A 56,763-nucleotide genomic window follows, 5' to 3' on the forward strand; every position below is an offset into this window, starting at 1 on the left:
GGCGGGGGCGGGGGGAAGGGAGCGGAGCGTTCGATCAGCTCGGCGTAGTAGGGCAGCCACTTGCCGTGGTTGAAGGTGACCGCGCCGACGATGCGGCCATTCTTGCCGTACGCCGCGGCGAAGCGGCGGTCCTCCGGTGAACCCTGGGTGAAGATGATTTCGTCGCCGAACGAGCACACCCCGACGCTTTTGATGTTGACGCCGAACTGTCCGGACCAGAACGACGGCAGCGGCAGGTGCGGGCGGCGGCCCACCTCGAGGTTGAGCATGTTGTTGGCGGCCACCTCGGCACCCGACACCGCGTTGTCCCAGTGCTCGAGCGCGAGGTACTGGTAGCCGTAGAGCACGTGCGGCGCGCGGGCCACGTCGCCGGCCACGAAGATGTGGTCGGTCACCACGCCGTTGATGTCGAACGCGCGGCAACCGGCGTCGCAGCCCACCCCCCACTGTCCGGCGGCCAAGCCGGCACCGTCGAGCCACTCCACGTTGCGGACCGAGCCCAGCGAGGGGATCACCACATCGACGTCCAGGACGGTGCCGTCCGACAGCGTCGCGGACCGGACATGTCCGGAGGCGTCGCCCTTCAGCGAGGTCACGCTCGTGCTGGTCCGCAGGTCCACCCCGGCGTCGCGCATCATGGCGGCGGCGATATCGCTGATCACCCCGCCGAGCGCGCCCTTGAGCGGACCGCTGCCGCGTTCGGTCACCGTGACCGGCAGATCGAGATCGCGGCACACCGAGGCGATCTCCGAGCCGACGAATCCCGAGCCGATGACCAGCACCCGGCGTGGATTGGCCTTGAGCGCCGCTGAGAGCCCGGCGGCATCCTCGACCGAACGCACCGTGAATACGCCCTGCAGGGCGGCCTCCTCCGGATTCGGCCATGGGCGGGCCCGGGTACCGGTCGCGATCAGCAGCCGGTCGTAGCCGACCTCCTCGCCGTTGCCCAGTTTCACCAGATGGTTGATCCGGTCCAGGCCCACCGCCGCCACGCCCAGTTTCCAGTCGGCGTCCACCCGGCGCAGCCGCGGCAGCTTGGTGTGGTCGGTCGGCACCCAGCCCTTGAGTACCTGCTTGGACAGCGGCGGGCGGTCATAGGGTTCGTGCGGCTCGTCGCCGATGATGGTCAGTGAGCCCTCGAAGCCTCTGTCCCGCAACGCTTCTGCTGCGCGCAGTCCGGCCAGGGACGCTCCGACGATGACGATGCGGCCCTCGGCGCGGAACTGCTTGACGATCTCGTCGAAGGAATACGTCGGACCCGGCTTTGCGCTCACGTGGTGTCCCGGTCAGCGGGGGGATCGAGCTCCACGATGATGGCCTGCACCGGGCAGGACGCCGCGGCCCGCAATACCTGCTGGCGCTGGGAGTCGTCCGGGTTCGGGTCGTAGGCCAGGGCTTCCTCGCCGAGCAGCTTGAGCACCTTCGGGGCCAGCGGGACGCACTGGGCGTAGCCCTGGCATTTGTTCAGATCGACCACCAAACGCATGAGACCTGAGACTAGTGCGGGCCAGGCGATAATCTCCCGCCATGGCCGATATCAGCCCGTTCCGCATCGCCGTGCCCGACTCCGACCTCGACGACCTGCGGGACAGGCTGCGCCGCACCCGCTGGCCGGAGCGCGAATGCGTCGCCGACTGGAGCCAGGGCATCCCGCTGGACTACACCCGCGAACTGGCGGCCTACTGGGCGGGCGACTACGACTGGCGCGCCCGGGAGGCCCGGCTGAACACCTTCGAGCAGTTCGTCACCGAGATCGACGGACTGGACATCCACTTCATCCACCAGCGCTCGGTGAACCCCGATGCCCTGCCGCTGGTCATGACCCACGGCTGGCCGGGCTCGGTCGTCGAGTTCACCAAGGTCATCGAGCCGCTGACCCGGGATTTTCACGTGGTGTGCCCGTCGCTGCCCGGATACGGCTTCTCCGGCAAGCCCGCCGAGACCGGCTGGACGGTGGAGCGGATCGCGAAAGCCTGGGACACCCTGATGCGCCGGCTGGGCTATCAGCGCTACGGCGCGCAGGGCGGGGACTGGGGGGCGGCGGTCACCACCCAGATCGGCCGCGACGCCGGGGAGGGCAACGGCTGCGTGGCGATCCACACCAACATGCCGCTGGGACTGCCGACCGGGGATCTGGCCAATCCGTCGGCCGAGGAGCGGGAAGCGCTCGAGGCGCTGGCCTACTACCAGCAGTGGGACTCCGGCTATTCCAAACAGCAGTCCACCCGCCCGCAGACCCTGGGCTACGGACTGGCCGATTCCCCGGCCGGCCAGCTGGCCTGGATCATGGAGAAGTTCTGGGGCTGGACCGACTGCGACGGCCACCCGGAGAACGCGCTGAGCAGAGACGAGCTACTGGACAACGTGACGATCTACTGGGTGACCAACTCCGGGGCGTCCTCGGCCCGGCTGTACTGGGAGAGCTTCGGCTCCTTCACCGGCGGCACCCGGGTGGAGGTACCGACCGGGGTCGCGCGCTTCCCCAAGGAGATCCTCAAGGCGCCGCGCAGCTGGTGTGAGGCCGGCTACTCCATCACCCACTGGACTGACATGCCGCGCGGCGGGCACTTCGCGGCGTTCGAGCAGCCTGAGCTGTTCGTCGAGGACCTGCGGGCGTTCTTCGGGACGGTTCGGCTGTGAGACGATCCTGAGCCATGCATGCGGCAAGCGAGGATCCGCCGGTCCTGAGCATCTGCGTGCCCACCTTCAACCGGGCGCGCTATCTGGAGTGCCTGCTTGAGGATCTCGCGGCCGGTATCGGGGAACTCGGTTGTTCCTATGAACTTCTGATCGGCGACAACGCTTCGCAAGATCACACCCCGGAGGTGGTGCGCCGCTACGAGGATCGGTTGGCGATCCGGTATTTCCGGCGGCCGGAGAATGTGGGTGTCTACCACAACATCGCGAAACTGCTCGTGGCCGCGAAGGGGCGTTACGTCGTTTACCTCGCTGATGACGATTTGCTTATTCCAACTGAGCTTGGACGATACGTCCACTACCTAGAGGAAAATCCTGAAGTGGGAGCGGTGTTCGCGCCTTGGCTCATACATGACCGAGTTGCAGCAGCGGATTTCGGTCTCTTCTACGACGTTGCCCAGGAGACGACGATCGCCGCGGGGGATCACCGGGCGCTCTTCGCCTTCCTGGTCGAGGGCCACATCTTTCCGGAGATTTACGTTGCGAGGACAGCGCTGGCCCGGGAGGTGACCGGCGGCGCGAATGATTTTGCGTTTTTCTACTTCGTGCAGATTGCGGCGATGGTGGCTCGGTCGGCGGTGACCTTCGGCCCCGAACCCTTCTATCGCCAAATCACTCGTTACTTTGATGACGACCAGCGCTCCCAGGGAGGGATCGAAGAGGTCAAATCAAGCTGGGATCGCTACCGCGGAGGCCTCGAACACCTGCTCTCCCGCTTCGCCTCCACGCTGTCGGCTGAGGAACTGGACTGGTGTCACCGCGCCATCGATCGCTTCACCCGGGTACGGATGTACGTCGGCTTGCGGCTGCGCACCGAGGAGGGCGGCAACTGGATCGACAACTACTACATCGCCAGCCGGCTGCGCTGCATCGGCGATGATTCGCTGCTGCCCGCCCCGTACGAGACCTACCGGGTCAACGCCGCACTGGAGTACCTGCTGGGACTGCAGCCGTTCTATCCCGAACACGCGACGATCGTCTATTTCCTCGACGACCCGCCGAAGTTCCTCTCCCAGGCCCACGGCTTCTCCTCGGCGGGTCTGGTGGCCCGGGCGGACAGGTCGTCGCCACTGCCGATGAACACGATCCTGCTCGTCAGTCGCGAGCGAGCCGAGGGCAGCGCCGACTTCGTCATCTCCGAAGCGGAACTGCTGGCCAGATTCCCCTGACCGGCTAGCGGACGTCGTCCTCGTCGGGATCGTCCACCTGCTGGTGCTGCTCCTGCCAGTCCGACTCGTTGGCCTCCAACGGAGTCGCGCCGTCCTCGACCGGTACCCGCTCGCCGGGGTCGACGCTTTCCAGGTCGGCGGGCTCGGCGGCGGGCCGGCGCTGCTCGACCGCATCGGCCACCGGCACCTCGTCGGCGAATCCGTCGCCGCTATCGCCCTGAGTCAACGCAACTCACTTGATCTCGGCCAGCACGGTGCCCTGCGTGATCGCCGCCCCGGCCTCGACCGCCAGCCCGGTGATCACGCCGTCCTTGTGGGCGGTCACCGGGTTCTCCATCTTCATCGCCTCCAGCACCACGACCAGCTCGCCGACCACGACGGCCTGCCCCTCCTCGACGGCGACCTTCACCACGGTGCCCTGCATGGGTGCGGTGACCGCGTCGCCGGAGGCGCCGCCCCCGCCGCTGGCACCCCGCTTGCGCGGCTTGGGCTTCTTGCGGATCACCCCGGGCGCGGCCGCACCGCCGCCATTGCTCAGCGCCAGATCACCCGGCAGCGACACCTCCAGGCGGCGCCCGTCGACCTCGACGACGAGCGTCTGGCGCGGCCCGGTCTCCTCGGCGTCGGCCTCGGCCGCGCCGCTGAACGGCTCGATGGTGTTGTCCCACTCGGTCTCGATCCACCGGGTGTGCACGGTGAAGCCGCCATCGTCGCCGACGAACGCCGGGTGGCTGACCACCGCGCGGTGAAACGGGATCACCGTGGCCAGGCCCTCGACGTGGAACTCGTCCAGCGCCCGGCGGGCCCGCTCGATCGCCTGGCGGCGATCGGCGCCGGTGACGATCAGCTTGGCCAGCATCGAGTCGAACTGCCCGCCGATCACCGAGCCGCTCTCCACCCCGGAGTCCAGTCGCACGCCCGGTCCGGTCGGGGGATCGAAGCGGGTGACCGGGCCCGGCGCGGGCAGAAACCCGCGACCGACGTCCTCGCCGTTGATCCGGAACTCGATCGAATGCCCGCGCGGCACCGGGTCGTGGGCGATGTCGAGCTTCTCGCCGTTGGCGATGCGGAACTGCTCGCGCACCAGGTCGATGCCGGAGGTCTCCTCGGTGACCGGGTGCTCCACCTGCAGCCGGGTGTTCACCTCCAGGAACGAGATCAGTCCGTCCTGGCCGACCAGGTACTCGATGGTGCCCGCGCCGTAGTAACCGGCCTCCCGGCAGATCCGTTTCGCCGATTCGTGGATCTCGCTGCGCTGGGCGTCGGTGAGGAACGGGGCGGGCGCCTCCTCGACCAGTTTCTGGAAGCGGCGCTGCAGCGAGCAGTCCCGGGTGCCGGCGACGACGACGTTGCCGTGCTGGTCGGCGATGACCTGGGCCTCGACGTGACGCGGCTTGTCCAGGTAGCGCTCCACGAAGCACTCGCCGCGGCCGAACGCGGCGATGGCCTCGCGGGTGGCCGACTCGAACAGCTCGGGGATCTCCTCGAGCGTGCGCGCCACCTTCATGCCGCGCCCGCCGCCGCCGAAGGCGGCTTTGATGGCGATCGGCACGCCGTACTCCTTGGCGAAGGCCACCACCTCGTCGGCGTCGGCGACCGGTTCGGAGGTGCCGGGCACCAGCGGGGCCTGCGCGCGGGCGGCGATGTGGCGGGCGGTGACCTTGTCGCCGAGGTCGCGGATCGACTGCGGGCTCGGCCCGATCCAGGTCAGCCCGGCGTCGATCACGGCCTGCGCGAAATCGGCGTTCTCCGAGAGGAATCCGTAGCCGGGGTGGATCGCGTCCGCGCCGGACTTGGCCGCCGCGTCGAGGATCTTGCCGAAGTCGAGGTAGGACTCCGCCGAGGTCTGGCCGCCCAGCGCGAAGGCCTCGTCGGCCAGTCGGACGTGCGGGGCGTCGGCATCGGGTTCGGCGTAGACCGCCACACTGGCCAGACCGGCGTCCTTGGCCGCGCGAATCACCCGGACCGCGATCTCACCGCGGTTGGCGACCAGAACCTTGGAGATGGCCACTACGCCTCCTGCTCGACTCTGAGAAGTGGTTTAAGAATGTGGTTTAAGAATAGAGTTCGCAGGCAGTCTAGAGGGCGGAGGGTGCCGTGAAGCCGCTGATGCTGGCGTTGGGCGTGGGTGCGGCGATCGCGTGGTGGGCTCCGGTGAGCGCGGCTGCCGACACCGACCAGCCCAGCCCAGGTCCGGCCGCCGCGTCCGCGGATCGGGCGCACCCGGCGACCGGTCGTACCGCCGCGAAGCCGCGCCCGCGGGTGCCGGTCATGCGGGCCGGTGGCGACGGCACAGCCGGCCAGGGCGGCCAGGGCGGCCAGGGGGGTCAGGGCGGTAACGGCGGGCTGATCTTCGGCAGCGGCGGCGCCGGGGGGCGCGGCGGGGACGGCACCACCGGCGGTGCGGGCGGAAGGGGCGGGAACACCGGCCTGTTCGGGCTGTGGCACCTCTTCTTCCAGCCCGGCGTCGGCGGGCGCGGCGGTGACGGCCGCGAGACCGGCGGAACCGGGGGAGCCGGCGGCGACGTGGGCCTGCTGTCGGTGTGGGGTGACGGCGGCGCCGGCGGGCGCGGCGGGGACGGCACCACCGGCGGTGCGGGCGGCCGCGGCGGTCGCGGCGGACTGCTGGCCGGTGACGGCGGACCGGGCGGGGCCGGTGGCGATGGCACCGCCGGGGCGGACGGCGCGGGGATCGGGATCCCCGGCGGCACCGGGGGCAGCGGCGGGGTCGGCGGCGACGGCGGCACGGGCAGCTGGTTGTTCAGCCGCGGCGGTGCCGGAGGCGCGGGCGGCACCGGCGGAACCGGGGGCACCGGAGGCGCCAACGCCGCCGGCGGTGCCGGCGGGCGGGGCGGCATCGGCGGTCGCGGCGGCACCGGCCGAACCCTGGTCGTCGTCGACACCCCGGCCACCGGCGGAACCGGCGGCAGCGGCGGGTCCGACGGCACGGGCGGGTCCGGCGGCGACGGCGGGTCCGGCGGGGCGCCGACCCCGGCTGTCTCGGTGTTCGCCACCGGTGTGCCCAACCCGGTCACCGCGGCGACCGACAGTGCCGGCAACCTGTGGTTCGGCAACGCCGACCAGAACGGGCCGACGCCGTTCATCGTGCGCGTCAGCGGAGCACTCGGCGGCCAGCCGACGATCACCGCCCTCGACACCGGCGCCCCGTCCCCGGTGACGGTCACGGTCGACGACGCCGGCCGGCTGTGGTTCGGCCAGACCGGCGGCGGCAGGCAGGTGGTGCGCGTCAGCGGAGACCTCTCCGGCACGCCGACGATCACCCTGCTCGAGACGCCGGTCACCAATCCGGCGTGGCCGGTGGTCGACCGCAACGGCAACCTGTGGTTCGGCAGCTTCGACGACACCACGCGGCTCGTCGTGCGGGTCAGCGGAGATCTCGGCGGGACACCGACGATCACCGCCTTCGACACCGGCGTGCGCAACCCGGTCACCGCGGTCATCGACGACAACGGCAACCTGTGGTTCGGCAACTTCATCGGCGCCGGCAGCACCTCGGTGGTGCGGATCAGCGGCGACCTCGCGGGCACCCCGACGATCACCGCCTTCGACACCGGGGTGCTCAAGCCGGACTTCCCCCTCCGAGACACCACCGGCCAGCTGTGGTTCGGCAACGACTCCGGTTCGACGACGCTGGTGCGCATCGGCGGCGACCTCGCCGGCACCCCGACGATCACCGGGTTCGACACCGCAATCCCCAACGTGCGCACCGGAACCGTCGACGGCAACGGCGCGGTCTGGTTCGGCAACACCGCCACCAGCACCCTGGTGATGCGCATCAACGGCGACCTGACGGGGACACCGCAGTTCACCCCGTTCGACACCGGCGTGGCGGGCCCGTCGCTGCCGATCGTCGACGGCACCGGCGCGCTGTGGTTCGGCAACGGCAGCGGCAGCCCGCTGGTGGTGCGGATCACCGGCGACCTGGCCGGCACCCCGACGATCGCGCGGATCGAGACGACCGTGCCCTCGGCGGGATTCCCGATCGCCGACTACCTCGGCGACATCTGGTTCGGCACCACCGATCCCGGCGCGACCACCGACGTGGTCCGCGTGGGCTGATACCTCAGGACTCCCGCAGCCGGCGCTTGATCCGCGCCAGCATCGCCGACATCCCGCGCAGCCGCAGCGGGCTGATGAGCTTCGCCAATCCCAGTTCGGCGTAGAAGTCGTCGGGCACCGCCAGGATGTCGCCGGCGGGCTGGCCGTCCAGTCCGGCGGCGAGGATCGAGGCGAACCCCCGGGTGGTCGGCGCCTCGGCCGGTGCGCTGAAGTGCAGCCGCACGCGGGCGGCGTCGGCGGCGTCGACGTGCAGGAAGAGCGGTGACTGGCACTCCGGCACCGGCTCCATCGCCGCCTCCTCCAGGCCGGCCGGCAGCGGCGGCAACTCGTCGGCGAACTCCAGCAGCAGCTTCAGCTTGTCCTGCCCGTCGACCTCCGCGAACTCCGACACCACCGCCGCCAGCGGGGCGGGCATGCTCACAGCGAGCCGGGCTGGTCCCCGGAGACGATGGGCGCCCGCACCGTGTTGCCCCACTCCGTCCAGGACCCGTCGTAGTTGCGCACCCCGGGAACGCCGAGCAGGTGGGTCAGCACGAACCAGGTGTGGCTGGACCGTTCGCCGATGCGGCAGTAGGCGATGGTGCCCGGCGTGACGAACGAGTAGATCTCGTCGAGTTCGGCGCGGCTGCGGAAGCGGCCGAGTTCGGCTGCCGCGCTCGCCCACGGCACCGACACCGCCGTGGGGATGTGCCCGCCGCGCAGCGCGCCCTCCTCGGGGTAGTCGGGCATGTGCGTGCGCTCCCCGGTGTACTCCTGCGGGGAGCGCACGTCGACCAGCGGCATGCCGCCGGACTTCAGCGCGGCCAGCACGTCGTCCTTGAACGCGCGGATCGCGCCGTCGTCGCGCTGGACCACCGGGTAGCCGGTGGTGGCCCGCTCCGGCACGGCCAGTGTGGTGTCGCGGCCCTCGGCCAGCCAAAGGTCGCGCCCACCGTTGAGCAGCCGCACGTCGGGGTGGCCGAACAGGGTGAACACCCACAGCGCGTAGGCCGCCCACCAGTTGCTCTTGTCGCCGTAGAGCACCACGGTGTCGTCGCGCCCGATGCCCTTGCGGTTCATCAGTTCGGCGAACTGCTCGCCGGTGATGTAGTCGCGCACCTGCGGGTCGTTGAGGTCGGTGTGCCAGTCGACCTTGACCGCGCCGGGGATGTGCCCGATGTCGTAGAGCAGCACGTCCTCGTCGGACTCGACCACCACCAGACCGGGGGTGCCCAGGTGCTGGGCCAGCCAGTCGGTGGTGACCAGGCGCTCGGGGTGGGCGTAGTCCTGCAGGGAGGGGTGGGGATCTGGCGGTACCGGCACGGCGTCGAGCCTACCTACGAGGCTGCCGTCGCTCAGCCGAGGGGATTGGACCTCCACAGCTCACCGAGGGAGAGCCCGACCTCCTCCAGCAGCCGCCGGGTGACCGCCAGCCCCAGCCCGATCACGTTGGACGGGTCGCCGTTGACGCCGTCGAGGAACCACCCGCCGAGCCCGTCGACGGTGAAACCGCCGGCCACCCCCAGCGGCTCGCCGCTGGCGATGTAGTCCGCCAGTTCGCTGTCGGTGGGCACGCCGAAACGCACCGTGGTCACCGCCGCCCGGGTCGCCGACCGGGTCCGGCCGGCCAGCATGCGGCGCACGCAGTGCCCGGTGAAGAGCTCACCGGAGCGGCCCGCCATCGAATGCCACTGCGCGCGTGCCTGTTCCGGCGTACCGGGCTTGCCGCGCAATTCATCGCCGACGTAGAGCATCGAGTCGCAGCCGATCACCACGCAGTCGGCCGCCACCTCGGGCGCCAGGGTGTGGCTGACCGCCGCGGCCTTCTGCTCGGCCAGTTCGCTGACCACGGTCTCGGGGGCGGCGTTGGCCCCGAGGCGGTCGATCACCGCGTCCTCGTCCACCCCGGAGACGGCCACCAGCGGGTCGATGCCGGCCCCGCGCAACACCCGAAGCCGGCCGGTGGAGGCCGAGGCGAGCACGACCCGGGTCATCGGCGCATGTGGGTCCGCTCCAGCAGCGTGACCCGCTGCCAGCTGGTGACCGGGTAGCGCAGCATGTCCACCGGGTGACCCCACAGGTCGCGTTCCCCGGGCTCGGCCGCCGCCGACGCGCCGCGCAGCCCGGCCAGCACCGCCACCAGCGCGGCGAGTTCGGCGGCGGTGGGGCTGCCCTTGAGCACGGTGATGTCGGCGGTGTTCGCGGCGCTCACGGTGTTGTCGGTGTTCGCGGCGCTCACAGTGTCGTCGGTGTTCGCTGCGCTCACAGTGTCGTCGGTGTTCGCTGCGCTCACAGTGGAATGTTCCCGTGCTTCTTCGGCGGGGTCTGCACGATCTTGCGCTCCAGCAGCCGCAGCGCGGTGGCGATGTAGCCGCGGGTGTGCGACGGCGGGATCACCGCGTCGACGTAGCCGCGCTCGGCGGCGACGTAGGGGTTCACCAGGGTGTCCTCGTAGTCCTGCTGCAACTGCAGCCGAACCGCCTCGACGTCCTCACCGCCGGCCTCGGCCTCGGCGAGCTGTTTGCGGTAGACGAACCCCACCGCGCCGGAGGCACCCATCACCGCGATCTGCGCGGTCGGCCAGGCCAGGTTGACGTCGCAGCCCAGGTCCTTGGAGCCCATCACGCAGTACGCCCCGCCGTAGGCCTTGCGGGTGATGACGGTGATCTTGGCGACGGTGGCCTCGGCGTAGGCGTAGAGCAGCTTCGCGCCGCGGCGGATGATGCCGTTGTACTCCTGGTCGGTGCCGGGCAGGAAGCCCGGGACGTCGACGAGCATCACGATCGGGATGTTGAAGCAGTCGCAGGTGCGCACGAACCGCGCGGCTTTCTCCGAGGCGTTGATGTCCAGGCAGCCGGCGAACTGGGTGGGCTGGTTGGCGACGACGCCGACCGCGCGTCCGTCGATGCGGCCGAACCCGACGACGATGTTCTGCGCGTAGTCGGCCTGCAGCTCCAGGAACTCGTCGTCGTCGAGGATCCGGGTGATCACCTCGTGCATGTCGTAGGGCTGGTTGGGGGAGTCCGGGATCAGCGTGTCCAGTTCGAGGTCCTCGTCGGTGAGGTTGTCCTCGATGGCGCCCGGGTGCGGCGGCGCGGGCAGCCGCGGCGGTTCGGCGTAGTTGTTGGGCGGCAGATAGCTCAGCAGCTCGCGCACGTAGTCGAAGGCGTCCTGCTCGCCGGAGGCGACGTAGTGCGCGGTGCCGGACTTGGCCATGTGGGTGTGCGCGCCACCGAGTTCCTCCATGGTGACGTCCTCGCCGGTGACGGTCTTGATCACGTCGGGTCCGGTGATGAACATCTGGCTGGTCTGGTCGACCATCACCACGAAGTCGGTCAGCGCGGGGCCGTACACGTGCCCGCCGGCGGCCGCCCCCATGATCAGCGATATCTGCGGGATGACCCCGGAGGCCAGGATGTTGTTGCGGAAGATCCGGCTGTAGAGGCCCAGCGACACCACACCCTCCTGGATGCGGGCGCCGGCGCCGTCGTTGATGCCGATCAGCGGCCGGCCGGTCTTGACCGCCAGTTCCTGGACCTTGACGATCTTCTCGCCGTAGACCTCGCCGAGGCTGCCGCCGAACACCATGGCGTCCTGGCTGAAGATGCACACCGGGCGGCCGTCGACGGTGCCGTACCCGGTCACCACGCCGTCGCCCACCGGCCGGTTCTCGGCCAGCCCGAAGTTGGTCGCGCGGTGCCGGGCCAGCGCGTCGAGTTCGACGAAGGAGTCCTCGTCGAGCAGGGCCAGCACGCGCTCCCGGGCGGTCAGCTTGCCCTTGGCGTGGGTCTTCTCCACCGCGGTCTCACCGACCGGGTGCAGCGTCTCCGCGGTGCGCTTGCGAAGGTCGGCCAGCTTGCCGGCCGTGGTGTGAATGTCCGCGTCCGGCTCGGTCACGCTCGTCATGGGTCACGATGGTACCCATGGGCTACCCCGACAACCTGCTGGCGACCGACGAGGTGGTGGTGCTGCATCGCCATCCGCACTGGAAGCGTCTGGTGCTGCCGGTGCTCGCGCTGCTGGTCGCCACCGCGCTGGCCAGCTTCGCCGCCGCCGTGGTCAGCCGGACCGGGTGGGACGCCACCACCCGCACCGTGCTCTGGGCGGTGATCGCCGCGCTGTGGCTGCTGGCCGTCGGCTGGCTGACGCTGCGCCCGTTCCTGGCCTGGCTGACCGTCCACTTCGTGATCACCGACCGGCGGGTGATGTACCGCCACGGCATGTTCACCCGGGCCGGCATCGACATCCCGCTGGCCCGGATCAACAGCGTGGAGTTCCGTCACTCACTGCCCGACCGGATGGTGCGCACCGGCACCCTGATCATCGAGTCGGCCGCCCAGGATCCGCTGGAGTTCGACGACATCCCCCGCGTCGAACAGGTGCACGCGCTGCTCTACCGCGAAGTGTTCGGCGACGCCTGACCGGAAGCGTCAGGCCGCGGGCGAGGAGCGCCGGCGGCGTCGGCGCGTCTCGATCTCGTCCTCGATCACCTCGGCGATGCCCCCCGAGGTCAGCGCCGACTCCAGCGCGCGCTCGCCGTCGGCGCCGCCGGACTCGTCGGGGAACACCCAGCGCCGGAACGCCCAGAACCGGAAGGCCATCTGCAGCAGGTTGCCCAGCAGGTAGGCCGAGATGAAGTCGGCGATGTTCTCCACGGTCAGCGAGACGTTCGGCACGCGTAGCTCGAGCACGTAGCTCGACACCCACAGCGGGGCCATGCTCAGCAGCACGCCGACGCCGCTGAACCCGAAGAACAGCAGCGCCTCGTGGTGGCGTTCGCGCCCGCCGCGGTCGCGGAAGCTCCACTCCCGATTGAGGATGTAGGAGGCGATCACCGCGACGATGCCGGCGATCACCTTCGCCGTCACCGGTTTGGGCTCCAGGATGGTCAGCTTGAGGGTGAAGAAGATCGCCGAGTCGATGACGAACGTCGTCGCGCCCACGATCGCGAACTTGATCAGCTCGTGGTGCCGCTCGGCGAACGGCCGGATCGGCCGGGGCAGCCGGGCGATCGTGGCATCGGCAAAGGACACGAGCGCGAATTCTACGGAAAACCCCCTGATCCTGCGCAGCCGTGCTGGTCACGGTAGGTAAACGTCGGCATGACACGATGATCACCGTGCCGGACTCACCCGCGCCCGCCCCCGTGGTGGCGATGGTCGGCGGCGGCCAGCTGGCCAGGATGACGCACCAGGCCGCGATCGCCCTGGGCATGAGCCTGCGGGTGCTGGCGGTGCGCGCCGACGACCCGGCCGCCCAGGTCAGCCCCGACGTGGTGATCGGGTCGCACGACGACCTCGAGGCGCTGCGCCGCGCGGCGGCCGGCACCGACGCGCTGACCTTCGACCACGAGCACGTCCCGACCGAGATGCTGCGCACCCTCGTCGGCGAGGCGGTGACGGTGTGGCCGCCCCCGGAGGCGTTGGTGTGCGCGCAGGACAAGCTGGCGATGCGCGAGCGGCTGGCCGCCCTCGGCGCCCCGGTGCCGCGGTTCACGCAGGCGCGCACGGTCGACGACGTCGACGCCTTCGCCGCCCGTGTCGGCGGCCCGGTGGTGGTCAAGGCCGCCCGCGGCGGGTACGACGGGCGCGGGGTGGTGCTGGCCCGCGACGTGGCCCAGGCCCGCGACGCGGCGGCCGGCTATCTGGCCGACGGGGTGGCGGTGCTGCTGGAGGAGCGGGTGCCGATGCGCCGCGAGCTTGCGGCGCTGGTGGCCCGCTCGCCCTACGGCCAGGGGGCCGCCTGGCCGGTGGTGGAGACCGTGCAGCGTGACGGGATCTGCGTCACGGTGCTCGCGCCGGCACCAGGACTGCCCGAGGATGCGGCCGCCGACGCCGAGCGCCTGGCGCTGCGGATCGCCGAGGAACTCGGGGTGGTGGGGGTGCTGGCGGTCGAACTGTTCGAGACACCCGAGGGCGCGCTGGTGGTCAACGAACTGGCGATGCGGCCGCACAACTCCGGGCACTGGACGATGAACGGGTCGGTCACCAGTCAGTTCGAACAGCACCTGCGCGCCGTGCTGGACTACCCGCTCGGCGACACCCGGGCGATCGCCCCGGTGACGGTGATGGCCAACGTGCTGGGTGCGGCGCAGACCCCGGCGATGGCGATGGACGAACGGGTGCACCACCTGTTCGGCCGGATCCCGGAGGCGCACGTGCACCTCTACGGCAAGCAGGAGCGGCCGGGCCGCAAGATCGGCCACGTCAACGTTCTCGGCGCCGACCCCGCCGAGCTGCCCGCCGTGCGGGAGCGCGCCGAACGCGCGGCACACTGGCTGTCGCACGCAGAATGGAGCAGCGATGAGCACACCTGACGGGCCGCGGGTCGGCCTCATCATGGGCAGCGACAGCGACTGGCCGGTGATGTCGGCCGCCGCCGAGGCGCTCGCCGAGTTCGACGTACCCTTCGAGGTCGGGGTGGTCTCCGCGCACCGCACTCCCGAACGGATGCTGGACTACGCCCGCGGCGCGGCCGGCCGCGGCGTCGCGGTGATCATCGCCGGTGCCGGGGGAGCGGCGCACCTGCCCGGTATGGTCGCCTCGGCCACCCCGCTGCCGGTGATCGGGGTGCCGGTGCCGCTGAGCACCCTGGACGGCATGGACTCGCTACTGTCCATCGTGCAGATGCCGGCCGGGGTGCCGGTGGCGTGCGTGTCGATCGGCGGGGCCCGCAACGCCGGACTGCTGGCGGTGCGGATCCTGGCGGCCGCCGACCCCTCGCTGGCCGGGCGGATGCGGACCTTCCAGGAGAATCTCGAAGCGGAGGTGCTGGCCAAGGACCGCGCCCTGCGGGAGCGATTACTCGGAGAGTGAACGAGCTAGTAACCTTGACCGTAGTGAGGAGGCTGTCATGGCTGGTTGGAACGGTGATCCAGGGTTCGACGTGTTCCAGTTGCCCGAGGAGCACGAGGAGTTGCGGGCCGCGATCCGGGCGCTGGCCGAAAAGGAGATCGCGCCGTACGCCGCTGCGGTCGACGAGGAGTCCCGCTTCCCGGAGGAAGCCCTCGAGGCGCTCAACGCCTCCGGCTTCAACGCCGTGCACGTGCCCGAGGAGTTCGGCGGGCAGGGCGCGGACTCGGTGGCCGCGTGCATCGTCATCGAGGAGGTAGCCCGCGTCGATGCCTCGGCGTCGCTGATCCCCGCGGTCAACAAGCTGGGCACCATGGGCCTGATCCTGCGCGGCTCGGATGAGCTGAAGAAGAAGGTGCTGCCCGAGATCGCCGACGGCAAGATGGCCTCCTACGCGCTTTCCGAGCGCGAGGCCGGCAGCGACGCGGCGTCGATGCGCACCCGCGCCAAGGCCGACGGCGACGACTGGATCCTCAACGGTTCCAAGTGCTGGATCACCAACGGCGGCAAGTCCGCCTGGTACACCGTGATGGCGGTGAGCGATCCGGACAAGGGGGCCAACGGCATCTCGGCGTTCATGGTCCACGAGGACGACGAGGGCTTCACCGTCGGACCCAAGGAGCGCAAGCTCGGCATCAAGGGATCGCCGACCACCGAGCTGTACTTCGAGAACTGCCGCATCCCCGGCGACCGAATCATCGGTGAGCCCGGTACCGGTTTCAAGACCGCGCTGGCAACCCTGGATCACACCCGGCCCACCATCGGCGCCCAGGCGGTCGGCATCGCCCAGGGCGCTCTGGACGCGGCCATTGAGTACACCAAGGACCGAAAGCAGTTCAACCGACCGGTCGCCGACAATCAGGGTGTGCAGTTCATGCTCGCCGAGATGGCGATGAAGGTCGAGGCCGCCCGGCTGATGGTGTACTCGGCGGCCGCGCGCGCCGAGCGCGGCGAACCCGACCTCGGCTTCATCTCGGCGGCGTCGAAGTGTTTCGCCTCCGACGTCGCGATGGAGGTCACCACCGACGCCGTGCAGCTGTTCGGCGGCGCGGGCTACACGGTGGACTTCCCGGTGGAGCGGATGATGCGCGACGCCAAGATCACCCAGATCTACGAGGGCACCAACCAGATCCAGCGGGTGGTGATGAGCCGCGCCCTGCTGCGCTGATCCGTCACGTAGCGCGCAGGTGGGTGATATCGCCCGCCGAGACGGCGACGGTCTGCTCGCCGGTGTCGATCTGCAGCCGGCCCAGCGCGTCGATGTCGGTTGCGGTGCCGTCGATCTCGCGGTCCCCGGGCAGTGCCGCCCGCACCCGGCGGCCCAGGGTGACGCTGCGGCGCCGGTAGTCGGCGTGCAGCGCCGGGTCGGTGTCGCCGGTGATCGTCCAGCGGTCGATCCGCGCGGTCAGCTCGGCCAGGATGCTGCCCAGCAGTGCGCTGCGGTCCAGCATGGTCGAGCCGAGCATGAGCAGCGAGGTGGCCCGCTCGTCGGGTGCCTCGTCGGCGGTCATCGACACGTTGAGGCCCAGGCCCACCACGATCACCGGATCCGGTGAGGCGACCTCGGCCAAAATGCCGCCCAGCTTCTTCTCGCCGACCTGAATGTCGTTGGGCCACTTGAGCCCCGGCTCGATTCCGGTGGTGGCCGCCACCGCGTCGGCGACTGCCACCCCGGTCAGCAGCGGCAGCCAGCCCCACGCCTCCGGCGCGAGTGCGCCGGCGCCGATCCCGATCGAGACGGTGATCTGCGAGCGCGGCGGCGCCGACCAGCTGCGGCCGTGCCGCCCACGGCCCGCGGTCTGGTACTCGGCGACGAGCACCGCACCGGTGATGTCCTCGCCGGCGGCGTGGCGGGCCAGCAGGTCGGCATTGGTGGAGCCGGTGGTCTCGACCAGTTCGAGATGGCGCAGCGGGCGGTCGGGTCCGAAGAGGTCGCGGCGGATGCCATCGACGTCGAGGGGCGCGCGGGGCGGCGGGTCAGACGGTGGGCGCGGCATGGATCGGATGGTCGCTGAAAACCAGGGTCAGCCGCAGCGGGCCGATCCGCTCGCGCAGTTCGGCGTACGTGCGTGCGCGTATCCGGTCCTGCTCGGCAACCGTCATCGCGCCGGTGTAGGAGACCCGGAGGTCGATGTCGGTGGTCTTGCCCCGGCTGATCGCGCAGGCGTCCACCAGCGTCAGCTCGTGGGCGAGTTCGCCGCCGTGTTCGGCGGCGACCGCGGAGATCGCCGAGCGCACCGCGGCGTCGAGGTCCGGGTCGGCCCGCCGGCCCGACAGGCGGCCGAACTCCAGCCGGATCTCCCGGACCGGTTCGCCGACCAGCAGGGCGCACAGGATGAGCACGATGATGCTGTCGGCGATGTCCTTGATGTTGAACGTCGCCGACGTCAGCGCCGTGCCCTCCGGGATGATCACCACCAGCAGCAGCGAGGCGCAGATGCCCATACTGATCAGCGCGCCCATCTTCGCGGCGTTGGCCTCGACCCGCAGCAGGGCCGAGGCGTTGCCGACCGAGCGGTTGTTGCGCCGGTGGTTCCAGGTGATGCCGAGACAGATCAGCGCGACGACGGCGGTGTAGATCGCCGCCAGGCCGAACTCCGGTTCGCTGCCCTTGCGGGTGACCAGGTAGTCGATCACCTTCACCGAGTTGGTGACCACGCCGACGACGACGACGCCGAGGATCATCAGCGACCGGAACAGCGCGTAGAGGTTCTCCAGCGCCAGGCGGCCGTAGGGGTTGTCGGCGTCGGCCGGCCGGCTGGACGTGACCGCCAGCCGCGAGGCGATCAGCGCCGCGCCGGCGTTGATCAGCGAGATGATGCCGTCGAACTGGGTCGCCGATACCCGGGTCAGCCCGTAGACCGCGAAGCCCAGCACGGCGAGGCAGAGCATGGTGATCATGTAAGTGCGCAGGCTGCGCTGCTCGGCCTGCAGGATCGCTGCCTGAGACGCGTGCACCCCAGGGAGCTTAGAACCCCGGTCGTCGGATAGGTTCATCTGCCGTGACTACTCATTCCCTCGCCGCGGTGTGCGGCGCCTCGCTGATTCTCGCCTCTCTCGGCTCGGCCGCGGTCGCCGCGGCCGACGACCCCAACACCGTGCCGCCCTCGATGCTCAACACCACTTGCACGCTCGACCAGATCATGGCGGCCACCAAGGTCGTCGATCCGATCACCTACGGCGAACTGGTGGGTAAGTACAACTCCGAGCCCCGGTGGGTTCAGGGCGGCATCGTCTATCACATGAACCTGCTGCTGCAGAAGCCGCCGCAGGAGCGCCAGGCCGAGGTCGACACCCTGGTGGCCTTCTTCCCCGAGTACGTGTCGCTGTTCACCAACGCTGAACCTGACGCCAACGCGATCGCGGCCACGTGCCCGACCTTCCCGGCCGAAAACCCCGCGGCGTGGGATCCCAACGCCCCCGCGCCGGCTCCGGTCACCCCGCCCCCGCCGGTTCCCACGCCCTAGGGGACCAGCCGGTGCTGGGGCGGCCCTCAAGCCGGCCCTACGGCGGTTGGTCGTCCGGTTCGCTGTCACCGCGGAGGATTTCTTCGGGGTGGTGGTACAGATTCACCCGGGGTTGGCCGCGGTCCAGGTGCGGCGGGGGAATCCATTCGGTGCGGTTGTCGCGTAACCGTTTTCGGGTGGTCCAGCCGGTGGGGCTGTCGTCGACGAGGCGGTTGTCGCAACCGCAGGCCAGGGTGAGCTGGTCGATGTCGGTGGAGCCGCCGTGTTGCCAGTCCCGCTGCGCATGGTGGACCTGGGACCGGTTCGGCGGGGCCGAGCAGCCCGGTTTGGTGCACCCTCTGTCGCGGGCGTAGAGGGCCAGGCGCTGGCCGGGGCTGGCGGTGCGCCGGCGGCGCCCGTAGTAGAGCCGGATCGCGCGCGGGTCGTCGAACAGCGCCAGGTAGGGGTGCGCGCCGGCGGCGGCCATCCGGATCAGGGTGGGTATCGGCAACCGGCTGCCCCCGCCGGTGTGGGCCACCCCGGCTGCGGCGGACAGTTCGGCCAGGGTGGTGGTGGCCACGATTGTGACCGGCAGCCCGTTGTGCCGGCCCAGGGTGCCCGAGGCCAGCATCGCCTGGCAGACCGCCGCCAGGGCGTCGTGCTGGCGCTGGGCGGTGCTGCGGGCGTCGGTGTCGATCTGGGCCTGTGAGGGGCGCCCGTCGATGCACGGGGTGTCGTCGTCGGGGTTGGCGTAGCCGGGTGCGGCCAGCTTCGCCAACAGTGCATCCAGCGAGGCGCGCAACGCCGGGGTGAGCCACCCGGTCAGTCGGCTCATCCCGTCCAGGCCCTGCGGGCCCAGGGTCAGGCCGCGCTTGCGGGCGTGCTCACGCTCGTCCTCCGGGGTGCCGTCGGGGTCGAGGTAGCTCAGCAGCTGACGCGCCACCGCCCGCAGCCCTTCGGGCGTCAGCCCCCCGGCCAGCCCGGCCAGCTGGGACTCCGCGGCCTCCTCGGTGCCGGGGTCGATCGTGGCGGGCAGTGCGGCCATGAAGTCCCGGATCAGCGCGACGTGCTCGGCGCCGACCTCCCCGCGGGCCTGGGCGGCGGCGGTGCCCGGCAGCGCCGGTTCCCGCGGCCCGCCGGTCAACGCGCGCCGGGGCCCGAGATCGGCGGCCTCGGCCAGCCGCCGCCGGGCATCGGATCCGCTGATCCCCAGTCGCTGGGACAGGACCGCCCGCCAGGACTTCGCCCCCAGATCCTTCGGTGTGGCCTGGGACTGCACCTGAACCACCAGCGCGTGCTCCACCGCAGGCTGGCGGCGGCGGTGCCGCTCCAGCCGATCGAGCACCGCCAGCACCTGCGGCGCGGTCAAGGTCTCGACCGGCAGGCCGGCCAGCTTGTCCCACGCTGCCTCGAGGTCGTCGAGTGCGGACAGGATCTCCATATATCGAACACTAGTGCGAAGGTCCGACAACTTCCGGTGCAGCGGTCAGTTGACGCACTTGGGGTCGTCGGACCCCGCGGTGATGACCGGGGAGGGCGGCGGTGTGTCGCTGGAGAGCCCGTCCGCTCCTGAGGCTCCTGAGGCTCCCGAGGCTCCCGTCGCATCCGAAGCGTCCGCGGACGCATCGTTGACCGTCGCGGCGGTCGGCAGCGTGCCGTCGAGCCCGGATCCCGGCCCGGTGTAGTCGTCGGCGAGCACGACCCGCACGCTGCCGGGCTGTACCGCCGAGTCGGCCACCACCGGCAGGCCCAACGTCTCGGCGACCGCCCGCGCGCCGAGGTCGTCCTCGGTGGCGGCCTGGACCTGACTGCGGTCCACCTTGCTCTTGTCGTTGTTGCCCACCGTCCCGGCGGCGAATCCCTCCGCGGTCAGCCGTTCGGAGACCGCGGCCGCCAGGCCGTTGATGTCGGTGTCGTTGACGACGTCGGCGGTGGTCTGGTCGGGGGAGTAGGCGACCTCGGCGGTCTTGCCCTCCTCCTGGTCGTGCAGCAGCCCCGCGACCCACTGCTGCACCTGACCCGGATCGATCCGCACCACCGACTGCATTCCGTCGTCGCTCCAGCCGTCCTCGGCGAGCACCGGGATGGTGGCGAACGCCACGTTGCCCCCGGCCAGCTTCTGCAACTGCTTGAGGAAATTCATCACGTCCCACCCCGAGGAGATCACCACCGAGCGCTGGATGGCGTCCTGAAGCCGGTTGAGGGTGGCCGGGCTGGTCAGCGTTTTACGCGAAATCACCTGGTGGGCAAGGGAAGCCATCACCACCTGCTGGCGGACAACCCGGTCGAGGTCACCGCGCGGCAGGTCGTGACGCTGCCGGACGAAGCTCAGCGCCTGCGGGCCGTCCAGACGCTGCCAGCCGGCCGGGAAGTCCGCGCCGGAAAGGGGTTCGTACACCGCGTCTTTGAGGCAGACCTCGACGCCGCCGAGCGCATCGGTGATCAGCGCGAAGCCCAGCAGGCCGATCTCGGCGTAGTGGTCGACGGTGACTCCGGTGAGGTCGGCGACGGTCTTGATGAGCGCGTTGCGGCCCGCCTCGACGGCCTGGGGTTCGGCCTCGGCGGGATCCATGCCCTGCTTCTCCACCAGTTCGGTCATGGTGTCCAGCCGGACCTCGCCGTAGACGCCGTTGATCTTGGTCTTCTCCAGCCCGGGCGCCTCGACATAGGAGTCGCGCGGGATCGAGATCGCCGTCGCGGAGCGGCCGTTGTTGGGGATGCGGACCAGGATGATGGTGTCGGTGTTGGTCGCGACGTCGTTGCCGGCGTGCAGCTCGGCCAGTTCCTCGTCGGTCAGCGGGTTGCCGTGGGCGTCGGTGCGGCTGTCCATCCCGACCAGCAGGATGTCGACCGCCCCGTCGGACCCGTCGCCGCCGAGCGCGGCGGTCACGAAGTGGAAGATCCCGCTCTCGAAGGAGCGCACCGACCCCCACGCCATGCCGGTGCCGACCAGAACGAGGATGGCGGCCAGGGCGAGCAGGGTGCGTCCGAGCTGTCGAGTCCCCGTCACTGCCGTCACTTCAGTCTCTCCAGCCACCAGGACAGGCTACTGGCGGTGGCGGCTCATCAGCGGTAGCCCAAACCCGGCGTGCCAGACTCGTCACCGTGGCGCAGACGATGCTCATCACCGGGGCCGGCGGCCAGGTCGGGCGCTTTCTCGCTGGTGAAGCCGGTCGCCGCGGCTACCGGGTCCGCGCCCTGACCCGCCGGGAGTTCGACATCACCGACCCGGCCGCCGCCCGCCCCGAGGCCGCCGGGGCCGCCCTCGAGGAGCACTGCGCGGCGCTGACCCACGTCGACGCCGCCGAGGCCGAACCCGGGCGCGCGCACGCGGTCAACGCCGCCGGCGCCGGCACCGTCGCCGCGGCGTGTGCAACGGCCGGGGCCCGGCTGATCCACCTCTCCACCGATTATGTTTTCGGCGCTTCCGGCGGTACACCCGGCCGGCCGTACGAGGTCGATGACGCCACCGGACCGGTCAGCGTCTACGGCCGCAGCAAGCTCGACGGCGAGCGCGCGGTGCTGGCGGCGCTGCCGGGTGCGCACGTCGTGCGCACCTCCTGGGTGTACACCGGCGGCGCCGGTACCGATTTCGTTGCGGTGATGCGCGCGCTGGCGGCCACCGACCGCACCGTCGACGTGGTCGCCGACCAGACCGGCTCGCCGACCTACGTCGCCGACCTGGTGTCGGCGCTGCTGGAGCTGGCCGGCGGCGAGGTCCGGCCGGGGATCCTGCACGTCGCCAACGCCGGCGCGGCCACCCGTTTCGACCAGGCCCGGGCGGTGTTCGCCGACCTGGGCGCCGACCCCGACCGGGTCCGGCCGGTGAGCACCGGCGCGGTGCCGCGCCCGGCCCGCCGGCCGGCCTACTCCGCGCTGTCGATGGCCGAGTCCGCGCGGGCCGGGCTGACGGCGCTGCGGCCGTGGCGCGACGCGATCGCCGCAGCACTTGCGGTGCCCACCGACACCGGGCCGATACCCTCAACGCCGTGAGTGGTGATCCGGATCTGACCGTCGTCACGGTCACCTACTCGCCGGGCACGCACCTGGACCGCTTCCTGTCCTCGCTGACCGTGGCCACCGACCGCCCGCTCGACGTGGTGCTGGCCGACAACGGGTCCATCGACGGCGCACCCGAGGAGGCGCTGACCCGCTACCCCGGGGTCCGGCTGGTGCGCACCGGCGGCAACGTCGGCTACGGCGCCGCGATCAACCGCGCGGTGGCCACCATTCCCGCGGCCGGGGAGTTCGTGCTGTTCGCCAACCCCGACGTGGCCTGGGGGCCGGGCAGCATCGACGCCCTGCTCGACGCCGCCCGCCGCTGGCCCCGCGCCGGAACCCTCGGTCCGCTGATCCGCGACCCCGACGGAGCGGTCTACCCCTCGGCACGTCATCTGCCCAGCCTGGTGCGCGGCGGCATGCACGCCGTCGTCGGTTTCGTCTGGAAGTCCAACCCGTGGACGAAGTCCTACCGCCAGGAGCGCATCGAACCCAGTGAGCGGCCGGTGGGCTGGCTGTCGGGATCCTGTCTGCTGGTGCGACGCTCGGCGTTCGACGCCGTCGGCGGCTTCGACGAACGCTTCTTCCTCTACATGGAAGACGTCGACCTGTGCGACCGGGTGGGCCGCGCGGGCTGGCTGAACGTCTACGTGCCGTCCTCGGAGATCCTGCACGACAAAGGTCATTCCACCGGCCGGGAGCCGGCCCGCAACCTGCGCGCCCACCACGACAGCACCTACATCTATCTCGCCGACCGTCACCCGCGGTGGTGGCAGGCCCCGCTGCGGTGGACCATGCGCGGGGCGTTGCGGGTCCGGGCCGGGGCGGCGGTGCGCCGCGCCCGCCGGGAGCGGGGTGTCCGGTGAGCCCGAAGCCGGACGCCGTCGTTCTGGTCGGCGGGAAGGGCACCCGGCTGCGGCCGCTGACCCTGTCCACGCCCAAACCGATGCTGCCGACGGCGGGCCTGCCGTTTCTGACGCATCTGCTCTCGCGCATCGCCGTCGCCGGCATCGAGCACGTGATCCTGGGGACCTCGCTGCAGTCGGACACCTTCGAGGCGGAGTTCGGCGACGGCGCCGCGCTCGGCCTGCAGATCGACTACGTCACCGAGGAACGTCCGCTGGGCACCGGCGGCGGCATCGCCAACGTCGCCGGACTGTTGCGCAGTGACACCGTGCTGGTGTTCAACGGCGACGTCCTCTCCGGGGTCGATCTGCGCGCGTTGCTCACGGCCCACCGCGACCGCGAGGCGGACGTCACCCTGCACCTGGTTCGCGTCGGTGACCCGCGGGCCTTCGGCTGCGTGCCCACCGACGCCGACGGCAACGTGCTGGCCTTCCTGGAGAAGACCGAGGACCCGCCCACCGACCAGATCAACGCCGGCAGTTACGTGTTCAACCGCGCCGTCGTCGACCGCATCCCGCGCGGGCGGGAGGTGTCGGTGGAACGGGAGGTGTTTCCCGGCCTGCTGGCCGACGGCATCCGGGTGTGCGGCTACGTCGACTCCAGCTACTGGCGCGACATGGGCACACCGGAGGACTTCGTGCGCGGCTCGGCCGACCTGGTGCGCGGCATCGCCCCCTCGCCCGCGCTCGGCGGACGCCGCGGCGAAAGCCTGGTGCACGACGGCGCCTCGGTCGCCCCCGGCGCGGTGCTGGTCGGCGGCACGGTGGTCGGCCGCGGTGCCGAGATCGGTCCGGGGGTGCGACTCGACGGGGCGGTGGTCTTCGACGGTGCGCGCATCGAGGCGGGCGCGGTGGTGGAGCGTGCGATCATCGGCTTCGGCGCGCGCATCGGTCCGCGCGCGCTGATCCGCGACGGCGTCATCGCCGACGGCGCCGACATCGGCGCCTGCTGCGAACTGCTGCGCGGCGCCCGGGTGTGGCCCGGAGTGTTCATCCCCGACTGCGGGATTCGCTACTCCAGCGACGTCTAGCCGCAGCCACCAGTGCGGTCAGCCCGGCGTCCGCACCGGCCGGCAGCGCGTCGATCGGCCACCACCGCAGATCCAGCGACTCGTCGCTGACGGTGAACCGCGCACCGGCCGGCGCCAGCGCGAGGAACTGCAGGTCCAGATGCCGGGTGGGCACACCGAGCGAACAGGTCACCGGGTGAACGTGCAGTGCCGCCAGCTCGGGGTCCAGTTGCAGTCCGTCGATCCCCGACTCCTCGGTGGCCTCGCGCAGCGCGGCGGCGGTGATGTCGGGATCGTCGTCCTCGCAGTGCCCCCCGAGCTGAACCCAGCGCCCGAAGCGCGGGTGCAACGTCAGCAGCACCTCGTCGTCGGGTGAGACCACCAGCGTCGAGGCGGTGATGTGCCCGGGAACGCAGGCGCGTTGGCAGCTGTCCGGCCGGGCGTGCAGGAAGGCCAGCACCGCGTGGCGCAGCGCGTCCTGGCCGGGGTCGGGCGCCTGCCAGTGCGTCAGTGTCTCGACCGCCGAGGAGTGCACGCTCATATCCGGATCAGCAGATCACCCGGAGGCGCGGGATCGCGCGGTGACGGAGTTTGCTCGGGATACCCGATCGCGATGGCGCCCAACGGTTCCCAGTCCTCATCGAGATCCAACACGGAGCGCACCACCGCGGGGGCGAAGATCGTCGAGCCGATCCAGCAGCTGCCTACTCCGCGCACGGCCAGCGCGACCAGCAGGGCCTGCACGGCCGCGCCGGCGGCGACGGTGAACATGGTGTGCTCAGCCGCCGTGCGGTGCGGATCGGGATAGCTGTGCGCGCCGGTGGATTCGTTGGCCACCAGGAACGGGATCACCACCTCGGGCGCGTCGTAGAGGATCTGCCCGCGGGAGACGCGGCGTTCGATCTGCTCCGGCGGGCGCCCGTCGGCGGCCAGATCGGTGCGCCAGGCGTCCTTCATCCGGTCCAGCAGCGCAATGCGCCGGTCGCGGTCGGTGAGCCAGACGAAGCGGACCGGCCGGGTGTGGTGCGGGGCCGGGGCGGTGAGCGCCTCGGCCACCGCGGCCTCGATGACGCCGGACTCGACCGGTGCGACGCTGAAGTCGCGCACCGAGCGGCGCAGCAGCTGGGCCTGCCGTCTGCCGAGGTCGATCGACTCCGCGGTGCCCAGCCAGAACAGGTCGTCGTGCCCGCTGCGCAGCAGGCTCGCCGCGGTGGACCCGTCGTCACGCACATCCAACCCGCGCAGCACCGCCACCGGCACTCCGGTCAGCTTGCCTTTGACCAGGTCGGCGGCGGCGGCGATCTCGTCGGCGACGGCCACCTCGGTCACCACCAGTTCGTTGCCGTGGCCGTCATGGACTCCCGCGTAGCCGTGCAGCACCGCGATACCGGCCGACCCGATCGTGGCGTCGGTCTGGCCGTTGCGCCAGGCGCGGCCCATCGTGTCGGTGATCAGCACGGCGACGGAGACGCCGCAACGCTCGGCGAGTGTCGCGCGCAGTGTCGCGGCGCTGGCATCCGGATCGACGGGCAGCAGGACCAGTTGCGTCGGCGCGACGTTGGATCCGTCGACGCCCGCGGCGGCCTGCACCAGGCCCTGCTTGTTCTCGGTGATCAGGGTGAGTCCCTTGCGGGCCAGCACCCGGACGGCCTCTTGGTCGATCAGGTTGCGGCGCAGACGATCTCGTTCGTCGGGATCGGCTGGCGCGGTGACGATCCTGCCCTCGCACTTGGAGACCACCTTGCTGGTCACCACGACGACGTCGCCGTCGCGTAGCCACGGTGCCGCCGTGGCGATGGCCGCTGCGAGGTCGTCGCCGGGTGCAAACTCCGGCAGTCCGGTGACCGGCAGGATCTCAACCGGAGCGCCCGCTCCGTGGTCGCTCACGGCGCGACCCCGGCCAGTTCGAGGCCCGCACGCACCATCTCGGCGGTCGCGTCGGGTCCGGACATCAGCAGCGGAACCGACTTCACCGCGACGCCGGGCACGTCGGCGTGGTCGCTCTGGTCGACCATCCAGACGTCGAGCAGTCCGGTCGCCGCGCGCGCGCCGTAGTGCCGGCCGACGGCCTCGGCGGTGGTCGGTACCCCGATGACGCGCAGGCATTCGTCGGCCATCCCGCGCAACGGCTTTCCGGCGACGATCGGGGAGTACCCGACGACTGGGGCCGCGGTCGTGCGCAGCGCGCCGCGGATTCCGGCGACGGCGAGGATCGCCCCGATGCTGACCACCGGATTCGACGGTGCGAGCACGACGACGTCGGCGTTGGTGATGGCGTCGGCGACACCGGGGCCGGCGGTGGCGGTCTCCGAACCGACGAAGGCGAAGCTGTGGGTGGGGATGCGTGCCCGGTAGCGCACCCACCACTCCTGGAAGTGGATCGCCCTGCGGTCGCCGGTGTCGGGATCGCTGACCACGACGTGCGTCTCGCATCGGTCGTCGCTGGCGGGCAGCAGGGTGGCGCCGGGCGACCAGCGGTCGCACAGCGCGGCGGTCACCTGCGACAGCGGATAGTCCGCCCGCAGCATCTGGCTGCGCACCAGATGGGTGGCAAGGTCACGGTCGCCCAGGCCGAACCAGTCCGGCTGCACGCCGTAGGCGGCCAATTCCTCTTTGGCGTGCCAGGTTTCGTCGCGATGACCCCAGCCGCGTTCCGGGTCGATTCCCCCGCCGAGGGTGTACATGCAGGTGTCCAGATCGGGGCAGATCCGAAGCCCGTGGATCCACGCATCGTCGCCGATGTTGACGACTGCGGTCAGTTCGTGCGCCGGGCCGGCACCGCCCGGCGCGGACGGTTCGGCGAACTGGCCCAGACCGAGCAACCGCTGCACGCCGAGCAGAAATCGCGCGCCGCCGATGCCTCCGACCAGAACGGTGATCTTCACGACATCTGACACTAAATGCTCGCCCGCATCCGGTCGTGGTCTGGGCATTCTCGTTACGTTCTCGTCAACGCTGGGACACGCCGCGGCATCGACACACCGGTTTACGGACAGAAAGTGGTAGAAAAATCGGTTCAACTGCTTGACCGGGGTGCTGTCGGCGTGTCTAATCACACCAGTGTCATTTCCCGGTCTACCTGCCGGTTCCGGTGTCGCAGACCGCGATTCGACCACATGTTCGATTAGTTCGATACGTTCGACTGCGTTGCGATAGAGGAGACGGCATGACATTTGAGCATCTGCTCGGCGCTCTGGGGGCGTCGCACTCCGCCGGATCGACCGACACGGGTTTGAAGCGGACGCACCTGAGCGTGGTTCCCGACCCGGTCGAGATCGCACCGATGATCACTCCGGCCGACGAGGAATGGCAGGAGCGAGCGCTGTGCGCGCAGACCGATCCCGAAGCGTTCTTCCCGGAGAAGGGCGGTTCGACTCGCGAGGCCAAGCGGATCTGCCTGGGCTGCGAGGTGCGCGACGCATGCCTGGACTACGCCCTGGCAAACGATGAGCGGTTCGGAATCTGGGGTGGCCTCTCCGAGCGGGAGCGCCGGCGCCTCAAGCGCGGAATCATCTAGATCCCGCTACTCGCTCTGCCCTAATCCTGTTCCAGCGTCGGGTCGATGACCGACGGTTCCACTCCCAGATACGTGGCCACCTGCGCCACCAGAATCTCGTGCAGCAGATCGGCCAGATCGTCGGAATCCTTGGCCCGTCGCTCGATCGGCCTGCGAAACAACACCAGTCGCGCGCGCGTCGCCTCACCGCGGACGTCCACGCCGGCGGGGATCAACCGCGCCAGCGCAACCGGCCCGTCGGCCACCACTTCCGGCGGCCACTGCACGCTGTCGGGATCCTTGGCCGCGATCCGGGGCACCTCGTCCACGGCCACATCCAGTCCGCTGAGCCGCTGCTGCCAACGCCTTTCGATCGGCTCGTAGGCCTCCAGCACGGCCATGTCGAAGCGTTCGGCGCGGCTTCGCCACCCCGGAACCGTCTTCGGCAGCAACGGGCCCCTCATCTCGCGTCCGCGCCGCGAGCCGCCGCCCGATCCACCTCCGCGCCGGGCACTTCGGGAGTCGGCCACGAGCGCAAATCGTAACGGTTGAACATCGGCGGCGCGGCCCCCGCGCGTGTCCGGGCGTGACCGGGTTGGCACCGCGATAGCCTCTGCGGCGTGAATGTTGCCCGTCGCTGCAGCCGGCCCGGGTGTCCGCACTGCGCGGTGGCGACGCTGACCTTCGTCTACTCCGACTCCACCGCCGTCGTGGGTCCGCTGGCGACCGCTCGCGAACCGCACGCCTGGGATCTCTGCATCGGCCACGCCAGCCGGATCACCGCCCCGCGCGGCTGGGAGATGGTGCGCCACGCGGCGCCGCTGCCGGTCAACCCCGACGAGGACGATCTGGTCGCGCTGGCCGAGGCCGTCCGGGAGGGCCGCGCGGTCGCCAGCCCGGCCGTCCCCGGCTTCACCGCACCGCCGGCCGCCGCCCGCGCGGTCGGGGGAAGGCGTCGCGGGCACCTTCGGGTTCTGCCCGATCCCGACGGCTAGGCTGGCGGCCATGACCAGGCCGGCCGCGGCGGTGCGCCGCGTGATCAAGGCCTACGACGTGCGTGGCCTGGTCGGAACCGAGATCGACGAGGGATTCGCCGCGGATGTCGGCGCCGCGTTCGCCCGGCTGATGCGGTCGGAAAGCGCCGGGAGATCCGATGTTCCCGGAATCGTTGTCGGCCACGACATGCGGGAAAGCTCCCCGGTGCTGGCCGCCGCCTTCGCTGCCGGCGTCACCGGTCAGGGACTCGACGTCGTGCGCATCGGCCTGAGTTCCACCGATCAGCTCTACTTCGCCTCGGGCCTGCTGAACTGCCCCGGCGCGATGTTCACCGCGAGTCACAACCCGGCCGCCTACAACGGCATCAAGCTGTGCCGGGCCGGCGCCAAGCCGGTCGGCGCGGAGACCGGGCTGGCCGTCATCCGCGAGGACGTCATCGCCGGGGTGCCGGACTACGACGGTCCGTCCGGGCGCGTTCGCGACCGCGACGTGCTCGCCGAGTACGGCGAATTCCTGCGCTCGCTGGTCGACGTGCGCACACTGCGGCCGCTGCGGGTGGCCGTCGACGCGGGCAACGGCATGGCCGGGCTGACCGCCCCCGCCGTGCTGGGGCCCGTCGCCGCGCTCACCGTGCTGCCGCTGTACTTCGACCTCGACGGGTCCTTCCCCAACCACGAGCCCAACCCGCTGGAGCCCGCCAACCTGGTCGACCTGCAGCGGTTCGTGATCGACAACGGGGCCGACATCGGTCTGGCCTTCGACGGGGACGCCGACCGGTGCTTCGTCGTTGACGAACGCGGCCGGCCGGTGCCGGCGTCGGCGGTGACCGCACTGGTGGCAAACCGGGCGCTGGACCGCGAACCCGGCGCGACGGTGATCTACAACCTGATCACCTCGCGTGCGGTGCCCGAACTCGTCACCGAGCGCGGCGGCAGGCCGGTGCGCTCCCGCGTCGGGCACTCCTACGTCAAGGCGCTGATGGCCGAAACCGGAGCCGTGTTCGGCGGCGAGCATTCCGCGCACTACTACTTCCGCGATTTCTGGGGTGCGGACTCGGGCATGCTGGCCGCCCTGCACGTGCTCGCCGCACTGGGCGGCCAAGACCGTACGCTGTCGGAGTTGATCGGCGGCTATCAGCGCTACGCGGCCTCCGGCGAGATCAACTTCCGGGTGGACGACGCGGCGTCGTGCGCCGAGGCGGTGCTCGAATCCTTTGGCGGGGAAGTCATCTCGCTCGACCACATGGACGGCGTGACCGCGGAGTTGGGTGACGGCGCATGGTTCAACCTGCGCTCCTCGAACACCGAGCCGCTGCTGCGCCTCAACGTCGAGGCGCGCAGCGCCGAGGACGTCGACAAGATTTCCCGCCGGGTGGCCGAGACGATTGCGACGGCCGGCGCATGAGTGCGGCGATCGTCGACCTCGACGACACCGCCGGGCTGCTGGAAGCCGACCACCTCGGACTGCTGCGGGCCTCGGCGATGGCCGGCGCCCAGGTGCGCACGGTGCACTCCGCCGTCGACGAGGGGCTGCTGGCGTCGGTGGCCGACGCACAGCGGCCGCGCAGCGTGATCTGGGTCGCCGGGCGGGGTACCGCCGGGGCGGCGGGGGAGATCCTCGCCGCGGTGCTGGCCGGGCTGACCGGCCAGCCACTGGTGCTCACCCCGCAGTCGCCGTCCTGGGTCGGCCCGCTGGATCTGCTGGTGGTCGCCGGCGACGATCCGGCCGATCCCGCTCTGGTCTCCGCGGCGGCCACCGCGGTGCGACGCGGCGCCCGGGTGGTGGTGGTCGCGCCCTACGAGGGCCCGCTGCGCGACGCCACCGCCGACCGTGCGGCGGTGCTCGCACCCCGGCTGCCGGTGCCCGCCGAGTTCGGTCTGTGCCGCTACCTGGCGGCGGGTCTGGCCGCGGTCGCCGCGGCGGATCCCGCGGTGCGCACCGACCTCGCCGCGCTGGCCGACGAACTCGACGCCGAGGCGCTGCGCAACAGCGCTTCGCGCGAGGTGTTCACCAACCCGGCCAAGGCGCTGGCGGTGCGGATGGCCGACCGCCAGGTGGTGCTGGCCGCCGACGGCGCAGCCACCCTCGGCCTGGCCCGCCACGGCGCGGCCGTGCTGCTGCGGCTCGCCGGCCGGCCGGCGGCGGCGGTCGGCATTGACGACGCCGTGGCCGCGCTCGGTGTCGCGGGGAGCGGGTTCGCCGATCCGGTGGAGGCGCTGTTCCACGACGAGCAGATCGACGGTCCCCGGCCGAGCACTCTGCGGGTGATCGCCCTGGCGCTGGGCGCCGAGCGCCATCTGCTGGCCGCACGACTGGCCGGCGCGGCCGGCGAGCCGGTCGACCTGCTGGCCGCCGAGGATGTCGGCGAGGCGGGCTCGGCGCCGACCGCCGCTTTGCCGGTCGAGGCTCAACTGGCCACGCTGGCCGTGCGGCTGGAGATGACCGCGGTCTACCTGCGTCTGGCTGGGGGATGAGCTGCACCTGATTCACGGAGCGATCCGGACCTACGCCTGGGGTTCGCGCACCGCCATCGCCGAGTTCACCGGGCGACCGGCCCCGACCGCGCACCCGGAGGCCGAGTTGTGGCTGGGCGCGCATCCCGGCGACCCGGCACGCCTGGAGGGCCCCGACGGCACCCGGTCGCTGCTCGAGGTGATCGACGAGGACCCGGCCGGACAACTCGGGCCGGCGGTGCGTCAGCGTTTCGGGGACGCGCTGCCCTTCCTGGTGAAGGTGCTCGCCGCCGACGAGCCGCTGTCGCTGCAGGCGCACCCCAGCGCCGCGCAGGCGGTCGAGGGCTACCAGCGCGAGGACCGGCTGGGCGTGCCGCTGAACTCGCCGGTGCGCAATTACCGCGACCGCAACCACAAGCCCGAACTCCTGGTGGCATTGGGCGAATTCGAGGCGCTCGTCGGTTTTCGGCCGGCCGCGCGCTCGGTGGAGTTGATGCGCGAGCTCGACGTGCCCGCACTCGCGCCCTTCATCGCGCTGCTGGCCGGGCAGGCCGACGCGGACGGACTGCGCGCGCTGTTCACCACCTGGATCACCGCCCCGCAGCCCGACCTCGACGTGCTCATCCCCGCCGTCCTCGACGGTGCGGTGGGCTACATACGCTCGGGCGCAACGGAATTCGCCGCTGAAGCCAGGTCGGTACTCGAACTCGGTGAGCGCTACCCCGGCGACGCCGGTGTGCTGGCGGCGCTGCTGCTCAACCGGGTGAGCCTGGCACCCGGCGAGGGCATCTTCCTGCCGGCCGGCAACCTGCACAGCTACCTGCACGGGGTCGGCATCGAGGTGATGGCCAACTCCGACAACGTCCTTCGCGGTGGTCTGACGCCCAAGCACGTCGACGTCCCCGAGTTGCTGCGCGTCCTGGATTTCCGGCCCGTCGCCGACGCGCGGGTACCGACCCGCTGCGGAGCCGGGGAGCTGACCGGCGAGCTGACCTACCAGACCCCGACCGCGGAGTTCGCCGCCTCGATGCTCACCCTCGACCGCCCCGGCCGCGAACTGCCCGTTCCCGAGCGGCACCCCGGACCGCAGATCCTGATCTGCACCCAGGGCCCGGTCACGGTGCGCAGCGACGCGCAGACGACCCAACTCGATCGCGGAGCCGCGTTGTGGGTATCCGCCGACGACGGGCCGATTCGGCTGGAATCCGACCGCCCGGCGGCGGTGTTCCGCGCTACGGTGGGCCTCTAACGGCAGACGGGAGGTCAGCCCATTCCGACCCCGAGGCGCCGGAAATCAGTCGAGCAGTCCATCCGCGACACCGACGAGGTGGCGACCCGGCTCCGCAAGGACCTCAGCTGGTGGGATCTGACGGTGTTCGGCGTCGCCGTCGTCATCGGCGCCGGCATCTTCACCGTCACCGCGAGCACCTTCGGCAACGTCACCGGCCCGGCGCTGTCGGTGTCGTTCGTCATCGCGGCGGTCACCTGCGGCCTGGCCGCGCTGTGTTACGCCGAGTTCGCCTCCACGCTGCCCGTCGCCGGCAGCGCCTACACGTTCTCCTACGCGACCTTCGGCGAGTTCGTCGCCTGGATCATCGGCTGGGATCTCATCCTGGAGTTCGCGGTGGGTGCGGCGGTCGTCGCCAAGGGCTGGTCGAGCTATCTGGGAACGGTGTTCGGGTTCTCCGGCGGCGTGATCCACCTCGGCCCGATCGATCTGGACTGGGGTGCGCTGCTCATCGTCGCGGTGGTCTCCACGCTGCTGACCCTGGGCACCAAGTTGTCGTCGAACTTCTCCGCCGTCGTCACCGCGATCAAGGTCGCCGTCGTGGTGCTGGTCGTCGTCGTCGGTGCGTTCTACATCAACCCGGCCAACTTCTCCCCGTTCATCCCGCCCACCGAGACCGGTGCCGGTGCGGCCGGCACCGGCGTCGACCAGTCGGTGTTCTCGCTGCTCACCGGTGCCGGCGGCAGCCACTACGGCTGGTACGGGGTGCTGGCCGGGGCCTCGATCGTGTTCTTCGCGTTCATCGGGTTCGACATCGTGGCCACCACCGCCGAAGAGACCCGCAACCCGCAGCGCGACGTCCCGCGCGGCATCATCGCCTCGCTGGCGGTCGTCACCGTGCTCTACGTCGCGGTGTCGGTGGTGCTCTCCGGCATGGTGCGCTACACCGAGTTGCGCGACACCGGCGGCGGGCACGCGAACCTGGCGACCGCGTTCGCACTCAACGGCGTGAACTGGGCGGCGAAGGTCATCTCGATCGGCGCGCTGGCCGGGCTGACGACGGTGGTGATGGTGATCGTGCTCGGGCTCTCGCGGGTGTTCTTCGCCATGTCGCGCGACGGTCTGCTGCCGCGCGGGCTGGCCCGGACCGGCTCGCACGGCACCCCGGTGCGGATCATGGCGCTCGTCGCGGTGCTGATCGCGCTGGCGGCGTCGGTGTTCCCGATGGCCAAGCTCGAGGAGATGGTCAACATCGGCACCCTCTTCGCGTTCGTGCTGGTGTCCGGCGGCGTGATCGTGCTGCGGCGCACCCGCCCGGATCTCGAGCGGGGCTTCCGGGTGCCGTTCGTGCCGCTGCTGCCGGTGCTGTCCATCGCCGCGTGCCTGTGGCTGATGCTCAACCTGACCGCGCTGACCTGGATCCGGTTCGTGATCTGGATGGCCCTCGGGATCGTCCTCTACGCGCTGTACGGCCGGCGGCAGTCGGTGCTCGGCAGGCGCTTGGCAGAGCAGGGCGCAGAGCAGGGTGCGGGGCAGGGCGGTGCCTGAGCGCCGGACGGCCGACGCCGGTGACACCATCCTCGACGCGCTGCGCGAGGAACTGCTCACCAAGGACTGGTCGGCGGTCACCCTCGCCGACGTCGCGCGCACCGCGGGGGTCAGCCGGCAGACCATCTACAACGAGTTCGGCTCCCGGCGTGGCCTGGCGCAGGGCTACGCCCTGCGGCTGGCCGACCGGATGGTCGACCACATCGACGACGCGATCGACGCCAACCGCGAGGACCTGCACGCGGCGTTCCTGACCGGCTTCCGGATCTTCTTCGCCGAATCGGCGTCGGACCCGCTGGTGATCTCGCTGCTGTCCGGACAGGCCAAGCCCGACCTGCTGCAGATCATCACCACCCACAGCGCGCCGATCATCACCCGGTCCGCGCAGCGGCTTGCCGAGGCCCTGCGGCAGAACTGGCCCGACGCCCGTGACGAGGACGCCGGGGTGCTGGCCCGGGCGATCGTGCGCCTGGCGCTGAGCTACGTGTCGATGCCGGCCGATCCCGGTTCGGCGGCCGACCACGACATCGCCGCCGATCTGGCGCGGTTGCTGACCCCGTTCGCCGAGCGGTACGCCGCGGGATAACGTGTTAGCCATGCTCACCGCTGATTCACGAAACGGAATCGACTTCAAAGTCGCCGATCTGTCGCAGGCCGAATACGGCCGCAAGGAGATCCGGCTCGCCGAACACGAGATGCCCGGCCTGATGGCGCTCCGGCGCGAGTACGCCGACGTCGAGCCCCTCAAGGGGGCCCGGGTCTCCGGCTCGCTGCACATGACCGTGCAGACCGCGGTGCTCATCGAGACCCTCGTCGCACTCGGCGCCAAGGTGCGCTGGGCGTCGTGCAACATCTTCTCCACCCAGGACCACGCCGCCGCCGCGGTCGTCGTCGGCCCGAACGGAACCCCCGAGGAGCCGCTGGGGGTCCCGGTGTTCGCGTGGAAGGGCGAGACCCTCGAGGAGTACTGGTGGGCCGCCGAGCAGATGCTCACCTGGCCCGGCGAGCCGGTCAACATGATCCTCGACGACGGCGGTGACGCCACCATGCTGGTGCTGCGCGGTGCGCAGTTCGAGCGGGCCGGCGTGGTCCCGCCCGACGACGAGGACCACTCCGCCGAATACAAGGTGTTCCTCAACCTGCTGCGCGAGAGCCTCAAGGCCGACGCCCGCAAGTGGACCCACATCGCCGATTCGGTCAAGGGCGTCACCGAGGAGACCACCACCGGCGTGCTGCGGCTCTACCAGTTCGCCGCGGCCAACGAGTTGGTGTTCCCGGCGATCAACGTCAACGACTCGGTCACCAAGAGCAAGTTCGACAACAAGTACGGCACGCGGCACTCGCTGATCGACGGCATCAACCGCGGCACCGATGTGCTCATCGGCGGCAAGGCCGCCCTGGTGTGCGGCTACGGCGACGTCGGCAAGGGCTGCGCCGAGGCGCTCAAGGCCCAGGGCGCCCGCGTCGCGGTCACCGAGATCGACCCCATCAACGCCCTGCAGGCGATGATGGACGGCTTCGAGGTCAAGACCGTCGAGGAGGCCATCGGCTGGGCCGACATCGTCATCACCGCCACCGGGAACAAGGACATCATCACCCTCGATCACATGCGGGCGATGAAGGACAAGGCGATCCTGGGCAACATCGGCCACTTCGACAACGAGATCGACATGGCACGGCTGGAGCGCGACCCGAAGATCCACCGGATCAACATCAAGCCCCAGGTCGACGAGTTCGTCTTCCCCGACGGGCACTCGATCATCGTGCTCAGCGAGGGCCGGCTGCTCAACCTCGGCAACGCCACCGGCCACCCGTCGTTCGTGATGAGCAACAGCTTCTCCAACCAGGTGATCGCCCAGATCGAGCTGTGGACCAAGAACGACGAGTACGACAACGAGGTCTACCGGCTGCCCAAGCACCTCGACGAGAAGGTGGCCAAGATCCACGTGGAAGCTCTCGGTGGCACTCTCACCAGGCTCACCAAGGACCAGGCCGAGTACATCAACGTCGACGTCGAGGGCCCCTACAAGCCGGAGCACTACCGGTACTAGCCGCCGAGAGTGCGCACAGATCGTGTTTGAGCCGAAAATCACGCGCTGGGCGCACGCTCGATGACGCTGATCGTCATCGAGGGCCTCGACGGCTCCGGCAAGCGCACCCTCACCGAGGGCCTGCGGGGCGCGCTGGCCGCGCAGGGCCGGTCGGTGGCCACGCTGGCCTTCCCGCGCTACGGCGACTCGGTCACCGCCGACCTGGCCCGCGAGGCCCTGCACGGCGCGCACGGCGACCTGGCCGCCTCGGTGTACGCGATGGCCGTTCTGTTCGCCCTGGACCGCGCCGCCGCCAGGGAGCGGATCGCGCAGCTGCGGGCCGGCAACGACATGGTGATCCTGGACCGCTACGTGGCCTCCAACGCCGCCTACAGCGCGGCGCGGCTGCACCAGGACGCGGCCGGGGCGGTGGTGGACTGGGTCGGCGAACTCGAGTTCGGCCGCCTCGGCCTGCCCGAGCCCGACCACCAGATCCTGCTCGACGTTCCCGTCGAGGTGGCCGCCGGGCGGGCCCGGCGCCGGGCCGGCGAGGAGGCCGACCGGGCCACCGACGCCTACGAACGCGACGACGGCCTGCAGCGGCGCACCGCCGCGGTGTACGCCGGGCTGGCCGCCGCGCACTGGCACGGCCCCTGGTCGGTGGTGGCCCCGGACGTCGACCCGATCAGACTCGCCAGCGTGTTCTAGCAGGGAATCGTCAGGATTCGGTGACACCATGGAGTCCATGAGGCAAAGAATCCTCGTCGTTGACGACGACCCCTCGCTGGCCGAGATGCTCACGATCGTGCTGCGGAACGAAGGTTTCGAGACCGCGGTGATCGGCGACGGCTCACAGGCACTGACCGCGGTGCGCGAACTGCGGCCCGACCTGGTGCTGCTCGACCTCATGCTGCCCGGCATGAACGGCATCGACGTCTGCCGGGTGCTGCGCTCGGACTCCGGCGTGCCGATCGTGATGCTCACCGCCAAGACCGACACCGTCGACGTGGTGCTCGGCCTGGAGTCCGGTGCCGACGACTACATCATGAAGCCGTTCAAACCCAAGGAGCTGGTGGCACGGGTGCGGGCGCGGCTGCGGCGCAACGACGACGAACCCGCCGAGATGCTGTCCATCGCCGACATCGAGATCGACGTGCCGGCCCACAAGGTGACCCGCAACGGCGAGCAGATCCAGCTGACCCCGCTGGAGTTCGACCTGCTGGTCGCGTTGGCGCGCAAACCCCGGCAGGTGTTTACTCGAGAGGTGCTGCTCGAGCAGGTCTGGGGATACCGCCACCCCGCCGACACCCGGCTGGTGAACGTCCATGTCCAGCGGTTGCGGGCCAAGGTCGAGAAGGATCCGGAGAACCCGCAGGTGGTGCTGACCGTTCGAGGAGTGGGATACAAGGCCGGACCTCCGTGACCCGGGCATGACGATCCGCGCCGGCGACGGGCGCCATGGCTAAGGCACGCGTTCGGGGGCCGTGGGGCCGCTCCGGCCCGGTGGTGCGCGGCACCAGCACAGTCGGTCGCACACTCGGCCGGATCTGGCGCCGCTCGCTGCAGCTTCGGGTGGTGGTGTTGACCCTGGGCCTGTCGGCCGTGGTGATCCTGGCGCTCGGGTTCGTGCTGACCAGCCAGATCACCAACCGGGTCCTCGACGACAAGGTCCGGGCCGCCACCCAGGAAGTCGACCGGGCGCGCAACACGGTCAGCGGCATCGTCAGCGGCGAAGAGGCCCGCTCGGTGGAGTCCAGCCTGCAGTTGGCGCGCAACACCCTGATCTCCAAGACCGGGCAGACCTCCGGGCTGGCCGGCGCGTTCGACGCGGTGCTGATCGCGCCGGGCGAGGGGCCGCGGGAAGCCGCCTCGGCCGGGCCGGTCGACCAGATTCCCGGCGCGCTGCGCGACTTCGTCGGCGCCGGGCAGGTCAGCTACCAGTACGCCACCGTGCGCACCGAGGCGTTCTCCGGGCCGGCCCTGCTGATCGGCACCCCCGCACCGTCGCGGGTGGAGAACCTCGAGCTCTACCTGATCTTCCCGCTCACCAGTGAGAACAACACCATCCTGCTGGTGCGCGGCACCATCGCCACCGGCGGGCTGGTGCTGCTGGTCCTGCTCGCCGGGATCGCCCTGCTGGTCTCGCGGCAGGTGGTGCTCCCGGTGCGGTCGGCGTCGCGGACCGCCGAGCGCTTCGCCGAGGGCTACCTCTCGGAGCGGATGCCGGTGCGCGGCGAGGACGACATGGCCCGGCTTGCGGTGTCGTTCAACGACATGGCCGAGAGCCTGCAGCGGCAGATCACCCAACTCGAGGAGTTCGGCAATCTGCAGCGCCGGTTCACCTCCGACGTCAGCCACGAGTTGCGCACCCCGCTGACGACGGTGCGGATGGCCGCCGACCTGATCTACGACCACAGCGCGGAGCTGGCCGAACTCGACCCGGCGCTGCGCCGCTCCACCGAACTTCTGGTCAGCGAGCTCGACCGGTTCGAGACGCTGCTCAACGACCTGCTGGAGATCTCCCGCCACGACGCCGGCGTGGCCGAACTGTCGGTGGAGGCCGTCGATCTGCGCTCCACGGTCAACAACGCCCTCGGCAAGGTCGGGCACCTCGCTGATGAGGCCGGCATCGAGCTCGAGGTCGAGTTGCCCGCCGAACCGGTCGTCGCCGAAGTCGACCCGCGCCGGGTGGAGCGCATCCTGCGCAACCTGATCGCCAACGCGATCGACCACGCCGAGCACAAACCGGTGCACATCCGGATGGCCTCCGACGAGGACTCGGTCGCGGTCAGCGTGCGCGACTACGGCGTCGGGTTGCGCCCCGGCGAGGAGAAGCTGGTGTTCAGCCGGTTCTGGCGGTCCGACCCGTCGCGGGTGCGCCGCTCCGGCGGTACCGGTCTGGGACTGGCGATCAGCATCGAGGACGCCCGGCTGCACCAGGGCCGGCTGGAGGCCTGGGGCGAGCCCGGCGAGGGAGCCTGCTTCCGGCTGACCCTGCCGCTGGTGCGCGGCCACAAGGTCACCACCAGCCCGCTGCCGCTCAAGCCGGCCAAGCCGACCCGGCCCGCCGCCGCCGAGGCGGACGAGGAGATCCTGCAGCACGAGACCGCGGGGGACCGCGGGTGAACCGCGTCGTCGGCGCCGTGCTGGTCGCCCTGCTCACGATGCTGCCCGGATGCGCCGGCGTCCCCGACTCGTCGGCCCCGCAGGCCATCGGCACCGTCGAGCGCCCCGAACCCGAACGGCTGCCCGAACCCAACACCGGGATGAGTCCCGATCAGCTGCTGCGCGAGTTCCTCAAGGCGACCGCCGATCCGGCCGACCGGCACCGGGCCGCGCGGCAGTTCCTCACCGAGTCGGCCTCCAAGGACTGGGACGACGGCGGCGGGGCACTGCTCATCGACAAGGTGGTCTTCACCGAGACCCGGTCGTCGGACACCGTGTCGGTGACGATGACGGCCCAGATCCTCGGTTCGCTGTCCGATATCGGGGTGTTCGAGACCGGGGAAGGCGAACTGCCCGACCCCGGTCCGATCGAGCTGGTGCAGACCTCCTCGGGCTGGCGCATCAACCGCCTGCCCAACGGGGTGTTCCTGGACTGGCAGGAGTTCCAGGCCACCTACAAACGCAACACGCTCTACTTCATCGACCCGACCGGCACCACGGTGGTCCCCGACCCCCGCTACGTCGCGGTGTCCGACCCCGATCTGCTGGCCACCGAGCTGATCACCAAACTGCTCGTCGGGCCGCGCCCGGAGATGGCCAAGGCGGTGCGCAACCTGCTCGGGCCGCCGCTCAAACTGCGCGGCCCGGTCACCCGCGCCGACGGCGGCAAGACCGGCGTGGGCCGCGGCTACGGCGGCGCGCGCATCGAACTGGAGAGCCTGACCACCACCGACCCCAGCAGCCGCCAGCTGCTCGCCGCCCAGCTGATCTGGACGCTGGCCCGCGCCGACATCAAGGGGCCCTACCTGATCGAGGTCGACGGCGCGGCGCTGGATGACCGGTTCGTCGACGGCTGGAAGACCACCGACGTCGCCGCGACCGACCCGGGAGCCGTCGACGGTGCGACCGCCGGTGTGCACGCCCTGCTGGGCGGCGTGCTGGTCAAACTGGACGGCCAGCAGTACACCGTGGTGCCCGGGTCGTTCGGCGAGCTTTCCGGCCAGCGCGCGGCCGCGCTGTCGCGGACCGGCGCCGACGTGGCCACGGTCGTGGCCCCCGCGCCCGACGGGCCCGAGCCGGGCTCGTCGCTGTGGATCGGGCCGGTCGGCGGGCAGGCGAACCGGGTGACCGACGGCCGCACGCTGTCGCGCCCGTCGTGGGCGCTGGACAACGCGGTCTGGGTGGTGGTGGACGGAAACAGCGTGGTCCGGGTGATCCGCGAGGAAGCCTCCGGTCAGCCCGCGCGCATCCCGGTCGACACCGCCGCGGTCACCTCCGGCTTCCCCGGTGCCATCACCGACCTGCAGCTGTCGCGCGACAGCACCCGCGCGGCGCTGGTGATCGACGGCCAGGTCGTGCTGACCGGGGTGGAACAGACACCGGGCGGGGAGTTCGCGCTCACCTACCCCCGCCGCATCGGGTTCGGGCTGGGCAACAGCGTGGTCTCACTCGGCTGGCGCACCGGCGACGACATCGTGGTCACCCGCACCGACCCGGCCCACCCGGTCTCCTACGTCAACCTCGACGGGGTGAACTCCGACGGGCCCAGCAGCAACGTGGTCATGCCGGTCACGGCGGTGGCGGCCAACCCCGCGGCGGTCTACGTCGCCGACGCCCGCGGGGTGCTGCAACTGCTGGCGACCAGCGCGGAGAACAGCCAGACCTGGACCGAGGTCCGGCCGCTGATGACGCCCGGCACGATCCCGGTGCTGCCCGGCTGACCTGTCGGTCCGGCCCGCGATACTGCGTCCCGCGATGACCGACCTGCTCGACCTGGTGCTGCCGCGAGAATGCGGCGGCTGCGGGGCGCCGTCGGTGCGGTGGTGCCCCTGCTGCGCGGCGGTGCTGGCGGTCGGGCCGGACGATCCGCACGTCCTCACCCCGCGTGTCGACCCGGGCGTGCCGGTGTTCGCGCTCGGCCGCTACGCCGGTGTGCGCCGCCAGGCCATCCTCGCGATCAAGGAGCGCGGCCGCCGCGACCTGACCGCCCCGCTGGCCCGCGCCCTGGCCCTGGGCATCGACCGGCTGGTGGGCTGGGGCGTGGTCGGGTTGCCGCTGACGGTGGTGCCGGCCCCGACCCGGCGGTGGGCGGCCCGCCGCCGCGGCGGGGACCCGGTGGCACGCATCGCCGCCGCCGCGACCGTCGCGCACCCCGACATCGGCGTCAGCCGCGCCCTGCGCACCGTCGGGCAGGCCCGCGACTCGGTGGGTCTGGACAGCGGCGCCCGGGAACGCAACATCGCCGGGCGGGTGCGGGTCGCGGCGGCACCGGGGCCGGGGGAGGTGCTGCTCGTCGACGACGTGGTGACCACCGGCGCCACCGCGCGGGAGGCGGTCCGGACGCTCGCGGGGGCCGGCGTGCCGGTGGTGGCGGTGCTGGCGCTGGCCCGGGCATGACGCACGGGCATGAAGCTCGCCGAAAAAGTGGCACCACCGCGTGTCCGGGACTACCGTCGGGGACACCCCGCGAGGGCCCGACGAGAGTTCTCCAGCGAGAGGAGTTCAACCCTTTGACCTGGCGTCATGCCGACGCGCCACACGACCCCGACCAGAAACGAGTTGCCAAGGATGTCAAGCAATTCCGCGAACGCCGCTCCCTTCACCGCCGATGACGAATCCGAAGCCGCCCCGAACGCCGACATCCAGGTGACGGGCCGCAACGTCGAGGTTCCCGATCACTACCGCGTGTACGTGGGCCAGAAGCTGGCCCGCGTCGAGCGGCTGGACCGGCGGATCCTGCGCTTCGACGTGGAGCTCGAACACGAACCCAACCGTCGGCAACGGAAGAGCTGCCAGCACGTGCAGATCACCGCCCACGGGCGCGGACCGGTGGTGCGTGGCGAGGCCTGCGCGGACAGCTTCTACGGCGCCTTCGAGGCCGCCGTGCACAAACTCGAGAACCGGCTGCGCCGCAGCAAGGACCGCCGCCGGGTGCACTACGGCGACAAGACCCCGGTGTCGCTGCACCAGGCCACCGCGGCGGCGCCGGAGATCGCCGAGGCGTTCACCCCCGAGCCCGCCCCGCCGCCGGCCCCGGCCCCCGAGGAACACGAACCCGGGCGGATCGTGCGGGTCAAGGAGCACCAGGCCACGCCGATGACCGTCGACGACGCCCTCTACGAGATGGAACTGGTGGGGCACGACTTCTTTCTGTTCCACGACCGCGAGACCGACCGCCCGGCGGTGGTCTACCGCCGCCACGCCTACGACTACGGGTTGATCCGGCTGGCCTGATCAGGGCGGTTAGCCCCGTCACCTAAGATGGGGGGCGCTTCAGTACCCGAAACGTAGGGAAGATTCCGTGCTCTCTAAGTTGCTGCGCCTTGGTGAAGGCCGCATGGTCAAGCGCCTCAAGGGGGTGGCCGACTACGTCAGTTCGCTGTCCGACGACGTGGAGAAGCTCACCGACGCGGAGTTGCGGGCCAAGACCGACGAGTTCCGCAAGCGCGCCGAGGACGGCGAGGACCTCGACGACCTGCTGCCCGAGACCTTCGCGGTGGCCCGCGAGGCGGCCTGGCGGGTGCTGTCCCAGCGTCCGTTCGACGTCCAGGTGATGGGCGGGGCCGCGCTGCACTTCGGCAACGTCGCGGAGATGAAGACCGGCGAGGGCAAGACGCTGACCTGTGTGCTGCCCGCCTACCTCAACTCGATGGCCGGCAAGGGCGTCCACGTCGTCACGGTCAACGACTACCTGGCCAAGCGCGACAGCGAGTGGATGGGCCGGGTGCACCGCTTCCTCGGGCTCGACGTCGGCGTGATCCTCTCCGGGCAGAGCCCCGACGAGAAGCGTGTCGCCTACGGCGCCGACATCACCTACGGCACCAACAACGAGTTCGGCTTCGACTACCTGCGCGACAACATGGCGCACTCGCTCGACGACCTGGTCCAGCGCGGCCACCCCTTCGCCATCGTCGACGAGGTGGACTCCATCCTCATCGACGAGGCCCGGACCCCGCTGATCATCTCCGGTCAGGCCGACGGCTCCTCGCACTGGTACACCGAGTTCGCCCGGCTCGCCCCGATGCTGAAGAAGGACGAACACTACGAAGTCGATCTGCGCAAGCGCACGGTCGGCGTGCACGAGGCGGGCGTGGAGTTCGTCGAGGACCAGCTCGGCATCGACAACCTCTACGAGGCGGCCAACTCGCCGCTGGTGAGCTACCTCAACAATTCGCTGAAGGCCAAGGAACTCTTCCACCGCGACAAGGACTACATCGTCCGCGACGGCGAGGTGTTCATCGTCGATGAGTTCACCGGCCGCGTGCTCGTCGGCCGGCGCTACAACGAGGGCATGCACCAGGCCATCGAGGCCAAGGAGGAAGTGGAGATCAAGGCCGAGAACCAGACGCTGGCCACGATCACCCTGCAGAACTACTTCCGGCTCTACGACAAGCTGGCCGGCATGACCGGCACCGCCCAGACCGAGGCGGCCGAGCTGCACGAGATCTACAAGCTGGGCGTGGTGTCGATCCCGACGAACCGGCCGATGGTCCGCAAGGACATGACCGACCTGATCTACAAGACCGAGGACGCCAAGTTCGCCGCCGTCGTCGACGACATCGCCGAGCGCTACGAGAAGGGCCAGCCGGTGCTGGTCGGCACCACCAGCGTGGAGCGCTCGGAGTACCTCTCGCGCCAGCTGCAGAAGAAGAACGTCCCGCACACCGTGCTCAACGCGAAGTACCACGAGCAGGAGGCCGTCATCGTCGCCGAGGCGGGTCGGCGTGGCGCGGTCACGGTGGCCACCAACATGGCCGGCCGCGGCACCGACATCGTGCTGGGCGGCAACGTCGACTTCCTCACCGACCTCCGGCTGCGCGACCGCGGCCTGGACCCGGTGGAGACCCCCGACGAGTACGAGGCCGCGTGGCACGAGGAGCTGCCCCAGATCAAGAGCGAGGTCGAGGCGGAGGCCAAGGACGTGATCGCCGCCGGCGGTCTGTACATCCTGGGCACCGAACGCCACGAGTCGCGCCGCATCGACAACCAGCTGCGCGGGCGGTCCGGCCGGCAGGGCGACCCGGGGGATTCGCGGTTCTACCTGTCCCTCGGTGACGAACTCATGCGCCGGTTCAACGGAGCCGCACTGGAGACCCTGCTCAACCGGCTCAGCCTGCCCGACGACGTTCCCATCGAGGCCAAGATGGTGACCCGCGCGATCAAGAGCGCGCAGACCCAGGTCGAGCAGCAGAACTTCGAGATCCGCAAGAACGTCCTGAAGTACGACGAGGTGATGAACAAGCAGCGGCTGGTGGTCTACGCCGAGCGCCGCCGCATCCTCGACGGCGAGGACCTTCGTCAGCAGGCCCACGACATGCTCGTCGAGGTCGTCACCGCCTACGTAGACGGCGCGACCGGCGAGGGCTACGTCGAGGACTGGGACCTCGAGTCGCTGTGGGGCGCGCTCAAGACGCTCTACCCGGTCGGCATCGACCACCACGATCTGGTCGACTCCGACGACCTGGTTGAGTCCGGCGAACTGACCCGTCAGGATCTGCTCGACGCCCTGGTCGCCGACGCCGAAGCGGCCTACGCGCGGCGCGAGGCCGAGATCGAGCAGCTCGCCGGTCCCGGCGCGATGCGTCAGCTGGAACGCAACATCCTGCTGACCGTGATCGACCGCAAGTGGCGCGAGCACCTCTACGAGATGGACTACCTCAAGGAGGGCATCGGCCTGCGGGCGATGGCGCAGCGCGACCCGCTGGTGGAGTACCAGCGCGAGGGCTACGACATGTTCATGGGCATGCTCGACGCGCTCAAGGAGGAAGTGGTCGGCTTCCTGTTCAACGTCCAGGTCGAGGCCGCCCCGCAGGGATCCACCCCGCACGCCCAGCAGGAGGAGCCGACGTTGCGGGCCAAGGGAGTCCCCGAGGAGGACGAGTCCCGGCCGCTGACCTACGTCGGGCCCGCCGAGGACGGTTCGGTCGAGGTCAAGCGCTCCGGGGGGCTGCGCTCCTCGCTGTCCTCCCGCCGCGAGCGCCGCGAGGCCAAGCGTCAGCAGGCCCGGGAGAAGAAGAGCGCGCGCCGCGGCTGAGCCGGCCGCCCACCCGCAGTCATCCCAGGTGCAGCGCCACCAGCTGCCAGCGCGGCCCGGCCGCGGTTGCCACCTGTTCGACCCGACACGCAATGGCGTGCACCCGCTCGCCGCGGGTGAAGCTGGCGGCGACCTCCGCACCGGTGCCGTCGCCGATCGGTTGGGCCGACACCCGGCGCAGCCGTGCGGCCCGGGGCGCAGCGGTCCGGCCCGCCACCGACATCAGTGAGTCCGCCAGCCCGCCGGCGACCAGCGCGCGCAGCTGAGCGGGCGGCCTGCGCCGGTCGATGACCTCGAGGACCCGTCGCAGAGCGGCGTCGGCGAACAGCGCCGCCGCCCGGGTCCGGCCGTCGTCCTCACCGGCCGGGCGCGCCGGGCACGCCGGTGGCACCGGGCGCGCCGCGGGAGCGGGTGGGGCTGCCGGCAGCACCGGCGGCCCGCCCAGCGCGGGGGGTTCGTAGTCGGTCACCGGCGTGACCAGGGGTGCGTGATCCAACAGCCACTCTCCATCGCTTGAGCCCCGGTTGCCGGAGAGTGGCGAACCTCGGGCCGCCATGGTCGCACAATCGGCCTCGGCGCGTATGCACCCGTCATCGCGGCGTGGGACCGAGGCCCGTTACCGTGACGGGGTGGTGACTCGGTTGTCGGCGCCGGACGCGGCGTTCTACCAGCGCGACAACACCTCGACGCCGGTCTATGTCGGGTCGCTGTCGATCCTGCGCCGGCCCCGAAACGGGCTGAGCTACGAGGAACTGCTGGAGACCGTCGAGCGGCGGCTGCCGCAGATCCCGCGGTACCGCCAGAAGGTCCGGGAGGTCACCCTGGGTCTGGCCCGGCCGGTGTGGGTCGACGACCCCGACTTCGACATCACCTACCACGTGCGGCGCTCGGCGCTGCCGTCCCCGGGCAGCGACGTGCAGCTCCACGAACTGGTCTCCCGGCTGGCCGCCCGCCCGCTGGACCGGACCCGGCCGCTGTGGGAGATGTATCTGGTCGAGGGTCTCTCGAACAACCGGCTGGCGATCTACATCAAATCCCACCAGGCTCTGGTCAACGGTATGGCGGCGCTGGAGATCGGGCACGTCGTCGCCGACCGCAGTCGTCGGCCCGCCCCGTTCCCCGAAGACATCTGGCTGCCGGCGCGGGAACCCTCGAGCAGCGAACTGGTGATCGACGCGCTCAGCGACTGGCTCGCCCGTCCCGGTCAGGAGCTACAGGCGCTGCGGTCGAACCTCACCGAATTGACCACCAGCACAGCGGAATTGGGAAATCTTACCCGGCGGATCACCGATGCGACCCGGACGCTGCTGCGCGGCAGCGCCCCGGACAGTCCGCTGAACACCGCCGTCTCGCGGCATCGTCGGCTCACGGTGGCCGCCGCGGAACTGGCCGACTTCCGGCAGGTGCGTGCCCGCTACGAGTGCGACGTCAACGACGTCGTGCTCGCGGTGATCGCCGGTGCGCTGCGCAACTGGCTGCTGTCGCGCGGCGAACCGGTGCCGGCGACGTCGACGGTGCGGGCGATGGCGCCGACGTCGGTGTACCCCGAGGCCGACCTCGACGCTCCCGGTCAGGCGATCCGGGAGGTCGCCCCGTTTCTGATCGACCTGCCCGTCGGTGAGGCCAACCCGGTCGTCCGGCTCTCGCAGATCGCCCATGCCACCGAGTCCTACTCGGCGTCGGCGAGCCTGGTCGACGCGCAGACCATCGTCACGCTGTCGGGCTTCCCGCCGCCGACCCTGCACGCCATGGGCATCCGGGTCGCCACGCAGTACCCGGCCCGGCAGTTCAACCTGCTGATCACCAACGTGCCCGGGCCGCAATCGCAGATGTATGTCGCCGGCGCCAAGCTGCTGGAGACCTATGCCGTCCCGCCGCTGCTGCCGGGGCAGGTGCTCTCCATCGGAGTCACCTCCTACTGCGGGATGCTGTACTTCGGGATCAACGCCGACCGTGACGCGATGAGCGACGTGGGGGTGTTCCCGGAGCTGCTGGCCGAGTCGCTGGAGGAGTTGGTAGGCGCGGCGCAGCAGCAGCCCCGGACGTAGGATGCCCAGGTGAGCAACAGCCGACCCAATGGGAACTCCGCGGCCGTCACCTCGGCCGCAAAGTCGGGCAAGTCCGGGAGGTCCGGTAAATCCAAGAAGAAGTCCGGCAGGTCCGCGAAGAACCCCGACAAGGTCTCCAACTCCGTCTACGAGGCCGAGCTGTTCCGGCTGCAGACCGAGCTGGTCAAGCTTCAGGAATGGACCCGCGCCACCGGTGCGCGCATCGTGGTGCTCTTCGAGGGCCGCGACGCCGCCGGCAAGGGCGGCACCATCAAGCGGATCACCGAGTACCTCAGCCCGCGCACCGCGCGCATCGCCGCGCTGCCCGCGCCCACCGAACGGCAGCGCGGACAGTGGTACTTCCAGCGCTACATCGAACACCTGCCCACCCGCGGTGAGATCGTGCTGTTCGACCGGTCCTGGTACAACCGCGGCGGCGTGGAGCGGGTGATGGGCTTCTGTTCGGCCCAGGAGCACTCGCTGTTCCTGCGACAGTGCCCGATCTTCGAGCAGATGCTCATCGACGACGGCATCCTGCTGCGCAAGTACTGGTTCTCGGTGTCCGAGGACGAACAGCTGCGCCGTTTCAAGTCGCGGATGAGCGACCCGCTGCGACGCTGGAAGCTCAGCCCGATGGACCTCGAGTCGGTGTACCGCTGGGAGGACTACTCGCGCGCCAAAGACGACATGATGGTGCACACCGACACCCCGGTCAGCCCCTGGTACGTCGTCGAGTCGCACCTGAAGAAACACGCGCGGCTGAATATGATCGCGCATCTGCTCTCCACCATTCCCTATGAGAGCGTCGATCACGAACCCGTGGAGCTGCCCAAGCGGCCGGTGATCGGCAACTACCGGCGACCGCCGCGGGAGCTGGCCACCTACGTCGACGATTTCGCCGTCACCCTGCTGGGGGACCGTGAGTAGGTTTCGCTGATGCGGGTCTACATCCCCGCGACGCTGGCGATACTGCAGAACCTGGTCGCCGACGGGTCGATGCAGCCCCGCAGCGGAACCGCCTTCGCCGTGACCCCGACGTTGCGGGAGGCCTACGCCGAGGGTGACGACGAGGAGCTGGGGGAGGTGGCCCTCGGCGAGGCCGCGCTGGCCTCGCTGCGGTTGATCGCCGCCGACCCGGCGGCCGTACCGCGGCGCGCGGTCGTGGTGGCCGACGCCGACGCCGCACCGCGGCCCGACCTCGACGATGCGGTGGTGCGCGTGTCCGGCGGTGTCGGCATCGACCAGGTGGCCGCGGTCTACGTCGACAACCCCACCGCCGAGCCCGCGGTCCGGGCGGCGGCGGCCGTGATCGACGAGGCCGACCTCGGCGACGAGGACGCCGAGCTGACCGTGGGCGACGCCCAGGACCACGACCTGGCCTGGTACGCCCCCCAGGAGTTGCCGTTCCTGCTGGAGTTGCTGTGAGGACCGGGCTGCGGCGGATGGCCTCGGTGCTCACCTCGCCGCTGCTGCCCGACGATTACCTGAAGCTGGTCAACCCGCTGTGGTCGGCGCGGGAGCTGCGCGGGCGCATCGTGGAGATCCGCCAGGAGACCGCCGACGCGGCGACCCTGGTGATCAAGCCGGGCCGGGGTTTCCGCTTCGACTACCGCCCCGGGCAGTACATCGGGGTCGGCCTGCTCGTCGACGGCCGCTGGCGGTGGCGGTCCTACTCGCTGACCTCGGTGCCGCAGATCGGAAACGGGATCGCCCGCACGGTCACCATCACCGTCAAGGCCGTGCCGGAGGGTCTGCTGTCCACCCATCTGGCGGCCGGCGTGCGCCGCGGCACGGTGGTGCGGCTGGCCTCACCGCGGGGCGACTTCGTCATGCCCGATCCCGCGCCGCCGAGGGTGCTGTTCGTCACCGCCGGCTCGGGCATTACCCCGGTGATGTCGATGCTGCGAACGATGCTGCGGCGCAACCAGATCGGCGGCGGATCGGCGACGGACTCGACAAACGTTGTGCACCTGCACAGCGCGCCGACGCCGGCCGACGTGATGTTCGCCGACGAGCTCGCCGGGCTGGCCCGGGCCTGCCCCGGCTACCGGCTGACCCTGCGGGCAACCAGGGCGCAGGGGCGGCTGGACCTCTCGAACCTCGACGCCGAGGTGGCGGACTGGCGGGAGCGCCAGGCGTGGGTCTGCGGCCCGCCGGGCCTGATCACCGACGCCGAGGCCGTTTGGGCGGCCGCCGGTGCCGGCGAGCGGCTGCGGGTGGAGCGCTTCACCGCCGGGCGGGCGGCCGGCGGCGGCCGCGGCGGCCGGGTGACGTTCGCGCGCAGCGGCCGGACCGTCGCCGCCGATGCGGCGACCTCGCTGCTCGAGGCGGGCGAGCAGGCCGGAGTTAGCCTGCCGTTCGGCTGCCGGATGGGTATCTGCCACACCTGCGTGATTGACTTGGTGGACGGGCGGGTGCGCGATCTGCGGACCGGCGCCGGACAGGAAGCGGGTGCCCGGGTGCAAACCTGTGTCTCAGCGGCCGACGGCGACTGCGTGCTGGAGGTCTAGTGGCGATCTCCGACGTCGAGGCCTTCGCCCATCTCTCCGAATCGGACATCGAGAACCTCGCCGTCGAACTCGACGCGATCCGCGGTGATGTCGAGGACTCGCTGGGTACCCGCGACGCCCGCTACATCCACCGCACCATCGCCGCCCAGCGCGCGCTGGAGATGGCCGGCCGCACGCTGCTGGCGTTCGGGTCGCGCCGCGGGCTGTGGTGGGCGGGCACCGCGACGCTGGCGCTGGCCAAGATCATCGAGAACATGGAGATCAGCCACAACGTCATGCACGGCCAGTGGGACTGGATGAACGACCCGGAGATCCACTCCACCACCTGGGAGTGGGACATGGCCGGGGTCTCCAAGCACTGGCGGATCACCCACAACGTCGCCCACCACAAGTACACCAACATCCTGGACATGGACGACGACGTCGGCTACGGGCTGCTGCGGGTCACCCGCGACGACCCGTGGACGCCGCGCAACCTGCTCAACGTGCCGTTCAACCTGATGCTGGCGGTGGGCTTCGAGTGGGGGATCGCCCTGCAGCACCTGGAGCTGCGCAAGATCCTGAAGCCGCAGACCCGGGCGGCCACCGTGGTGCGGCTGCGCGAGCTGTCCGCCAAGGTGGCACGGCAGGTCACCAAGGACTACCTGGCCTTCCCGGCGCTCACGGCGCTGTCGCCGAAGGCGCGCTTCGGCTCGACGGTGAAGGCCAACCTGATGGCCAACGTCCTCCGCAACCTGTGGACCAACGCGGTGATCTTCTGCGGGCACTTCCCCGACGGCGCGGAGAAGTTCACCTTCACCGACATGGCCGGCGAGGGCAGGGGGCAGTGGTACCTGCGCCAGATGCTGGGCAGCGCGAACATCGACGCCGGCCCGGTGCTGGCCTTCATGACCGGCAACCTGGCCTACCAGATCGAGCATCACCTCTACCCCGACCTGCCGAGCCGGCGGCTGGCCGAGATCTCGGTGCGGGTGCGCGCGCTGTGCGACAAGTACGACCTGCCCTACACCAGCGGGCCGCTGCCGGTGCAGTACGCCAAGACCTGGCGCACCATCGCCAAGCTGTCGCTGCCCGACCGGTTCCTGCGCGACAGCGCCGACGACGCACCCGAGACCCGCAGCGAGCGGATGTTCGAAGCGCTGGCCACCCGGCAGCGGGGCCTCAAAACGGCGCTGGCCGCCGCGAGGGCGCACCGCCGCCGCACCCGCTCGCCGAGAGTGCGCTGAGAGCGGGTTTTCGCCGGAAAAGACGCTCTGGGCGCACGCTCGGTGGCGGTCAGGTCGGGATGTAGGCGAAGGTGTCCGGGTTGGGCCCGATGCGGCCCGGCTCGCCCCGGTCCAGCGCGGTGAGCGCCTCGACCTCCTCGTCGGACAGCTCGAAGTCGAAGATCTCGAAGTTCTCCCTCATCCGCTGCGGGTGAACGGATTTCGGGAACACGATGTCACCGCGCTGGATGTGCCAGCGCAGCACGACCTGGGCCGGGTGCACCCCGGCCGCCTTCGCGATCCGGATCACCACCGGGTCGCCGAGCACCGCACCGCGGGCGATCGGCGACCAGCTCTCGGTGACGATGTCGTGCTCGGCGCCGTAGGCGCGCAGGTCGTCGTTGGCGAAGTAGGGGTGCACCTCGATCTGGTTGACCGCGGGGACGACGGCGGTTTCGCGGGCGAGCTCCTGCAGGTGGTGGATGCTGAAGTTGGACACCCCGACGCTGCGCGCGCGCCCGTCGGCCTGGAACTCCGCCAGGGTGTTCCAGGTGGAGACGAAGTCCCCGTCGTAGAGGGTGGGCAGCGGCCAGTGGATCAGGAACAGGTCGACATAGTCGGTGCCCAACTCGCGCAGCGTGGCGTCGAAGGACCGCCGGGCGTCGTCGGGACGGTGGAACCCGTTGTTGAGCTTGCTGGTGATGAACACCTGCGGCCGGTCCAGCCCGGCCTGATGGATTCCCTGCCCGACGCCCGTCTCGTTGCCGTACATCTGCGCGGTGTCGATGTGGCGGTAGCCGATCTCCAGGGCCGAGCGCACCGCGGCGGCGGTCTCCTCCGGGGGGATCTGGAACACCCCGAATCCCAGCTGCGGGATGTGGTGTCCGTCGTTGAGGGTGATCTGCGGGACGCTCATGGTTCTCCTTCTGTCAGTGCGGTGAGTAGTCGGCGGGCCGCGGCCACCCGGCGCGCGGGCGCGCCGGTGAGTCCGTCGAGCGCGCACTCCGGATCCGCGGGCGGTCCGCGGTGCCCGCATCCGCGGGGGCAGCCGGCGACGGCGCCGGCCAGATCGGAGAACGCCATCAGCACGTCGTCGGGTTTGATGTGGGCCAGCCCGAAGGACCGCACGCCGGGGGTGTCGATGACCCAGCCGCCGCCGGGCAGCGGCAGCGCCAGGGACTGCGACGAGGTGTGCCGCCCCTTGCCGACCCCGGACACCGCGCCGATCGCCCGGTCGGCCTCCGGGACCAATCGGTTGACCAGGGTCGACTTGCCCACCCCGGAGTGGCCCAGCAGCACGGTGACGTGTCCGGCGAGTAGTGACTCGACGGGCTGCAGCGGCTCGTCGCGCCCGGCGGTGACGACGGTCAGGTCCAGGTCGGTGAAGTTCGCGGCGAACGGGCCCGCCGCGGCGAGGTCGGTCTTGGTCAGGCACAGGATGGGTCGCAGGCCCCCGGCGTAGGCGGCGATCAGCGCCCGGTCGACCAGTCCGGTGCGCGGCGGCGGGTCGGCCAGCGCCACCACCACCATCATCTGGTCGGCGTTGGCCACCACCACACGCTCGGTCGGGTCGGTGTCGTCGGCGGTGCGCCGCAGCACCGTCCGGCGCTCGCCGCGGCGCACGATGCGCGCCAGGGTGTCGGGCCGCCCGGAGAGGTCGCCGACGACGTCCACCTCGTCGCCGACCACGATCGGCGTGCGGCCCAGCTCGCGGGCCCGCATCGCGGTGACCGCGTGGCCCGGGTCAGCGGTGAGCACGCAGCCCCACCGGCCGCGGTCGACCGTCACCACCATGGCGGGCTGGGCGTCGGCGTGCTCGGGGCGGGTCTTGGTTCGCGGCCGCGATCCGCGGCCCGACCGGATGTGCACGTCGGACTCGTCGTAGTCGCGGACGCTCAACCCTGCCCCGTCAGCATCCGGGTCCACAGCTGCGGGAAGTCCGGCAGCGTCTTGGCGGTGGTGGCGATGTCGGCCACCGCCACGCCGGCCACCCGCAGCCCGACGATCGCCCCCGCCATCGCCATCCGGTGATCGGCGTAGCTGTGCCACACCCCGCCGTGCAGCGGGCGCGCGGTGATCTCCAGCCCGTCCGGGGTCTGCGCGCAGTCACCGCCGAGCCGGTTGATCTCGGTGCTCAGTGCTGCCAGCCGATCGGTCTCGTGCCCGCGCAGGTGGGCCACCCCGCTCAGTCTGGAGGTCGACCCGGGTCGGGCCAGCGCGGCCAGTGCGGCGATGGCCGGGGTGAGCTCGCCCACCTCGTGCAGGTCGATGTCGAAGCCGGGGTAGTCGGCCGGGCCGCGCACCTGCAGAGTCGAATCCCGATGCGCCACATCCGATCCCAGCATCCGCAAGATCCCCAGGATGGTCTGTGCGGGCTGAACGCTCTCGGTCGGCCAGCCGGTGATGCGGACCGTCCCGGCGGTGACCACCGCCGCCGCCAGGAACGGCACCGCGTTGGACAGGTCCGGTTCGATGCGCCAGTGCGGCGCGCCGAGGGTTCCGGGGCGCACCACCCACCGGTGCGGCGCGCTGTCGTCGACGTCGACGCCGGCCTGGCGCAGCATCGCGACGCTCATCGCGATGTGCGGCGCCGAGGGCACCGACTCGCCGGTGTGAATCACCGTCAGTCCCTCGGTGAACGCGGCCGCGCACAGCAGCAACCCGGAGACGAACTGCGAGGAGGCCGAGGCGTCGATGCGCACGGTGCCGCCCTCGACCTTGCCCAGCCCCCGGACCCGGAACGGCAGCCGGTCGCCGTCGACGTCGACCCCGAGGGCGGCGAGTGCGCTCAGCAGCGGCGCGATCGGGCGGGCGCGGGCCTGTTCGTCGCCGTCGAACTCCACCACCGCGGTGCTCAGCGCGGCCAGCGGCGGGACGAATCGCAGCACGGTGCCGGCCAGGCCGCACTGCACCCGGGCGTCGCCGGGCGGGTCGAGCGCGCCGCCGACGGTCAGCTCGCTGCCCTCACCGGCGACGGTGAAACCCAGCGCGCGCAGCGCCCCGATCATCAGGTCGGTGTCGCGGCTGCGCAGCGCCCCGCTGATTCGGCCGGCCGGCTGGCCCTGCGCCCGCGCCAGCGCCGCGAGGATCAGCGCGCGGTTGGTCATCGACTTCGACCCCGGCACCGTCACGGTCGCGTCCACCGCCGCCGGGGCCTGCGGAGCCGGCCACCGGTCGGGCGGCGGTTCCGGGTCAGGGCTCACGGCCCCATCCTGCACCATGGTGGGGTGTGCGGGAGGTTCGCGGTGAGCACCGATCCGGCCAGGTTGGCCCGGCATCTGCACGCCGTCGACGAGACCGGCACGCCCGACTACGCGCCCAACTACAACGTGGCCCCCACCGCCCGGGTCGCGACGGTCCTCAGTGAGTCCGCCGCCCGGCGCCTGCGGCTGATGGTGTGGGGCTTCGAGCCGCCCTGGGCGAACCGGGGACGCAGTAAACCCCTGATCAACGCCCGCGCCGAGACGCTGACCACCTCCCCGGCGTTCCGGTCGGCGGCTGCGCACCGGCGCTGCCTGGTCCCGATGGACGGCTACTACGAGTGGCAGCCCAGCGCCGATCCGCTGGCCGGTAAACGCAAGACGCCGTACTTCTTCTTCCGGCCCGACGGCGAGCCGCTGCTGGTCGCCGGTCTGTGGTCGGCGGCGGGCTTCACCCTGGTGACCACCGGCGCGGTCGGCGACTTCGCCCGGGTGCACGACCGGATGCCGCTGCTGGTCGGCGAGGGCGACTGGGACCGCTGGCTCGACCCCGAGCAGCCCGCCCCGGCCGAGGTGCTGGCCGCCGGGCCGCAGGTCGGCGGGCTCGCGATGCGCGAGGTCTCCACCCTGGTCAACCGGGTGGCCAACAACGGCCCCGAACTCATCGAAGCTGTCACCGCCGGCCAGCGGGCGTTAGGCTCGGAGCAGGGCGTGCTTTTCGATCCCGCGAGCGAGAGGACCAGTCATGACCGCGGTTGAACCAGCCACCGACACGTCGACCATCACCGTGCGCAACCCGGCCACCGGCCGGGTCGTCGGCTCGGTGCCGATCGAGGACGCGCAGTCCGTCGCCGCCCGGGCCAACGAGCTGCGCCTGTTCCAGACCGAGTGGGAGGCGATCGGGCCGCGCGGCCGCAAGCGCTGGATGATGAAGTGGCAGGACTGGGTCCTCGACAACGCCGACCACCTCACCGAGGTGCTGATGTCGGAGACCGGCAAGTCGCGCAGCGACGCCAGCCTGGAGCCGATCACCATCGCCGACTCGATCAACTACTGGGCGGGCAACGCCGAGGCGTTCCTCGCCGACCGCCCCACCAAGGCGCACACCCCGCTGTTCCGGGTCAAGAAACTCACCACGGTGTTCCGGCCCTACCCGCTGGTGGGCATGATCGAGCCGTGGAACTTCCCGCTCGCGATGCTCGCCCTGGACCTGGTGCCCGCGCTCGCCGCCGGCGCGGCGGTGCTGCTGAAACCCTCTGAGGTGACGCCCCTTTCGGCCGTCGAGCTGGTCCGCGGCTGGACCGAGGTCGGCGCCCCGCCGGTGCTCGGGCTGGTCACCGGCTACGGCGACACCGGCGCGGCGGTCATCGAGAACGCCGACTACGTGCACTTCACCGGATCGACGGCCACCGGCCGCAAGGTCGCGGTGGCCTGCGCCCAGCGGCTGATCCCGTTCAGCCTCGAGCTGGGCGGCAAGGACCCGGCGATCGTGCTCGCCGACGCCGACCTGGAGCGGGCCGCCAACGGCATCGCCTGGGGCGGGATGTTCAACTCCGGCCAGGTCTGCATCTCGGTGGAGCGGGTGTTCGTCGAGGCGCCGATCTACGACGAGTTCGTCGCCAAGCTGGCCGAGCGGGTCCGGTCGGTCAAGCAGGGCCAGGAAGCCGGCGCGGAGACCACCTACGACACCGGTGCGATGGCCACCGGCGCCCAGCGCGACATCGTCGCCCGCCACGTCGAGGAGGCCACCGCCGCGGGTGCCACGGTGCTCGCCGGCGGCAGGCCCACCGGCGTGGGCACCTTCTTCGAACCGACCGTGCTCACCGGCGTCACCCCGGACATGACGTGCATGACCGAGGAGACCTTCGGGCCGACCCTGCCGGTGGTCAAGGTGGCCGACGAGGACGAGGCGATCCGGCTGGCCAACGATTCGCGCTACGGGCTCTCGGCGACGGTGTGGACCGGCGACGCCGCCCGCGGCGAGCGGCTGGCCCGGCGCCTCGACTGCGGCGCGGTCAACGTCAACGACGCCATGACCAACGTCTTCTGCCCGACCCTGCCGATGGGCGGCTGGAAGGACTCCGGCATCGGCTACCGCGGCGGCGGTGCGGCCGGGCTGATCAAGTTCTGCCGCCAGCAGGCGATCACCGCGCCGCGGCTGCCCACCCAGCGTTCGGAGATGCTGTGGTACTCCGCGCCCAAGAAGCAGAGCCGTTTCGCGCTGGCCGTCATGCGGGCCTTCGCCGGGCACGGCAAGCGCCGGTTCGGCCGCAGGGGCTGAAAAGGGCTGAAACGGGCCGAGCTCTACGGCCCGGTGTAGCCCGGCGGGTTGGGGCTGTCCACCCACAGGTCCACGCCGAGGTCGGAGCCGGGGATGCAGTCGTACACCGACAGGTCGCTGACGCCGGAGTCGAGCAGCACGTCCTCGCACAGCAGCGAGTGGCCGGTGAACTCGCGCGCCGGCTTGCCGAGCACGACGTAGGCGGAGTCGGCGTAGACCTCGGGTTTGCGCGACCGGGCCATCGCGGCGTCCCCGCCGAGCAGGTTTTGCACGGCGGCGGTGGCGACCATGGTGCGCGGCCACAGGGTGTTGGAGGCGATCCCGGCGTCCCGCAGCTCCTCGGCGATTCCCAACGCGCACAACGTCATCCCGTACTTGGCCATCATGTACGGTGCCGGCGTGAGCCACTTGGGCTCCATCCGGATCGGCGGGG

56 protein-coding genes (1 of these 56 only partly in view) are annotated in these 56,763 nt (G+C 70.9%); 33 read left to right on the top strand and 23 right to left on the bottom strand.

Annotated elements, in window-relative coordinates; translation table 11 throughout:
* Together ACKOB8_RS08875 and ACKOB8_RS08880 are read right to left on the bottom strand one after the other, a co-directional pair.
* Positions 1-1,235 (bottom strand): NAD(P)/FAD-dependent oxidoreductase (locus ACKOB8_RS08875; RefSeq protein ID WP_526376923.1); only part of this gene is annotated, 1,235 nt, incomplete at its 3' end.
* A gap of 35 nt (positions 1,236-1,270) precedes the next feature.
* A complete protein-coding gene (locus ACKOB8_RS08880) occupies positions 1,271-1,486 on the bottom strand; it encodes a ferredoxin (RefSeq protein WP_526376843.1) in 216 nt (71 codons plus the stop codon).
* 50 nt (positions 1,487-1,536) lie between these two features.
* Between ACKOB8_RS08880 and ACKOB8_RS08885 the strand changes: the two genes are divergently transcribed.
* Positions 1,537-2,640 carry an alpha/beta fold hydrolase gene (locus tag ACKOB8_RS08885; RefSeq protein WP_526376924.1) on the top strand — a complete coding sequence of 368 codons (1,104 nt, stop codon included), beginning with the start codon at positions 1,537-1,539 and terminating at the stop codon, positions 2,638-2,640.
* A 14-nt stretch (positions 2,641-2,654) separates the two neighbouring features.
* Positions 2,655-3,866: a glycosyltransferase family 2 protein gene (locus tag ACKOB8_RS08890; RefSeq protein WP_526376844.1), complete on the top strand. Its 1,212-nt coding sequence runs from the start codon at positions 2,655-2,657 to the stop codon at positions 3,864-3,866.
* 4 nt (positions 3,867-3,870) lie between these two features.
* Here ACKOB8_RS08890 and ACKOB8_RS08895 read toward each other — a convergent pair whose 3' ends face one another.
* Together ACKOB8_RS08895 and ACKOB8_RS08900 are read right to left on the bottom strand one after the other, a co-directional pair.
* Entirely contained in the window at positions 3,871-4,092 is a 222-nt protein-coding gene (locus ACKOB8_RS08895) for an Rv3202a family protein (protein ID WP_526376845.1), read from the bottom strand.
* 6 nt (positions 4,093-4,098) lie between these two features.
* A complete protein-coding gene (locus ACKOB8_RS08900) occupies positions 4,099-5,877 on the bottom strand; it encodes an acetyl/propionyl/methylcrotonyl-CoA carboxylase subunit alpha (protein WP_526376846.1) in 1,779 nt (592 codons plus the stop codon).
* A gap of 86 nt (positions 5,878-5,963) precedes the next feature.
* Here ACKOB8_RS08900 and ACKOB8_RS08905 point away from each other — a divergent pair, with 86 nt between their 5' ends.
* A complete protein-coding gene (locus ACKOB8_RS08905) occupies positions 5,964-7,946 on the top strand; it encodes a hypothetical protein (RefSeq protein WP_526376847.1) in 1,983 nt (660 codons plus the stop codon).
* 4 nt (positions 7,947-7,950) lie between these two features.
* Here the strand turns inward: ACKOB8_RS08905 and ACKOB8_RS08910 are convergent, their stop codons facing one another.
* From ACKOB8_RS08910 to ACKOB8_RS08930, 5 genes are read right to left on the bottom strand one after another with little or no spacing between them, the layout of a single operon-like run.
* A complete protein-coding gene (locus ACKOB8_RS08910; protein ID WP_526376848.1) occupies positions 7,951-8,361 on the bottom strand; it encodes a SufE family protein in 411 nt (136 codons plus the stop codon).
* 2 nt (positions 8,362-8,363) lie between these two features.
* A complete protein-coding gene (locus tag ACKOB8_RS08915; RefSeq protein WP_526376849.1) occupies positions 8,364-9,248 on the bottom strand; it encodes a sulfurtransferase in 885 nt (294 codons plus the stop codon).
* A gap of 32 nt (positions 9,249-9,280) precedes the next feature.
* Positions 9,281-9,919 (bottom strand): Maf family protein, encoded by a 639-nt coding sequence (locus ACKOB8_RS08920; protein WP_526376850.1) that lies wholly within the window; start codon positions 9,917-9,919, stop codon positions 9,281-9,283.
* A complete protein-coding gene (locus ACKOB8_RS08925) occupies positions 9,916-10,164 on the bottom strand; it encodes an acyl-CoA carboxylase epsilon subunit (protein ID WP_526376925.1) in 249 nt (82 codons plus the stop codon). Before ACKOB8_RS08925 ends, ACKOB8_RS08920 begins: the two co-directional genes overlap by 4 nt.
* 50 nt (positions 10,165-10,214) lie before the next feature.
* Positions 10,215-11,831: an acyl-CoA carboxylase subunit beta gene (locus tag ACKOB8_RS08930; RefSeq protein ID WP_526376851.1), complete on the bottom strand. Its 1,617-nt coding sequence runs from the start codon at positions 11,829-11,831 to the stop codon at positions 10,215-10,217.
* 17 nt (positions 11,832-11,848) lie between these two features.
* On the opposite strand from ACKOB8_RS08930, the gene ACKOB8_RS08935 reads away from it, so the two are divergent.
* Entirely contained in the window at positions 11,849-12,346 is a 498-nt protein-coding gene (locus tag ACKOB8_RS08935) for a PH domain-containing protein (protein WP_526376852.1), read from the top strand.
* 9 nt (positions 12,347-12,355) lie between these two features.
* Here ACKOB8_RS08935 and ACKOB8_RS08940 read toward each other — a convergent pair whose 3' ends face one another.
* Entirely contained in the window at positions 12,356-12,958 is a 603-nt protein-coding gene (locus tag ACKOB8_RS08940) for a GtrA family protein (protein ID WP_526376853.1), read from the bottom strand.
* 77 nt (positions 12,959-13,035) lie between these two features.
* On the opposite strand from ACKOB8_RS08940, the gene ACKOB8_RS08945 reads away from it, so the two are divergent.
* From ACKOB8_RS08945 to ACKOB8_RS08955, 3 genes are read left to right on the top strand one after another with little or no spacing between them, the layout of a single operon-like run.
* Entirely contained in the window at positions 13,036-14,241 is a 1,206-nt protein-coding gene (locus ACKOB8_RS08945) for a 5-(carboxyamino)imidazole ribonucleotide synthase (RefSeq protein WP_526376854.1), read from the top strand.
* On the top strand, positions 14,228-14,740 hold the full coding sequence (gene purE, locus ACKOB8_RS08950; protein WP_526376855.1) for a 5-(carboxyamino)imidazole ribonucleotide mutase: 513 nt from the start codon (positions 14,228-14,230) through the stop codon (positions 14,738-14,740). Before ACKOB8_RS08945 ends, purE begins: the two co-directional genes overlap by 14 nt.
* A gap of 37 nt (positions 14,741-14,777) precedes the next feature.
* Positions 14,778-15,944 carry an acyl-CoA dehydrogenase gene (locus ACKOB8_RS08955; RefSeq protein WP_526376856.1) on the top strand — a complete coding sequence of 389 codons (1,167 nt, stop codon included), beginning with the start codon at positions 14,778-14,780 and terminating at the stop codon, positions 15,942-15,944.
* Positions 15,945-15,948: 4 nt separating this feature from the next.
* Here the strand turns inward: ACKOB8_RS08955 and ACKOB8_RS08960 are convergent, their stop codons facing one another.
* Together ACKOB8_RS08960 and ACKOB8_RS08965 are read right to left on the bottom strand one after the other, a co-directional pair.
* Positions 15,949-16,773, bottom strand: coding sequence for a biotin--[acetyl-CoA-carboxylase] ligase (locus tag ACKOB8_RS08960; RefSeq protein WP_526376857.1), 825 nt, complete (start codon positions 16,771-16,773; stop codon positions 15,949-15,951).
* On the bottom strand, positions 16,754-17,734 hold the full coding sequence (locus ACKOB8_RS08965) for a cation efflux transmembrane domain-containing protein (protein WP_526376858.1): 981 nt from the start codon (positions 17,732-17,734) through the stop codon (positions 16,754-16,756). The genes ACKOB8_RS08960 and ACKOB8_RS08965 overlap by 20 nt, the downstream gene beginning before the upstream one ends.
* Before the next feature lie 44 nt (positions 17,735-17,778).
* On the opposite strand from ACKOB8_RS08965, the gene ACKOB8_RS08970 reads away from it, so the two are divergent.
* Positions 17,779-18,243 carry a DUF5078 domain-containing protein gene (locus ACKOB8_RS08970; RefSeq protein WP_526376859.1) on the top strand — a complete coding sequence of 155 codons (465 nt, stop codon included), beginning with the start codon at positions 17,779-17,781 and terminating at the stop codon, positions 18,241-18,243.
* A gap of 37 nt (positions 18,244-18,280) precedes the next feature.
* On the opposite strand, the gene ACKOB8_RS08975 is transcribed toward ACKOB8_RS08970, so the two are convergent.
* The gene (locus ACKOB8_RS08975; protein ID WP_526376860.1) at positions 18,281-19,663 is read right to left on the bottom strand and encodes an HNH endonuclease signature motif containing protein; all 1,383 of its coding nucleotides are present in this window, start codon (positions 19,661-19,663) and stop codon (positions 18,281-18,283) included.
* 45 nt (positions 19,664-19,708) lie between these two features.
* The gene (locus tag ACKOB8_RS08980) at positions 19,709-21,160 is read right to left on the bottom strand and encodes an LCP family protein (RefSeq protein WP_526376926.1); all 1,452 of its coding nucleotides are present in this window, start codon (positions 21,158-21,160) and stop codon (positions 19,709-19,711) included.
* Between the two features lie 179 nt (positions 21,161-21,339).
* Here ACKOB8_RS08980 and rfbD point away from each other — a divergent pair, with 179 nt between their 5' ends.
* From rfbD to manB, 3 genes are read left to right on the top strand one after another with little or no spacing between them, the layout of a single operon-like run.
* Positions 21,340-22,215: a dTDP-4-dehydrorhamnose reductase gene (gene rfbD / locus ACKOB8_RS08985; RefSeq protein WP_526376927.1), complete on the top strand. Its 876-nt coding sequence runs from the start codon at positions 21,340-21,342 to the stop codon at positions 22,213-22,215.
* Positions 22,212-23,087, top strand: coding sequence for a glycosyltransferase family 2 protein (locus ACKOB8_RS08990; RefSeq protein ID WP_526376861.1), 876 nt, complete (start codon positions 22,212-22,214; stop codon positions 23,085-23,087). Before rfbD ends, ACKOB8_RS08990 begins: the two co-directional genes overlap by 4 nt.
* Complete coding sequence (gene manB / locus ACKOB8_RS08995) at positions 23,084-24,157, top strand: mannose-1-phosphate guanylyltransferase ManB (RefSeq protein WP_526376862.1); 1,074 nt, start codon at positions 23,084-23,086, stop codon at positions 24,155-24,157. Before ACKOB8_RS08990 ends, manB begins: the two co-directional genes overlap by 4 nt.
* Here the strand turns inward: manB and ACKOB8_RS09000 are convergent.
* The 3 genes from ACKOB8_RS09000 to cofD are packed head-to-tail and all read right to left on the bottom strand — an operon-like array spanning position 24,117 to position 27,021.
* Complete coding sequence (locus ACKOB8_RS09000) at positions 24,117-24,677, bottom strand: NUDIX hydrolase (protein ID WP_526376863.1); 561 nt, start codon at positions 24,675-24,677, stop codon at positions 24,117-24,119. The two genes, manB and ACKOB8_RS09000, sit on opposite strands and share 41 nt — an antisense overlap.
* Positions 24,674-26,023, bottom strand: a complete 1,350-nt coding sequence (locus ACKOB8_RS09005; protein ID WP_526376864.1) for a coenzyme F420-0:L-glutamate ligase — start codon at positions 26,021-26,023, stop codon at positions 24,674-24,676. The genes ACKOB8_RS09000 and ACKOB8_RS09005 overlap by 4 nt, the downstream gene beginning before the upstream one ends.
* Positions 26,020-27,021, bottom strand: coding sequence for a 2-phospho-L-lactate transferase (cofD, locus tag ACKOB8_RS09010; protein ID WP_526376865.1), 1,002 nt, complete (start codon positions 27,019-27,021; stop codon positions 26,020-26,022). The genes ACKOB8_RS09005 and cofD overlap by 4 nt, the downstream gene beginning before the upstream one ends.
* 398 nt (positions 27,022-27,419) lie before the next feature.
* Here cofD and ACKOB8_RS09015 point away from each other — a divergent pair, with 398 nt between their 5' ends.
* Complete coding sequence (locus tag ACKOB8_RS09015; RefSeq protein ID WP_526376928.1) at positions 27,420-27,653, top strand: WhiB family transcriptional regulator; 234 nt, start codon at positions 27,420-27,422, stop codon at positions 27,651-27,653.
* A 20-nt stretch (positions 27,654-27,673) separates the two neighbouring features.
* On the opposite strand, the gene ACKOB8_RS09020 is transcribed toward ACKOB8_RS09015, so the two are convergent.
* Positions 27,674-28,096 carry a metallopeptidase family protein gene (locus ACKOB8_RS09020; protein ID WP_526376929.1) on the bottom strand — a complete coding sequence of 141 codons (423 nt, stop codon included), beginning with the start codon at positions 28,094-28,096 and terminating at the stop codon, positions 27,674-27,676.
* Positions 28,097-28,252: 156 nt separating this feature from the next.
* Between ACKOB8_RS09020 and ACKOB8_RS09025 the strand changes: the two genes are divergently transcribed.
* From ACKOB8_RS09025 to secA, 14 genes are all read left to right on the top strand, one after another.
* Entirely contained in the window at positions 28,253-28,627 is a 375-nt protein-coding gene (locus ACKOB8_RS09025) for a DUF3499 family protein (protein ID WP_526376866.1), read from the top strand.
* A gap of 10 nt (positions 28,628-28,637) precedes the next feature.
* Positions 28,638-30,032, top strand: coding sequence for a phosphomannomutase/phosphoglucomutase (locus tag ACKOB8_RS09030; protein ID WP_526376867.1), 1,395 nt, complete (start codon positions 28,638-28,640; stop codon positions 30,030-30,032).
* Complete coding sequence (locus ACKOB8_RS09035; protein WP_526376868.1) at positions 30,029-31,102, top strand: TobH protein; 1,074 nt, start codon at positions 30,029-30,031, stop codon at positions 31,100-31,102. The genes ACKOB8_RS09030 and ACKOB8_RS09035 overlap by 4 nt, the downstream gene beginning before the upstream one ends.
* Before the next feature lies 1 nt (position 31,103).
* On the top strand, positions 31,104-32,330 hold the full coding sequence (manA, locus tag ACKOB8_RS09040; protein WP_526376930.1) for a mannose-6-phosphate isomerase, class I: 1,227 nt from the start codon (positions 31,104-31,106) through the stop codon (positions 32,328-32,330).
* A 21-nt stretch (positions 32,331-32,351) separates the two neighbouring features.
* On the top strand, positions 32,352-33,857 hold the full coding sequence (locus ACKOB8_RS09045) for an amino acid permease (RefSeq protein ID WP_526376931.1): 1,506 nt from the start codon (positions 32,352-32,354) through the stop codon (positions 33,855-33,857).
* The gene (locus tag ACKOB8_RS09050; RefSeq protein WP_526376869.1) at positions 33,850-34,443 is read left to right on the top strand and encodes a TetR/AcrR family transcriptional regulator; all 594 of its coding nucleotides are present in this window, start codon (positions 33,850-33,852) and stop codon (positions 34,441-34,443) included. The genes ACKOB8_RS09045 and ACKOB8_RS09050 overlap by 8 nt, the downstream gene beginning before the upstream one ends.
* Before the next feature lie 10 nt (positions 34,444-34,453).
* On the top strand, positions 34,454-35,908 hold the full coding sequence (gene ahcY / locus ACKOB8_RS09055; RefSeq protein ID WP_526376870.1) for an adenosylhomocysteinase: 1,455 nt from the start codon (positions 34,454-34,456) through the stop codon (positions 35,906-35,908).
* 60 nt (positions 35,909-35,968) lie between these two features.
* Positions 35,969-36,595, top strand: coding sequence for a dTMP kinase (locus ACKOB8_RS09060; RefSeq protein ID WP_526376871.1), 627 nt, complete (start codon positions 35,969-35,971; stop codon positions 36,593-36,595).
* 28 nt (positions 36,596-36,623) lie between these two features.
* Positions 36,624-37,310 (top strand): two-component system response regulator MtrA, encoded by a 687-nt coding sequence (mtrA, locus tag ACKOB8_RS09065; protein ID WP_526376872.1) that lies wholly within the window; start codon positions 36,624-36,626, stop codon positions 37,308-37,310.
* 35 nt (positions 37,311-37,345) lie between these two features.
* Positions 37,346-39,013, top strand: coding sequence for an MtrAB system histidine kinase MtrB (gene mtrB, locus ACKOB8_RS09070; protein ID WP_526376873.1), 1,668 nt, complete (start codon positions 37,346-37,348; stop codon positions 39,011-39,013).
* On the top strand, positions 39,010-40,773 hold the full coding sequence (lpqB, locus tag ACKOB8_RS09075; RefSeq protein ID WP_526376874.1) for an MtrAB system accessory lipoprotein LpqB: 1,764 nt from the start codon (positions 39,010-39,012) through the stop codon (positions 40,771-40,773). The genes mtrB and lpqB overlap by 4 nt, the downstream gene beginning before the upstream one ends.
* Before the next feature lie 43 nt (positions 40,774-40,816).
* Entirely contained in the window at positions 40,817-41,449 is a 633-nt protein-coding gene (locus ACKOB8_RS09080) for a ComF family protein (protein WP_526376932.1), read from the top strand.
* Positions 41,450-41,620: 171 nt separating this feature from the next.
* Positions 41,621-42,286, top strand: coding sequence for a ribosome hibernation-promoting factor, HPF/YfiA family (hpf, locus tag ACKOB8_RS09085; protein WP_526376875.1), 666 nt, complete (start codon positions 41,621-41,623; stop codon positions 42,284-42,286).
* A gap of 67 nt (positions 42,287-42,353) precedes the next feature.
* Positions 42,354-45,086 (top strand): preprotein translocase subunit SecA, encoded by a 2,733-nt coding sequence (secA, locus tag ACKOB8_RS09090; RefSeq protein ID WP_526376876.1) that lies wholly within the window; start codon positions 42,354-42,356, stop codon positions 45,084-45,086.
* Positions 45,087-45,105: 19 nt separating this feature from the next.
* Here secA and ACKOB8_RS09095 read toward each other — a convergent pair whose 3' ends face one another.
* Complete coding sequence (locus ACKOB8_RS09095) at positions 45,106-45,582, bottom strand: Rv3235 family protein (RefSeq protein ID WP_526376877.1); 477 nt, start codon at positions 45,580-45,582, stop codon at positions 45,106-45,108.
* 133 nt (positions 45,583-45,715) lie between these two features.
* Here ACKOB8_RS09095 and ACKOB8_RS09100 point away from each other — a divergent pair, with 133 nt between their 5' ends.
* The 5 genes from ACKOB8_RS09100 to ACKOB8_RS09120 are packed head-to-tail and all read left to right on the top strand — an operon-like array spanning position 45,716 to position 50,870.
* Positions 45,716-47,134 carry a WS/DGAT/MGAT family O-acyltransferase gene (locus tag ACKOB8_RS09100; RefSeq protein ID WP_526376878.1) on the top strand — a complete coding sequence of 473 codons (1,419 nt, stop codon included), beginning with the start codon at positions 45,716-45,718 and terminating at the stop codon, positions 47,132-47,134.
* A 9-nt stretch (positions 47,135-47,143) separates the two neighbouring features.
* Complete coding sequence (gene ppk2 / locus ACKOB8_RS09105; protein ID WP_526376879.1) at positions 47,144-48,061, top strand: polyphosphate kinase 2; 918 nt, start codon at positions 47,144-47,146, stop codon at positions 48,059-48,061.
* Positions 48,062-48,067: 6 nt separating this feature from the next.
* Positions 48,068-48,559, top strand: a complete 492-nt coding sequence (locus tag ACKOB8_RS09110) for a DUF6912 family protein (protein WP_526376933.1) — start codon at positions 48,068-48,070, stop codon at positions 48,557-48,559.
* A complete protein-coding gene (locus ACKOB8_RS09115; RefSeq protein WP_526376934.1) occupies positions 48,514-49,644 on the top strand; it encodes a ferredoxin reductase in 1,131 nt (376 codons plus the stop codon). The genes ACKOB8_RS09110 and ACKOB8_RS09115 overlap by 46 nt, the downstream gene beginning before the upstream one ends.
* Positions 49,644-50,870, top strand: coding sequence for a fatty acid desaturase family protein (locus tag ACKOB8_RS09120; RefSeq protein ID WP_526376880.1), 1,227 nt, complete (start codon positions 49,644-49,646; stop codon positions 50,868-50,870). Before ACKOB8_RS09115 ends, ACKOB8_RS09120 begins: the two co-directional genes overlap by 1 nt.
* 49 nt (positions 50,871-50,919) lie before the next feature.
* On the opposite strand, the gene ACKOB8_RS09125 is transcribed toward ACKOB8_RS09120, so the two are convergent.
* From ACKOB8_RS09125 to aroA, 3 genes are read right to left on the bottom strand one after another with little or no spacing between them, the layout of a single operon-like run.
* On the bottom strand, positions 50,920-51,765 hold the full coding sequence (locus ACKOB8_RS09125) for an aldo/keto reductase (protein WP_526376881.1): 846 nt from the start codon (positions 51,763-51,765) through the stop codon (positions 50,920-50,922).
* Positions 51,762-52,748: a ribosome small subunit-dependent GTPase A gene (rsgA, locus tag ACKOB8_RS09130; protein WP_526376882.1), complete on the bottom strand. Its 987-nt coding sequence runs from the start codon at positions 52,746-52,748 to the stop codon at positions 51,762-51,764. Before rsgA ends, ACKOB8_RS09125 begins: the two co-directional genes overlap by 4 nt.
* Entirely contained in the window at positions 52,745-54,052 is a 1,308-nt protein-coding gene (gene aroA / locus ACKOB8_RS09135) for a 3-phosphoshikimate 1-carboxyvinyltransferase (protein ID WP_526376883.1), read from the bottom strand. The genes rsgA and aroA overlap by 4 nt, the downstream gene beginning before the upstream one ends.
* Positions 54,053-54,076: 24 nt before the next feature.
* Here aroA and ACKOB8_RS09140 point away from each other — a divergent pair, with 24 nt between their 5' ends.
* Together ACKOB8_RS09140 and ACKOB8_RS09145 are read left to right on the top strand one after the other, a co-directional pair.
* A complete protein-coding gene (locus ACKOB8_RS09140) occupies positions 54,077-54,808 on the top strand; it encodes an SOS response-associated peptidase (RefSeq protein WP_526376884.1) in 732 nt (243 codons plus the stop codon).
* Positions 54,795-56,330 carry an aldehyde dehydrogenase family protein gene (locus tag ACKOB8_RS09145; protein ID WP_526376885.1) on the top strand — a complete coding sequence of 512 codons (1,536 nt, stop codon included), beginning with the start codon at positions 54,795-54,797 and terminating at the stop codon, positions 56,328-56,330. Before ACKOB8_RS09140 ends, ACKOB8_RS09145 begins: the two co-directional genes overlap by 14 nt.
* Before the next feature lie 23 nt (positions 56,331-56,353).
* On the opposite strand, the gene ACKOB8_RS09150 is transcribed toward ACKOB8_RS09145, so the two are convergent.
* A protein-coding gene (locus ACKOB8_RS09150) for an SDR family oxidoreductase (RefSeq protein ID WP_526376886.1) crosses the window boundary here: on the bottom strand, positions 56,354-56,763 show its end. 442 nt of this gene lie beyond the right edge of the window; 410 of the gene's 852 nt are visible here — the last part of the coding sequence; the start codon falls outside the window, past its right edge; the stop codon is at positions 56,354-56,356.

It is taken from the genome of Mycobacterium sp. (assembly GCF_046091765.1).
Taxonomy (GTDB): domain Bacteria; phylum Actinomycetota; class Actinomycetes; order Mycobacteriales; family Mycobacteriaceae; genus Mycobacterium.

Bases quoted from the DNA above. Each gene is read 5' to 3' on its own strand.
- ACKOB8_RS08880 (WP_526376843.1), bottom strand. From the start codon at position 1,486: ATGCGTTTGGTGGTCGATCTGAACAAATGCCAGGGCTACGCCCAGTGC.
- ACKOB8_RS08890 (WP_526376844.1), top strand. From the start codon at position 2,655: ATGCATGCGGCAAGCGAGGATCCGCCGGTCCTGAGCATCTGCGTGCCC.
- ACKOB8_RS08910 (WP_526376848.1), bottom strand. From the start codon at position 8,361: ATGCCCGCCCCGCTGGCGGCGGTGGTGTCGGAGTTCGCGGAGGTCGAC.
- ACKOB8_RS08920 (WP_526376850.1), bottom strand. From the start codon at position 9,919: ATGACCCGGGTCGTGCTCGCCTCGGCCTCCACCGGCCGGCTTCGGGTG.
- ACKOB8_RS08930 (WP_526376851.1), bottom strand. From the start codon at position 11,831: ATGACGAGCGTGACCGAGCCGGACGCGGACATTCACACCACGGCCGGC.
- ACKOB8_RS08935 (WP_526376852.1), top strand. From the start codon at position 11,849: ATGGGCTACCCCGACAACCTGCTGGCGACCGACGAGGTGGTGGTGCTG.
- ACKOB8_RS08945 (WP_526376854.1), top strand. From the start codon at position 13,036: ATGATCACCGTGCCGGACTCACCCGCGCCCGCCCCCGTGGTGGCGATG.
- purE (WP_526376855.1), top strand. From the start codon at position 14,228: ATGAGCACACCTGACGGGCCGCGGGTCGGCCTCATCATGGGCAGCGAC.
- ACKOB8_RS08955 (WP_526376856.1), top strand. From the start codon at position 14,778: ATGGCTGGTTGGAACGGTGATCCAGGGTTCGACGTGTTCCAGTTGCCC.
- ACKOB8_RS08960 (WP_526376857.1), bottom strand. From the start codon at position 16,773: ATGCCGCGCCCACCGTCTGACCCGCCGCCCCGCGCGCCCCTCGACGTC.
- ACKOB8_RS08975 (WP_526376860.1), bottom strand. From the start codon at position 19,663: ATGGAGATCCTGTCCGCACTCGACGACCTCGAGGCAGCGTGGGACAAG.
- ACKOB8_RS08980 (WP_526376926.1), bottom strand. From the start codon at position 21,160: ATGGCGTGGGGGTCGGTGCGCTCCTTCGAGAGCGGGATCTTCCACTTC.
- rfbD (WP_526376927.1), top strand. From the start codon at position 21,340: ATGCTCATCACCGGGGCCGGCGGCCAGGTCGGGCGCTTTCTCGCTGGT.
- ACKOB8_RS09000 (WP_526376863.1), bottom strand. From the start codon at position 24,677: ATGAGCGTGCACTCCTCGGCGGTCGAGACACTGACGCACTGGCAGGCG.
- ACKOB8_RS09015 (WP_526376928.1), top strand. From the start codon at position 27,420: ATGATCACTCCGGCCGACGAGGAATGGCAGGAGCGAGCGCTGTGCGCG.
- ACKOB8_RS09020 (WP_526376929.1), bottom strand. From the start codon at position 28,096: ATGAGGGGCCCGTTGCTGCCGAAGACGGTTCCGGGGTGGCGAAGCCGC.
- ACKOB8_RS09030 (WP_526376867.1), top strand. From the start codon at position 28,638: ATGACCAGGCCGGCCGCGGCGGTGCGCCGCGTGATCAAGGCCTACGAC.
- ACKOB8_RS09035 (WP_526376868.1), top strand. From the start codon at position 30,029: ATGAGTGCGGCGATCGTCGACCTCGACGACACCGCCGGGCTGCTGGAA.
- ahcY (WP_526376870.1), top strand. From the start codon at position 34,454: ATGCTCACCGCTGATTCACGAAACGGAATCGACTTCAAAGTCGCCGAT.
- ACKOB8_RS09060 (WP_526376871.1), top strand. From the start codon at position 35,969: ATGACGCTGATCGTCATCGAGGGCCTCGACGGCTCCGGCAAGCGCACC.
- mtrA (WP_526376872.1), top strand. From the start codon at position 36,624: ATGGAGTCCATGAGGCAAAGAATCCTCGTCGTTGACGACGACCCCTCG.
- mtrB (WP_526376873.1), top strand. From the start codon at position 37,346: ATGGCTAAGGCACGCGTTCGGGGGCCGTGGGGCCGCTCCGGCCCGGTG.
- hpf (WP_526376875.1), top strand. From the start codon at position 41,621: ATGTCAAGCAATTCCGCGAACGCCGCTCCCTTCACCGCCGATGACGAA.
- ACKOB8_RS09125 (WP_526376881.1), bottom strand. From the start codon at position 51,765: ATGAGCGTCCCGCAGATCACCCTCAACGACGGACACCACATCCCGCAG.
- ACKOB8_RS09145 (WP_526376885.1), top strand. From the start codon at position 54,795: ATGACCGCGGTTGAACCAGCCACCGACACGTCGACCATCACCGTGCGC.